At 62.7% G+C, this 56,209-nt stretch carries 56 protein-coding genes and 1 tRNA gene (1 of these 57 cut by a window edge); 25 read left to right on the top strand and 32 right to left on the bottom strand.

Translation table 11 applies throughout. The annotated features are described in order from the left end of the window. Positions 1-748, bottom strand: partial view of a glycosyltransferase family 9 protein gene (locus tag FFS45_RS09675; protein WP_137954418.1) — the start only. The gene continues 1,097 nt to the left of window position 1, outside the view; the window shows 748 of its 1,845 coding nt (coding positions 1-748); its start codon is at positions 746-748; its stop codon lies off the left edge, out of view. Positions 749-1,013: 265 nt separating this feature from the next. Between FFS45_RS09675 and FFS45_RS09670 the strand changes: the two genes are divergently transcribed. Then, positions 1,014-1,277 (top strand): hypothetical protein, encoded by a 264-nt coding sequence (locus tag FFS45_RS09670; RefSeq protein WP_137954417.1) that lies wholly within the window; start codon positions 1,014-1,016, stop codon positions 1,275-1,277. Between the two features lie 181 nt (positions 1,278-1,458). Here the strand turns inward: FFS45_RS09670 and htpG are convergent, their stop codons facing one another. Together htpG and FFS45_RS09660 are read right to left on the bottom strand one after the other, a co-directional pair. Further along, positions 1,459-3,357 carry a molecular chaperone HtpG gene (htpG, locus tag FFS45_RS09665; RefSeq protein WP_137954416.1) on the bottom strand — a complete coding sequence of 633 codons (1,899 nt, stop codon included), beginning with the start codon at positions 3,355-3,357 and terminating at the stop codon, positions 1,459-1,461. Positions 3,358-3,463: 106 nt separating this feature from the next. Beyond that, positions 3,464-4,918, bottom strand: a complete 1,455-nt coding sequence (locus FFS45_RS09660) for a PLP-dependent aminotransferase family protein (protein ID WP_137954415.1) — start codon at positions 4,916-4,918, stop codon at positions 3,464-3,466. 270 nt (positions 4,919-5,188) lie between these two features. Here FFS45_RS09660 and FFS45_RS09650 point away from each other — a divergent pair, with 270 nt between their 5' ends. The 6 genes from FFS45_RS09650 (at position 5,189) to FFS45_RS09625 (ending at position 13,177) form a co-directional block, all read left to right on the top strand. Continuing rightward, a complete protein-coding gene (locus FFS45_RS09650) occupies positions 5,189-5,905 on the top strand; it encodes a VOC family protein (protein ID WP_137954414.1) in 717 nt (238 codons plus the stop codon). Between the two features lie 158 nt (positions 5,906-6,063). Beyond that, positions 6,064-7,260, top strand: coding sequence for a PLP-dependent aminotransferase family protein (locus FFS45_RS09645; protein ID WP_137954413.1), 1,197 nt, complete (start codon positions 6,064-6,066; stop codon positions 7,258-7,260). A 42-nt stretch (positions 7,261-7,302) separates the two neighbouring features. Continuing rightward, the gene (locus FFS45_RS09640) at positions 7,303-7,767 is read left to right on the top strand and encodes a RidA family protein (protein ID WP_137954412.1); all 465 of its coding nucleotides are present in this window, start codon (positions 7,303-7,305) and stop codon (positions 7,765-7,767) included. Between the two features lie 300 nt (positions 7,768-8,067). Beyond that, a complete protein-coding gene (locus tag FFS45_RS09635; RefSeq protein ID WP_137954411.1) occupies positions 8,068-8,952 on the top strand; it encodes a PhzF family phenazine biosynthesis protein in 885 nt (294 codons plus the stop codon). 487 nt (positions 8,953-9,439) lie between these two features. Then, positions 9,440-11,806: an EAL domain-containing protein gene (locus FFS45_RS09630; protein WP_137954410.1), complete on the top strand. Its 2,367-nt coding sequence runs from the start codon at positions 9,440-9,442 to the stop codon at positions 11,804-11,806. 156 nt (positions 11,807-11,962) lie between these two features. Next, a complete protein-coding gene (locus FFS45_RS09625) occupies positions 11,963-13,177 on the top strand; it encodes a chromate transporter (protein WP_137954409.1) in 1,215 nt (404 codons plus the stop codon). Between the two features lie 98 nt (positions 13,178-13,275). Here FFS45_RS09625 and FFS45_RS09620 read toward each other — a convergent pair whose 3' ends face one another. The 3 genes from FFS45_RS09620 to FFS45_RS09610 all read right to left on the bottom strand — a co-directional run bounded on the left by FFS45_RS09620 (position 13,276) and on the right by FFS45_RS09610 (position 17,028). Further along, a complete protein-coding gene (locus FFS45_RS09620; RefSeq protein ID WP_137954408.1) occupies positions 13,276-14,304 on the bottom strand; it encodes a histone deacetylase family protein in 1,029 nt (342 codons plus the stop codon). Positions 14,305-14,411: 107 nt separating this feature from the next. Beyond that, positions 14,412-15,671, bottom strand: a complete 1,260-nt coding sequence (locus FFS45_RS09615; RefSeq protein WP_137954407.1) for a Zn-dependent hydrolase — start codon at positions 15,669-15,671, stop codon at positions 14,412-14,414. A 37-nt stretch (positions 15,672-15,708) separates the two neighbouring features. Next, on the bottom strand, positions 15,709-17,028 hold the full coding sequence (locus FFS45_RS09610) for an MFS transporter (RefSeq protein ID WP_137954406.1): 1,320 nt from the start codon (positions 17,026-17,028) through the stop codon (positions 15,709-15,711). A gap of 204 nt (positions 17,029-17,232) precedes the next feature. Between FFS45_RS09610 and FFS45_RS09605 the strand changes: the two genes are divergently transcribed. Continuing rightward, positions 17,233-18,216 carry a LysR family transcriptional regulator gene (locus tag FFS45_RS09605; protein WP_137954405.1) on the top strand — a complete coding sequence of 328 codons (984 nt, stop codon included), beginning with the start codon at positions 17,233-17,235 and terminating at the stop codon, positions 18,214-18,216. Between the two features lie 80 nt (positions 18,217-18,296). On the opposite strand, the gene FFS45_RS09600 is transcribed toward FFS45_RS09605, so the two are convergent. From FFS45_RS09600 to FFS45_RS09590, 3 genes are all read right to left on the bottom strand, one after another. Continuing rightward, the gene (locus FFS45_RS09600) at positions 18,297-18,755 is read right to left on the bottom strand and encodes a CopD family protein (protein WP_137954404.1); all 459 of its coding nucleotides are present in this window, start codon (positions 18,753-18,755) and stop codon (positions 18,297-18,299) included. 287 nt (positions 18,756-19,042) lie between these two features. Beyond that, positions 19,043-21,361, bottom strand: coding sequence for a DNA topoisomerase IV subunit A (gene parC, locus FFS45_RS09595; protein ID WP_137954403.1), 2,319 nt, complete (start codon positions 21,359-21,361; stop codon positions 19,043-19,045). A 62-nt stretch (positions 21,362-21,423) separates the two neighbouring features. Further along, on the bottom strand, positions 21,424-23,409 hold the full coding sequence (locus tag FFS45_RS09590; protein ID WP_137954402.1) for a DNA topoisomerase IV subunit B: 1,986 nt from the start codon (positions 23,407-23,409) through the stop codon (positions 21,424-21,426). Positions 23,410-23,778: 369 nt separating this feature from the next. Here FFS45_RS09590 and FFS45_RS09585 point away from each other — a divergent pair, with 369 nt between their 5' ends. Further along, positions 23,779-24,069, top strand: a complete 291-nt coding sequence (locus FFS45_RS09585; RefSeq protein WP_137954401.1) for a nucleotidyltransferase domain-containing protein — start codon at positions 23,779-23,781, stop codon at positions 24,067-24,069. A 37-nt stretch (positions 24,070-24,106) separates the two neighbouring features. Beyond that, positions 24,107-24,526, top strand: coding sequence for a DUF86 domain-containing protein (locus FFS45_RS09580; RefSeq protein WP_137954400.1), 420 nt, complete (start codon positions 24,107-24,109; stop codon positions 24,524-24,526). Here FFS45_RS09580 and FFS45_RS09575 read toward each other — a convergent pair. Beyond that, complete coding sequence (locus FFS45_RS09575; RefSeq protein WP_137954399.1) at positions 24,454-26,397, bottom strand: ATP-binding cassette domain-containing protein; 1,944 nt, start codon at positions 26,395-26,397, stop codon at positions 24,454-24,456. The genes FFS45_RS09580 and FFS45_RS09575 overlap by 73 nt on opposite strands. Before the next feature lie 145 nt (positions 26,398-26,542). Continuing rightward, on the bottom strand, positions 26,543-26,944 hold the full coding sequence (locus FFS45_RS09570; protein ID WP_137954398.1) for a DUF4399 domain-containing protein: 402 nt from the start codon (positions 26,942-26,944) through the stop codon (positions 26,543-26,545). 231 nt (positions 26,945-27,175) lie between these two features. Between FFS45_RS09570 and FFS45_RS09565 the strand changes: the two genes are divergently transcribed. Then, on the top strand, positions 27,176-27,361 hold the full coding sequence (locus tag FFS45_RS09565; protein WP_137954397.1) for a rubredoxin: 186 nt from the start codon (positions 27,176-27,178) through the stop codon (positions 27,359-27,361). Between the two features lie 119 nt (positions 27,362-27,480). Here FFS45_RS09565 and FFS45_RS09560 read toward each other — a convergent pair whose 3' ends face one another. Then, a complete protein-coding gene (locus FFS45_RS09560; protein WP_137954573.1) occupies positions 27,481-28,125 on the bottom strand; it encodes a response regulator transcription factor in 645 nt (214 codons plus the stop codon). Between the two features lie 43 nt (positions 28,126-28,168). Then, complete coding sequence (locus tag FFS45_RS09555; protein WP_137954396.1) at positions 28,169-29,107, bottom strand: trypsin-like peptidase domain-containing protein; 939 nt, start codon at positions 29,105-29,107, stop codon at positions 28,169-28,171. A 571-nt stretch (positions 29,108-29,678) separates the two neighbouring features. On the opposite strand from FFS45_RS09555, the gene FFS45_RS09550 reads away from it, so the two are divergent. After that, positions 29,679-29,753: transfer RNA gene (locus FFS45_RS09550), tRNA-Arg, on the top strand. 334 nt (positions 29,754-30,087) lie between these two features. Here the strand turns inward: FFS45_RS09550 and FFS45_RS09545 are convergent. The 3 genes from FFS45_RS09545 to FFS45_RS09535 form a co-directional block, all read right to left on the bottom strand. After that, positions 30,088-30,342 carry a hypothetical protein gene (locus FFS45_RS09545; RefSeq protein ID WP_212745716.1) on the bottom strand — a complete coding sequence of 85 codons (255 nt, stop codon included), beginning with the start codon at positions 30,340-30,342 and terminating at the stop codon, positions 30,088-30,090. A gap of 159 nt (positions 30,343-30,501) precedes the next feature. Next, on the bottom strand, positions 30,502-30,837 hold the full coding sequence (locus FFS45_RS09540; protein ID WP_137954395.1) for a hypothetical protein: 336 nt from the start codon (positions 30,835-30,837) through the stop codon (positions 30,502-30,504). A gap of 889 nt (positions 30,838-31,726) precedes the next feature. Further along, on the bottom strand, positions 31,727-32,356 hold the full coding sequence (locus FFS45_RS09535) for a hypothetical protein (RefSeq protein ID WP_137954394.1): 630 nt from the start codon (positions 32,354-32,356) through the stop codon (positions 31,727-31,729). Positions 32,357-32,684: 328 nt separating this feature from the next. Between FFS45_RS09535 and FFS45_RS09530 the strand changes: the two genes are divergently transcribed. Continuing rightward, positions 32,685-32,903, top strand: a complete 219-nt coding sequence (locus FFS45_RS09530) for a hypothetical protein (protein WP_137954393.1) — start codon at positions 32,685-32,687, stop codon at positions 32,901-32,903. A gap of 66 nt (positions 32,904-32,969) precedes the next feature. Here FFS45_RS09530 and FFS45_RS09525 read toward each other — a convergent pair whose 3' ends face one another. Both FFS45_RS09525 and FFS45_RS09520 read right to left on the bottom strand, forming a co-directional pair. Further along, positions 32,970-33,512 carry a hypothetical protein gene (locus FFS45_RS09525; RefSeq protein ID WP_137954392.1) on the bottom strand — a complete coding sequence of 181 codons (543 nt, stop codon included), beginning with the start codon at positions 33,510-33,512 and terminating at the stop codon, positions 32,970-32,972. Positions 33,513-33,515: 3 nt separating this feature from the next. Further along, complete coding sequence (locus tag FFS45_RS09520; protein ID WP_137954391.1) at positions 33,516-33,947, bottom strand: hypothetical protein; 432 nt, start codon at positions 33,945-33,947, stop codon at positions 33,516-33,518. Positions 33,948-34,503: 556 nt separating this feature from the next. Between FFS45_RS09520 and FFS45_RS09515 the strand changes: the two genes are divergently transcribed. Continuing rightward, positions 34,504-34,710, top strand: a complete 207-nt coding sequence (locus tag FFS45_RS09515) for a hypothetical protein (RefSeq protein WP_137954390.1) — start codon at positions 34,504-34,506, stop codon at positions 34,708-34,710. On the opposite strand, the gene FFS45_RS09510 is transcribed toward FFS45_RS09515, so the two are convergent. Continuing rightward, a complete protein-coding gene (locus FFS45_RS09510) occupies positions 34,707-35,687 on the bottom strand; it encodes an alpha/beta hydrolase (protein WP_137954389.1) in 981 nt (326 codons plus the stop codon). The genes FFS45_RS09515 and FFS45_RS09510 overlap by 4 nt on opposite strands. A 230-nt stretch (positions 35,688-35,917) precedes the next feature. Next, positions 35,918-36,247 carry a DUF4148 domain-containing protein gene (locus tag FFS45_RS09505; RefSeq protein ID WP_137954388.1) on the bottom strand — a complete coding sequence of 110 codons (330 nt, stop codon included), beginning with the start codon at positions 36,245-36,247 and terminating at the stop codon, positions 35,918-35,920. Positions 36,248-36,662: 415 nt separating this feature from the next. On the opposite strand from FFS45_RS09505, the gene FFS45_RS09500 reads away from it, so the two are divergent. Then, positions 36,663-36,914 carry a hypothetical protein gene (locus FFS45_RS09500; RefSeq protein WP_137954387.1) on the top strand — a complete coding sequence of 84 codons (252 nt, stop codon included), beginning with the start codon at positions 36,663-36,665 and terminating at the stop codon, positions 36,912-36,914. Positions 36,915-36,976: 62 nt separating this feature from the next. Here FFS45_RS09500 and FFS45_RS09495 read toward each other — a convergent pair whose 3' ends face one another. Both FFS45_RS09495 and FFS45_RS09490 read right to left on the bottom strand, forming a co-directional pair. Next, positions 36,977-37,525, bottom strand: a complete 549-nt coding sequence (locus tag FFS45_RS09495) for a DUF2867 domain-containing protein (protein WP_137954386.1) — start codon at positions 37,523-37,525, stop codon at positions 36,977-36,979. Positions 37,526-37,690: 165 nt separating this feature from the next. Then, positions 37,691-37,978, bottom strand: a complete 288-nt coding sequence (locus FFS45_RS09490) for a hypothetical protein (protein ID WP_349292313.1) — start codon at positions 37,976-37,978, stop codon at positions 37,691-37,693. Positions 37,979-38,296: 318 nt separating this feature from the next. Between FFS45_RS09490 and FFS45_RS09485 the strand changes: the two genes are divergently transcribed. After that, positions 38,297-40,033: a tetratricopeptide repeat protein gene (locus tag FFS45_RS09485; protein ID WP_137954384.1), complete on the top strand. Its 1,737-nt coding sequence runs from the start codon at positions 38,297-38,299 to the stop codon at positions 40,031-40,033. 126 nt (positions 40,034-40,159) lie between these two features. Here the strand turns inward: FFS45_RS09485 and FFS45_RS09480 are convergent, their stop codons facing one another. The 3 genes from FFS45_RS09480 to FFS45_RS09470 all read right to left on the bottom strand — a co-directional run bounded on the left by FFS45_RS09480 (position 40,160) and on the right by FFS45_RS09470 (position 41,675). After that, on the bottom strand, positions 40,160-40,864 hold the full coding sequence (locus tag FFS45_RS09480; RefSeq protein ID WP_137954383.1) for a glutathione binding-like protein: 705 nt from the start codon (positions 40,862-40,864) through the stop codon (positions 40,160-40,162). Positions 40,865-41,078: 214 nt separating this feature from the next. Beyond that, entirely contained in the window at positions 41,079-41,300 is a 222-nt protein-coding gene (locus tag FFS45_RS09475; RefSeq protein WP_137954382.1) for a hypothetical protein, read from the bottom strand. Positions 41,301-41,483: 183 nt separating this feature from the next. After that, the gene (locus FFS45_RS09470) at positions 41,484-41,675 is read right to left on the bottom strand and encodes a CsbD family protein (protein WP_137954381.1); all 192 of its coding nucleotides are present in this window, start codon (positions 41,673-41,675) and stop codon (positions 41,484-41,486) included. A 161-nt stretch (positions 41,676-41,836) separates the two neighbouring features. Between FFS45_RS09470 and FFS45_RS09465 the strand changes: the two genes are divergently transcribed. The 6 genes from FFS45_RS09465 to FFS45_RS09440 all read left to right on the top strand — a co-directional run bounded on the left by FFS45_RS09465 (position 41,837) and on the right by FFS45_RS09440 (position 47,228). After that, complete coding sequence (locus FFS45_RS09465) at positions 41,837-42,145, top strand: hypothetical protein (RefSeq protein ID WP_249362744.1); 309 nt, start codon at positions 41,837-41,839, stop codon at positions 42,143-42,145. A gap of 324 nt (positions 42,146-42,469) precedes the next feature. Next, positions 42,470-43,711, top strand: coding sequence for a DNA (cytosine-5-)-methyltransferase (gene dcm, locus FFS45_RS09460; protein ID WP_137954380.1), 1,242 nt, complete (start codon positions 42,470-42,472; stop codon positions 43,709-43,711). After that, on the top strand, positions 43,711-44,157 hold the full coding sequence (locus FFS45_RS09455) for a very short patch repair endonuclease (RefSeq protein WP_137954379.1): 447 nt from the start codon (positions 43,711-43,713) through the stop codon (positions 44,155-44,157). The genes dcm and FFS45_RS09455 overlap by 1 nt, the downstream gene beginning before the upstream one ends. Positions 44,158-44,295: 138 nt before the next feature. Continuing rightward, a complete protein-coding gene (locus FFS45_RS09450) occupies positions 44,296-44,799 on the top strand; it encodes a YbhB/YbcL family Raf kinase inhibitor-like protein (protein WP_137954378.1) in 504 nt (167 codons plus the stop codon). 193 nt (positions 44,800-44,992) lie between these two features. Beyond that, on the top strand, positions 44,993-46,432 hold the full coding sequence (locus FFS45_RS09445) for an MFS transporter (protein ID WP_137954377.1): 1,440 nt from the start codon (positions 44,993-44,995) through the stop codon (positions 46,430-46,432). Positions 46,433-46,649: 217 nt separating this feature from the next. Continuing rightward, positions 46,650-47,228, top strand: coding sequence for a hypothetical protein (locus FFS45_RS09440; protein ID WP_137954376.1), 579 nt, complete (start codon positions 46,650-46,652; stop codon positions 47,226-47,228). 324 nt (positions 47,229-47,552) lie between these two features. On the opposite strand, the gene otsA is transcribed toward FFS45_RS09440, so the two are convergent. From otsA to FFS45_RS09410, 6 genes are all read right to left on the bottom strand, one after another. Next, entirely contained in the window at positions 47,553-48,977 is a 1,425-nt protein-coding gene (otsA, locus tag FFS45_RS09435; RefSeq protein WP_137954375.1) for an alpha,alpha-trehalose-phosphate synthase (UDP-forming), read from the bottom strand. Positions 48,978-49,167: 190 nt separating this feature from the next. Then, positions 49,168-49,410 (bottom strand): hypothetical protein, encoded by a 243-nt coding sequence (locus FFS45_RS09430; protein ID WP_137954374.1) that lies wholly within the window; start codon positions 49,408-49,410, stop codon positions 49,168-49,170. A 176-nt stretch (positions 49,411-49,586) separates the two neighbouring features. Then, positions 49,587-49,790 carry a hypothetical protein gene (locus FFS45_RS09425; protein ID WP_137954373.1) on the bottom strand — a complete coding sequence of 68 codons (204 nt, stop codon included), beginning with the start codon at positions 49,788-49,790 and terminating at the stop codon, positions 49,587-49,589. 73 nt (positions 49,791-49,863) lie between these two features. Next, entirely contained in the window at positions 49,864-51,270 is a 1,407-nt protein-coding gene (locus FFS45_RS09420) for a sigma-54 dependent transcriptional regulator (RefSeq protein ID WP_137954372.1), read from the bottom strand. A gap of 359 nt (positions 51,271-51,629) precedes the next feature. Next, the gene (locus FFS45_RS09415) at positions 51,630-51,902 is read right to left on the bottom strand and encodes a hypothetical protein (protein ID WP_137954371.1); all 273 of its coding nucleotides are present in this window, start codon (positions 51,900-51,902) and stop codon (positions 51,630-51,632) included. Positions 51,903-51,924: 22 nt separating this feature from the next. Further along, on the bottom strand, positions 51,925-52,242 hold the full coding sequence (locus FFS45_RS09410) for a DUF883 family protein (protein ID WP_137954370.1): 318 nt from the start codon (positions 52,240-52,242) through the stop codon (positions 51,925-51,927). 465 nt (positions 52,243-52,707) lie between these two features. Between FFS45_RS09410 and FFS45_RS09405 the strand changes: the two genes are divergently transcribed. The 3 genes from FFS45_RS09405 to FFS45_RS09395 all read left to right on the top strand — a co-directional run bounded on the left by FFS45_RS09405 (position 52,708) and on the right by FFS45_RS09395 (position 55,137). Further along, complete coding sequence (locus FFS45_RS09405; protein WP_137954369.1) at positions 52,708-53,763, top strand: sigma-54 dependent transcriptional regulator; 1,056 nt, start codon at positions 52,708-52,710, stop codon at positions 53,761-53,763. Positions 53,764-53,965: 202 nt separating this feature from the next. After that, positions 53,966-54,559 (top strand): hypothetical protein, encoded by a 594-nt coding sequence (locus FFS45_RS09400; RefSeq protein WP_137954368.1) that lies wholly within the window; start codon positions 53,966-53,968, stop codon positions 54,557-54,559. 50 nt (positions 54,560-54,609) lie between these two features. Further along, positions 54,610-55,137 (top strand): hypothetical protein, encoded by a 528-nt coding sequence (locus tag FFS45_RS09395; protein WP_249362740.1) that lies wholly within the window; start codon positions 54,610-54,612, stop codon positions 55,135-55,137. Between the two features lie 70 nt (positions 55,138-55,207). On the opposite strand, the gene FFS45_RS09390 is transcribed toward FFS45_RS09395, so the two are convergent. Continuing rightward, the coding region (locus tag FFS45_RS09390) for a nitrate/sulfonate/bicarbonate ABC transporter ATP-binding protein (protein ID WP_137954367.1) at positions 55,208-56,209 on the bottom strand (1,002 nt) is incomplete at its 5' end.

Below are 56,209 nucleotides of genomic sequence, written 5' to 3'. Positions count from 1 at the left end.
CCGCGATCACCGCGGCGTTGCCGGGCGCGGCGGCATCGACCGCACGCATCGTCGCCTCGGCGCCTGGCGCGTCGTTGCGTTGCCACTGCGCGTAACTGAGTTGCCAGGCCATTTCGGCATCGGCCGGGTGACTGGCGAGTACTTCTCGACAGACACGCTCGACCGTGTCCCAATCGCAGATATCCCGATAGGCCAACGCGAGTTGCAGCGGCAAGATGGGATGAAGCGCCGGATCGAGCGCATACGCTCGCGCGAGCGCCTCACGCCGCTCGGCATGCGTCGCAGGATCTGCGAGTGACGAAAGCGCGATCACCAGCCACCAGAACGCACGCGCATCCTGGGGTGCGCGCTGGCCGTAAGCGCGCAGCATATGCGCCGCGGCGGAATGCGCCCGGCAGTGGTCGATCAGCCAGACAATCCATTCGACCGACGCCTCGATAGATTGAGCCGCCACGGCCAGTTCGCTGTAGTGCTTCGCCACCTCCTGCCGTCCCAGCGCGTCGGCAAACAGCGCGACGCGCGCATAGCGCCCGCCGCTGACGCTCTCGCCCGCGCCGAGCGAAGCACTGTGATACGCCTGCTCGAACTGGCCGGCGGCCGCGCACAGATCAGCGTGAATCTGCGGCGTAACGCCTTCTTGCGCCAGCGCGACAGCGTGCTCCTGGGCAGCGTCGAAGCCGTGTTCGCGCAGGGCGGACCAAACGAGATGGACAGGGTCGGCCGATGTGGCTGCGTTTGTTTCGGACATGGAGAGGAATCGGGAATTGACGATTTGACTTTTGCTTGCCGCCTGCGGGAGTCGAAGTCATCGCAACATCGATCCGGGCGTCCGGAGCTGGATGCCGCTCAGGATATGACGTAATTGCACCGCCTCATCTCATATTCAAATCTCAAATTAATTGCGTTGAAAATTTCTAGTTAGCAATCCATACTGATTTTTCGTTCGGCCGAACGCGATACACCCCATCACCTCTGATTCAGTCCCATTCAGAACAATCGCAAAGGAAACGAAATTGAATAAGAACGGAAAAGAAACCTCTGATCGCATTGCGCATCTGGCCGCGCTGGTGCTGAAACGGCCTGGCGCCTCTCATCTGGAAAAGGAACTGGCAGGTTCCGCGCTGGCGCAACACCATACGCCAAAGCAGACCAGCGCTGCGATCGGCAGCCTGGCGGCAAAGGTATTGGGCGACCGCAGTACGTGTGAAGAAGCGAAGGAACTGGCGGGGTCCGTGCTCACACAGGTTCGTCATCACGAACAGGCGCCTGCACGTTAGCCCGCATTTGAGCGGTTATTGTGTGCCGTGCGCGCTGCAAGCCACGAGCCAGCCGCAGCGCTTCAGGCCACGTAGTACGGCCTGAAGCGCCACCTACAGCAGGCAAAAAAATGCGCTGCCGAAGCAGCGCATTCTTAATGCTGTTCAAACCCGCAACGCCCGATAAAGCGGCGTCCCAAGTTCAACCCGCGCGAGCCAGCAACAATGCATTGGTCCGCTTGACGAAGCTTGCCGGATCTTCCAGCGCCCCCCCTTCCGCGAGCAGCGCCTGGTCGAACAGCAGGTGGCACCAGTCGTCGAAATTCGCGGTGTCCGCATGCAGTCCCTTCACCAGCGCATGTTCCGGATTCACTTCGAGAATCGGATGGAACGACGGCGCCTGCTGGCCCGCTGCCTTCAGCATGCGCTGCAGGTAGCCGCTCATCTCGCCGTCGTCGGCCACGAGACAGGACGGCGAATCGGTCAGACGGAACGTCAGGCGCACGTCCTTCGCCTTGTCCTTCAGCGCTTCCTTCATCTTCTCGACGAGCGGCTTCAATTCTTCGCTGACCTTCTCCTGAGCCTGCTTTTCCTCGTCGTTCAAGGCGCCCAGATCGAGATCGCCACGCGCGACGCTTTGCAGCGGCTTGCCATCGAATTCGTTCAGGAACGACAGCATCCATTCATCGACGCGGTCGGTCAGCAGCAGCACTTCCACGCCCTTCTTGCGGAACACTTCGAGGTGCGGGCTGTGGGTCGCGGCCTGGAAGGTGTCGGCGGTGACGTAGTAAATCTTGGTCTGCTCGGGCTTCATGCGCGCGACGTAATCCGCCAGCGCAACATTCTGCTCCGGCGACTCGTTATGCGTCGACGCGAAACGGATCAGCTTGGCAATCCGGTCCTTGTTGGCAAAGTCTTCGCCCACGCCTTCCTTCAGCGCCTGGCCGAATTCCTTCCAGAAGGTCGTGTACTTTTCCTTGTCGGCGTCGTTCTCGGCGTTCGCCAGATCTTCGAGCATCGACAGCGAACGCTTGGTCACGCCTTCACGAATTGCCTTCACGTCGCGGCTTTCCTGGAGGATTTCGCGCGACACGTTCAGCGGCAGATCGCTCGAATCGACCACGCCCTTCACGAAGCGCAGGTACGCGGGCAGCAGTTGCTCGGCGTCGTCCATGATGAAGACGCGCTTCACATACAGCTTCAGCCCGCCGCGATGATCGCGGTTCCACATGTCGAACGGCGCGGCGCTCGGCACGTACAGCAGTTGCGTGTACTCGCTGCGGCCTTCGACGCGGTTATGCGTCCAGGTGAGCGGGTCCTGATGGTCGTGCGACAGGTGCTGGTAGAACTGCTTGTATTGCTCGTCGGTGATGTCGTTCTTCGAGCGGGTCCACAGCGCGCTGGCCTGGTTGACGGTCTCGTCCTCGTCCTTCGTGACCATTTCGCTCTTTTCCGCGTCCCACTCTTCCTTCTTCATCAGGATAGGCAGCGCGACATGATCCGAGTACTTCTGGATAATCGACTTCAGGCGGTGCGACGAGAGCAGTTCATCTTCGTCCGCGCGCAGATGCAGCGTGATGGTCGTGCCGCGTTGCGCGCGCTCGATCGTCTCCACTGCGAAGTCGCCCTCGCCGGCGCTTTCCCAGCGCACGCCTTCAGTCGCCGGCAGGCCGGCGCGGCGCGACTCGACCGTGATCTTGTCGGCCACGATAAAGCCCGAATAAAAGCCCACGCCGAACTGGCCGATCAGGGCCGCATCCTTCTGCTGGTCGCCGGAGAGCTTGCCGAAGAATTCCTTGGTGCCCGAACGCGCGATGGTGCCGAGGTGCGAAATCGCCTCGTCGCGGCTCATGCCGATGCCGTTGTCGTCGATCGTGACGGTGCGGGCGGCCTTGTCGTACGACACGCGAATCCGCAGGTTCGGGTCGCTTTCATAGAGCGCATTGTTTTCGATGGCTTCGAAACGCAGCTTGTCGGCAGCGTCCGAGGCGTTCGAAATCAGCTCGCGCAGGAAAATTTCCTTGTTGCTGTACAGCGAATGGATCATCAGTTGCAGAAGCTGTTTCACTTCTGCCTGAAAGCTCATGGTTTCTTGTGCCATGGTCAGACTTCCTCTCTGTATGTTGCGGTTAATTCGGGAGCGGGCGTGAGCGGCAACTGGCTCACGCGGCGGATCGGGGGCCTAATTGGGTACTATCGGCGCCATTTCAAGAGGCGCGCCGCGCGACGCCGTCCAGATAGCGGGCAAGGAACACCGGCAGCGCCGGGTCGCCGCAGTTGGCGACGTTAAAACGGGTCCAGCTCGAAGGCGACTGCTGCGGCGAGAACAGGCTGCCCGGTGTCAGCAGGAAACCCACTTCATGCGCGGCCGCGGCGAGCACGTCCGAGTCCACACCGGTGTCGGCCCACAGGAACATTCCCGCGCCGGGGGTCTGGAACAGCTTCAGGCCGGTCCTCTCCAGCATCCGGGCGGACTTGTCGCGCACCGCGTCCAGCCGCGCGCGCAACCGCTCGACGTGCCGCCGATAGTGACCTTCGGTAAGAATCTTGTACAGCACGCGCTCGTTCAACTCAGGGCTCGTCATGCCGACCAGCATCTTCTGGTCCGTGACGGCCCTTGCCACTTCCGCCGCACAGGCGATGAAGCCGACCCGCAGGTTGGGCGCCAGCGTCTTCGAAAAGCTGCTGAGGTAGATCACGCGCTTTAACTGGTCGAGGCTCGCAAGGCGGGTGGCCGGGTAGCCGGGCGGGCATAGATCACCGTAGATATCGTCTTCGACGACGATGAAATCATGTTCTTCCGCGAGACGCAGGATGCGGAACGCCTGGGCGGCGCTCAGCGAAGTGCCGGTGGGGTTCTGCAACACCGAGTTGATCACGAGCATTTTCGGCCGCCACGTCTGCACCAGCGCCTCCAGCGCGTCCAGATCCGGGCCGTCCGGCGTGTACGGCAGGCCGACGAGCCGTGCGCCCTGCGAGGCGAAACGGCCGAACATCTGGAACCACGCCGGATCGCCGACGATCACCGCGTCGCCCGGCTGCACGAAGATACGCGCGATCAGGTCGATCGCTTGGGTGATGCCCGAGGTGAGCACGATCTGGTCCGGCGATGCGCCGATTTCCAGTTCCTCGAGCCGGGTCTGCAACTGCTGGCGCAGCGGCAGGAAGCCTTGAGCGGTGCCGAAGCCGAGCATCTGCGCCCCGCTCTGCCGGCCCAGGGTGCGCAGCGCGCCGGTAATCAGCTCACCGTCGAGCCAGCGGCTCGGCAAGTATCCCAGGCCGGGGCCGCGTTCGGGGCGCGCCGAAGTCTGCAGCATGTTGCGCAGCAGCCAGACGACGTCGATCGTGCTGGAGGCGGGCGCGGCCTCGGCGGTCTGACGGCGCTCGCCAGGCATCGGCGCGGCCAGACGCTCGCGCACGTAGAAGCCGGAGCCGCGCCGCGAATCCAGATAACCCTGCGCGACAAGACGCTCGTAGGCCTCCACCACCGTGAAGCGCGACACGCCTTTGTCGAGCGCCAGCTTGCGGATGGACGGCATGCGCATGCCGGCGCGAAACACGCGCTCCTCGATACGGCGGCGCGCCCATTGGACGAGCTGATCGACCAGCGTCAGCGACGAGGCGTCATGCGGGGCGGGAATCTGGTCGAGCGCGGTGGACATAGGGGGGCTCCAACTGTACCGAACACTATCTCGCCGATTGTACCGTTACTGTGCAGGTCTAGGACGCTACATTCAAGCTGAAGCGGTGATAGGAAAAATCAGTCTGGGGGCGTCGCTGCTTACGCGCAGCGCGACGCCAAACGCCGGGGCTTGCCGGCAAAACGGTTATGCTTACGGCCCCGGCACAGCCGTCGGTCCTGTCACAGGTCCGACGCAGGCTGATCCCCGGGTTCGCCTGCCTCACCGCAGAATCCGTCTTTGTTCACCGCCATGACTGCTCACACGCTCCAGCTCGACCACCTTGTGATCTCCGCCCGCACGCTCGACGAGGGCACCCAGTACGTCGCCGATACGCTCGGCGTGGCGCCGGCCGGCGGCGGCGCGCATCCGCTGATGCGCACCCACAACCGGCTGCTGAATCTGTGGGGCGGGGTCTATCTGGAGGTGATCGCCGTCGATCCGCAGGCCGAGACGCCTGGCAGCGATACGGCGGCACGCCCGCGCCTGTTCGCGCTCGATGCACAGGCAACCCACGCACGGCTGGAGCGCGGCCCCTACCTGTCGCATTGGGTGGCACGGGTTGAGCGGCCGAGGAATCTGACCCGCTGGCAGGCCCAGTATCCGCAGCGCATCCCGCCGGTCGTGCCGATGACCCGTGGCGCGTTCACCTGGGGGCTGGCGGTGCCGGAGAACGGCGCCTTCCCGAGCTGGCAAGGCGCCGGCGACGGCATTGTGCCGACGCTGATCCAATGGGACACGGCGCAGCATCCGTCGGCGCTGCTGCCGGAAACCGGCCTGGCGCTGAAGTCGCTGAAGGCGGTGCATCCGCAGGCCGGGATCATCGGCGAACATCTGCGCTGGCTGGGCGCGGCGCATCTGATCGCCGTGAGCGCACCAGCGGCTGAGGCTGAGGCCGAGGGAACGGAGGGAGAAACGGCGCTGGTAGCCGAAATCGAAACCCCAGCGGGGGTTCGCACCCTGAAATAGTTGCACGGGCGCTGAACCGGACGCTCACCCGGACGCTTAACGCCGGCGCTGCAAGCCAGAGCGTATCGCACCTTAAGCAGCGCGCGCAGTCAGCCCGACTCGCGCCATAATGTTAGTTTTTTGACGAATCCGATCCAGCAACACCTGACGAGGAATCCATGAACCAAAGCGACCTTCAAGCCCCCACGTGGCAACTTTCCGAACGCGCACGCAAGCTCACCAGCTCGGCGATTCGCGAAATCCTGAAGGTCACCGAGCGGCCGGAAGTCATTTCGTTCGCGGGTGGCCTGCCGTCGCCGGCCACCTTCCCCGCCGAGCGCATGCGCGAAGCCTCCGACCGCATCCTGCGCGATTCGCCGGCCGCCGCGCTGCAATACAGCGCCACCGAAGGCTACCTGCCGCTGCGCGAATGGATCGCGGCGCGTTACTCGGTCAACGGCGCGCAGATCCGCGCCTCGCAGGTGCTCGTCACTACCGGCTCGCAGCAGGCGCTCGATCTGCTCGGCAAGGTGCTGATCTGCCCGGGCAGCCCGGTGCTGGTCGAAACCCCGACTTACCTCGGTGCGTTGCAATCGTTTTCAATGTACGAGCCGCACTACGTCCAGGTGGCCACCGACGACAACGGCCTGATCCCCGAGGCGCTCACGCCTGAGCTGACCGCCGGTGCGCGCCTTCTGTACGCGCAGCCGAATTTCCAGAACCCGACTGGCCGCCGCCTGCCGCTCGAGCGCCGCCGCGCGCTCGCCGAGCTGGCAAAGAGCGCCCCGTTCCCGATCATCGAAGACGACCCGTACGGCGCGCTCGACTACGCGGGCGAGCCGCTGCCGACCATGCTGTCGATGGCGCCCGACCACATCGTGCACCTCGGCTCGTTCTCGAAGGTGCTCGCCCCGGGCCTGCGCATCGGCTACATCATTGCCCCCGAAGAACTGCACTTCAAGCTGGTCCAGGCGAAGCAGGCCACCGACCTGCACACGCCGAGCTTCACGCAGCGCATCGTCCACGAAGTCGTGAAAGACGGCTTTCTCGACACGCACGTGCCGACCATCCGCGCGCTCTACCGCGACCAGTGCGCCGCCATGCTGGCCGCGCTCGAACGCTACATGCCGGAAGGCGTAAGCTGGAACCGCCCGGAAGGCGGCATGTTCGTGTGGGTGAATCTGCCCGGGCAGATCGACAGCATGAAGCTGCTGGAAGAAGCCGTCGCGCAAAACGTCGCTTTCGTACCGGGTGGCCCGTTCTATGCGGACAAAGCACAGCACAATACGCTGCGCCTGTCGTTCGTCACGGTGCCGCCCGCCAAAATCGACGAAGGTGTGGCGCGCCTTGCGGCGCTGATCCGCGCACGCGTCTGAGTACGCTGCTCCCTCTCCCTTTCTTACTCACCAGGACACGTCATGTCTCAAGCAAATGTGTACGACAAGCTGAAGGAACTGGGTATCGAACTGCCCACCGCCGGCGCACCGGCGGCGGCCTATGTGATGAGCGCCCAGAGCGGCAACACGGTTTACCTGTCCGGCCACATTGCCAAGAAGGACGGCAAGGTGTGGGCCGGCAAGCTCGGCGCCACGCTCTCCACCGAGGAAGGCAAGGTCGCAGCGCGCTCGATCGCCATTGACCTGCTCGCCACGCTGCACGCGCATGTGGGCGATCTGAACCGCGTCAAGCGGATCGTCAAGCTGATGAGCCTCGTGAACTCGACGCTCGAGTTCACCGAGCAGCATCTGGTCACCAACGGCGCGTCCGAGCTGATCGCCGACGTGTTCGGCGAGCGCGGCAAGCACGCGCGCTCGGCGTTCGGCGTGGCGCAGATTCCGCTGGGCGCCTGCGTTGAAATCGAGATGATTGCCGAAGTCGAATAAGCCTGGCGCTTGCCGGCACGCCAGCTTCACTGGCAGTGCCGGCGGCCTCGCCCCCTGCCACGCGTCGTGCGGTGCCCAGCCACCCACGGCGCGTTTTATCTGGTGGCACAGGGCAGCCGAACCGCATCCATCGTCATTGCTTCGCAATGAAGCTTCTTTAATATTGATATTCCGTTTTTAGTCAATCAGGCCAATAAAAACACTCAAAAACTACACAAAATTTCACCGAATGCCGGTGGCCGGAACCCCAATCCCACAGTAGAATCAGCGCGTCGCGCCACTCAATTGCTGATGAGTCCCATGCCCGCTCGCACTGTCCGCTTCAAACAAGTCGACGTTTTCACCGCGGTGCCATTCAAGGGCAATCCGCTTGCAGTCGTGTTCGATGCCGACGATCTCGACGACACCCAGATGCAGGCCATCGCCCACTGGACCAATCTGTCGGAGACCACCTTCCTCGTCAAGCCGACCGATCCGGCCGCGGACTACCGCGTGCGCATCTTCACCACTCACCAGGAACTGCCGTTCGCAGGCCATCCCACGCTGGGCACAGCTCATGCGTTGCTCGAGAGCGGCTATCAGCCGAAAGTGCCTGGCAAACTGGTTCAGCAATGTGGCGCCGGCCTGATCGAACTGAGCGCACAAGAAGGCGGTGGATGGGCTTTCGCGGCACCGCCTGCGCGTGTCACGGCCTTGCCGGCCGAGTTGTACGCAACACTCGCACAAGCGTTGCGCAGCGACGCTGTCGACTTCAGCGCCCCGCCCTGCGCAAGCGATAACGGTGTGCGCTGGCTGGTAGTGCGGTTGAACACGGCGGCCGCCTGCCTCGCTATCGAGCCGGATGCCGCGGCGCTCACGAGCGTCGTCAGAGCGGCCGGCATGGATGGAGTCACGCTCTACGGCCCGCATGAAGCCAACGGCCCAGCCACGTTCGAGGTGCGCTGCCTGATGATGGGCGGCAGCCTCGGCTACGGCGAAGACCCGGTGACCGGCAGCGCGAATGCCGCGCTAGCAGGCTTGTTGAGTGCGCAGCAGCAGCGTCCGGGTCTCACTTACACCGCACGCCAGGGCACCGTCCTCGGTCGCGCGGGCCAGGTGTTCGTGCGCTACGACGACCCGGCTGGCAAGACATGGATCGGTGGATCGGCGATCACGATCGTAGACGGGACCTTCACCCTGCCCTGATCCGCGGTGTCGGGTCACGCGCCATCCCGTACCTCGCTGCGCAGATTGCATGCAAAAAACCCGTGCAACGATTGCCCAGTTGGGCCAAGCCTGTCCACAAAACGCCTCGTCAGGACAACTCGATGTCGCACCGATGTAAGGATGCCCTGCACGAGCTGGGCACGCAGACCGGCCTCGGCTCGACGAAACCCTCGAAAATGCCCGCCTGGCGGGCCTGCCGCCACCGCGGCTGCACCACGGGAAAACATGCGTCCGGCATGCCTGACAGGGAGAGCGTATACCCGCAGCATGGCCCCTTCCTTAATCCATTGGCATTCAGTAATATCGAACGGTATTCGTTGACCCACGGGCGGTCTGGCAAGACCCCACGCTCTTTCCTCCTGCGCAGCAGTCTCGGCACCTCGCTCACCATGCAGCCAATCTCGAAACCAGCGCAGTCGATGTACATGAAGCCGCTGCGGAGCGGCACACGGGCGCGGTCCACCCGATGAGTCAGTCCCGCTTCTTTGCTGCGCGCGATGCAAGGCACCGCCAGGACGCGGCTGTGCCGCGCGGTCGCGCGTTGCTTGCAATTCCCGCGCTCGGCGTGCTCGTACTGATCCTGCTATGGACTGTGATCTTCGCGCGCCTGTCGGTCGAGAAAGACGCCACCTCGCGCGAGGCAATGGCCTCTGCTGCAATCCTGTCTGCGGCGCTCGAACAGCACACGGTCAAGGCCATCCATCAGGTCGACCAGATCACGCGTTTCGTCAAATACGAATTCGAAAAGACGCCGAGCCATTTCGATCTCGCCAGCACGGTCGAGAAAGGCGTCGTGCAGAGCGACACGCTGGTGCAGGTGTCGATCATCGACGAGCACGGCATTCTGGTGTCGAACACCGCCGAACAGAATCCCAAGCAGATCGACCTGTCCGATCGCGAGCACTTCAAGGTCCACGAGCACGAGAACGACGACCAGCTCTACATCAGCAAGCCGGTGCTTGGCCGCGTATCGGGACAATGGACGCTGCAGATGACGCGCCGTCTCAATCATCCGGACGGCTCGTTCGCAGGTGTCGTGGTGGTCTCGGAAGACCCGAGCTACTTCACCAGCGACTTCTACAATAACGCAGCAATCGGCCGCGACGGCGTGATCGCGGTGATCTCGGACAACGGCACGGTGCTCGCACGGCGCACCGGCAATGCCGACTCCACCAGCAAATTCTCCGCCAGCGGTTCGTACCCGACCTCCGAGCACGTCTCGGGCACCTATGTCGATTCGATCGACGGCGTCACGCGCATCTTCTCTTACCGGCATATCGACGGCTCTCCGCTCGGCGTGCTGGTGGGCCTCTCGCAAGCCGAGGAGTTCGCCGACTACAACCACACGCGCAACGTCTATCTGTTGATGGCGGGCTTCATCTCGCTCGCCATGCTCAGCTTCTTCGCGGTCGCCACCGGGCTGATCGGCAAGCTGCTGGGCCGCGAACGCGAGATGACGCATCTGGTCGAATACGATCTGCTGACCGGCCTGCGCAACCGCTATGCGACGCTGCAGAGCCTGCGTCACGACGTCGCCAACCCGGCCAACCTGAGCCGGCTCGCGATTCTCTTTATCGACCTCGACAACTTCAAGACCGTCAACGACACGCTCGGCCACAATGCCGGCGACATCGTGCTGCAGATGACCGCCTCGCGTCTGGCTGACGCAATCGGCGAAGGCGGCGATCTGAGCCGCATCGGCGGCGACGAGTTCGTGGTGGTGATCAAGGGCGACGAAGTCGAGAAGCGCGCCGTCGATCTCGCCGAAGCCGCGGCCGAAGTTTTCGCCAAGCCGTTCGAAGTGCGCGGCAGTGCATTCGTGCTGCATGCGAGCATCGGCATCGCGCTCTATTCGGTGCCGAACGAAAGCGAGATCGACCTCCTGAAAAAAGCTGATCTTGCCATGTACAGCGCGAAAGACGCCGGCAAGAACTGCTACCAGTTCTACTCGCCGCAGCTCTCGCACCGCGCCGACCACTTGATGAAGTGGGAACAGCAACTGCGCGTGGCGCTCGCGGAAGGGCAACTGTTCCTCGCCTACCAGCCGAAGATCGATCTGAGCCGCCGCTGCATCACCGGCTTCGAAGCGCTGGTGCGCTGGAACCATCCCCAGCATGGGCTGATTCCGGCCAACGAATTTATCCCGGTGGCCGAATCGACCGGCCTGATCGTGCCGATCGGCGACTTCGTGATCGAGACAGCCTGCCGTCAGCTGGCGTTGTGGCAACAGCAGGGCTACGACACGCTCTCGCTGGCGGTGAACATCTCGGCCGTGCAGTTCTGGCGCGGTGACCTGTACGAAACCATTTCGCACGCCATCGAGGAAAGCGGCATCTCGGCGCGCCGCCTCGAACTCGAGATTACCGAGACCGCGATGATGGAGTACCCCGAACTGGTCTCCGAGAAGATCTTCGCGTTGAAACGTCTCGGCGTGCGCATCGCGCTGGACGACTTCGGCACGGGCTACTCGTCGCTGTCGTATCTGAACCGCTTCTCGGTCGATACGCTGAAGGTGGACCGCTCGTTCGTGCAGGCGATTCCCGGCGACCGCAGCGTGTGCGTGATGGTGACGGCCATCGTCAATCTGGCCCGCTCGCTTGGGCTCACCGTCGTGGTCGAAGGCACTGAGACCGAAGAACAGATCGCCTGGCTCGCGGCGCTCGGTCACATCGAAGCGCAAGGCTTCCTGTTTTCGCGTCCGGTTCCGGTCGACGCAATTCCCGCGCTGCTCGAGCGCTTCGGCGTATGCGGGATGCCTGAGCGGCGCACCGCCCGAGAACCCTCTGCAGATAGCACTAGCGCAACTTCGAGCACCAGCGGACAATCCGCTTGAGCTGAGCGCGCCGGTCCAATCGCGTGCCCATGCATAACGAATATATTCAAGAGTACTGAAACATCGCACGCGCTTTCCCGGCCATGCAAGGCGAGCGACATAACAATACGGCCGTAATCGATCAGCGCATCCGGTGCGCCCGGTGTGCAGACTGTTATGTACATGATCACAAGTCAGGACGCCATCAGACGAGGTGAGCGGGAACCGTTGTGGACGCTGTTCCGGGTCGTGTGCGGCCTGTCGGCGCTGTCATGGGGTGGACTCGCGCTGATGGCGCAACTCGAGAATCATTACGTCGAGCGCGAAGGCCGCTTGTCGCGGGTCGCCTTCTCCGATCTGATCGCATTGGCGTGGATGGTGCCGGGCCCCGTGGGCTGCAACGTCGCCGTGCAGGTGGGCCACGCACTGCGCGGACGCGCCGGCGCGTGGGTGGCGGGCATTGCCAGTGTGCTGCCGTTCTTCACCTTGATGACGCTCTTCGCGATCTTCTACCGCACGCCCTTCGTGCAAGCCGTAGCGTCACAGACCCTGCTCAATCATTTCAGCGTCGTGCTCGGCGTGCTGATCGCGGTCACCTGGTACAAGCAGACCCGTGCGCTCGTGCGCGGCAAGCTCGAGTGGATCGCAACGCTGATCGGCTGCGTCACGCTCGCCTATGCGCGCAGTCCCGCCGTTTATGTTGCGATGCTGGTTGCCGCGTTTGCAGTGGGCTGGTTCCATAGTCCCGCGCAGAAGGTGCGCGTCAACGTATCGATTGCGCGCCGCGACCTGCAACTCGCAGCCGCGCTCTGTGTGCTGCTCGCGTTGTTCGCGCTTCCGTTGCCGTTGCCGCACCGCTACGAACTGGCGCTGCTGTGGCCACGGCTCGCGGGTGCTGGCATGACGCTATTCGGCGGCGGCTTTTCCGCGCTGCCGGTGCTGAAAGCGCTATTCGTCACGCCGGGCATCGGCGTGTCCGATAACGACTTCACGTTGGCGTTCTCGCTCTCGCCGTTGTCGCCTGGGCCCCTGCTGAATGTGGTGCCGTTCTTCGGCTACCTCGTCGATGGCTGGCCCGGCGCCTTGATCGCCACGCTCGCGCTGTTCGTGCCGTCGGGGTGCCTCGTCGTGCTGGCGCAACGCAATCTGCATCAGTTGAAGGCCAATCCGCGCTTCGAGCATGGCATGCGGATTCTGCGAGCCGTGACCACGGCGTTTCTGGCGATTGCCGTGCTGCGCATCGCGCAGCGTGTGCCGCTGCAGCCGCAGTATCTGGCGACTGCCATTTTCTCGGGGATGTGCTTCGCCAAGCTGAAGCTGCCGGTCTATGTCGTCTATGCGACGGTGGCGGGCGTGTGCGGGCTGTGGCTCGCTTATGTGGCGCTGGGGTAGCACGCTGCGATCCTGAAGCGCCGAGGGCGGCGCGACTTGCAGCGCGCCCTCGCCAGCGTAATCCGTAGCGCTTCGCAACAACCCGCACGCCGCTTCGCTCAGCGCAAGCGCGCCGCAGCGAAACCCTCGAAGAACGACCGTGCATTGGCCTCGAGGCTCGCGAGATGATACCCGCCCTCCTGCACGATCACCGACGGCAGATCCAGCGCACCGATCGCTGTGCCTAGCCGCCCGAAACCCTCGGTCGTCACGGCCACGCGCGATTGCGGATCGTCCTTGTAGATATCGAAACCAAGCGCCAGCACCAGCGCGTCCGGCTCGAAACGCTTCAATACGCGCAACGCCTCGTCCACCCGCTCGAAGAAAACCCCCTCGGACGATCCATGCGGCATCGGCAAGTTGACGTTAAAGCCGTCGCCAGCCCCGGCGCCGCGTTCGTCCTCGTAGCCCGCCACGACCGGGTAGAAATTGGTCGGATCGCCATGAATCGATACGTACAACACATCATCGCGTCCGTAGAAGATTTCCTGCACGCCTTGCCCGTGGTGCATATCGGTATCGAGGATCGCGACGCGCCCGTATTGCTTGCGCAGCGCCTCCGCTGCGATGGCCGCGTTGTTCAGATAGCAGAAACCGCCGGCGGCATCGACGCGTGCGTGGTGGCCAGGCGGGCGGCACAGCGCATACGTCTCACGGGCGCCGCTGTTGACCGCAGCCGCTGCCGCCAACGCGCTTTGCGCCGACCAGTAGGCCGCACGCCAGGTGAATTCGCCGACCGGGCAACTGCCGTCGGCCTGGTAGCGTCCGGCCTTGGCAAGAATGCCGCGCAGCGGGTTTGACTCGCGCACATAGATATTCGACATGACCTCGTCGCCCCAGTCTTCGGGCATCTGCTTCCACTCGGCGTGCGCCTCCTCGAGGAAGCGCAGGTAGTTCATGTTATGGACGGCGGCGATGCCCGCCATGCCGGAGTCGGCCGGTTCGCGGATGTCGAAATCGAGCGACTTGACCGCGGCGACGAGATGCGCGGCTCGCTCGGGAACCTCCTGCGCCGGACGCATCTGGCCGCGCGACAGGTAGCTGCGCGGATGATGCAGCAGTTGCTCGGGATGGAAGAAAGTCTGCATGGTGATTCCTTTTGATTGGGGCCTGCGTGTTTATGCCTGCACTTATGCCTGCATTGAGGCCTGCGCTGTGGCCTTCGCTACGCTGTTCGTTTGGCGCATATCCGAGTTCAGCGAACCGCCGCGCTCACGGTGGTGACCCCTGCGCGCGCCAGCACCGCATTGAGCAGCACGTTTGCGCCGCGCGTAACGTCCTCGGGCAAGGCGTCTTCCGCTTCGTTATGCGACAAGCCGTCCACACAGGGAATGAACACCATCGCCGTCGGGCAATAACCTGCGAGATGAATGGCGTCGTGTCCGGCACCGCTCACAATACGCTCGTTCGAATAGCCTAGCGCCTCAACCGCTTCGGCAACCCGTGCGACGCAGCTTGCATCGAATGGTGTGGCCGGGCTTGTCCAATACGTCGCAATCTCGACTTGCACCCCACGATGCTGGGCGATGCGCACGAACGCAGCGCGCAGATCGCGCTCCATCGCATCGAGCTGGATGTCCTCGGGATGGCGCAAATCCACCGTGAACGACACCTTGGCCGCAATCGTGTTGCGCGACCCGTTGGCAATCTCCACCTGGCCTATCGTCGCCAGTCCGCGCGGTGCGTAGTGCTCCACCATGCGCTCCAGCTCAGCGGCCATCTGCGCACTCGCGAAACAGGCATCCTTGCGATAGGGCATAGGCGTCGTGCCCGCATGAGCCGCCACACCGGTCACGGTGACGTCGAGCCAGCGAATCGCCTGGCCGCCCGTCACGACGCCGATACGGGTGCCGTTGGCCTCCAGCACCGGGCCTTGTTCGATATGTGCTTCGAAGTACGAATCGACCGGCACGCCGGTCGTAGCGCGCGTGCCGCGGTAGCCGCTGGCGTCCAGCGCTTCGGCAAGGGTGACGCCTTGCGCGTCGCGCTTGGCCAGCGCGTCGCCGAGCGCCGTCACGCCGGTAAACACCGCTGACCCCAGCATGGCGGGCGTAAAGCGCGCCCCTTCTTCGTTGGTCCACGAGACGATTTCGATAGGCCGCTCGGTCTCCACGCCCGCATCGTTTAGCGCGCGCACTACTTCGAGCGCGGCAAGCACGCCGTACACCCCGTCGAAGCGGCCGCCCTCGGGCTGGGTGTCGAGATGGCTGCCGATCAGCACCGGAGCCGCCGCTTCGCGCGTGCCGGGGCGCCGGGCAAACAGGTTGCCGATGGCGTCGACGCTCACCGACAGTCCCGCATCGCGGCACCACTGCGCAAACAGATCGCGGCCCTGCTTATCTTCCTCGGTCAGTGCGAGCCTGCGCACGCCGCCCCTCGGCGTGGCGCCGATCTGCGCCATGTCCATCAGGCTCGCCCACAGGCGTGCGCCATCGATATACAACAGGTCTTTCATGGTGTTTCCGCAATGGCAAGATGGCAAGAAAATCGGCTTAGCTGGCGCGCAGCGCATCGGCCGCTTCCGTGGCGTCGGCGCGTTGCGAACGGCGTGCGTCGAGCACGACGATGCACAGCAGCGAGATCGAGGCGAGGCAGGTATAGAAAACGGCAAGCGGCCACCACTGACCGGTAAAGCGATGCGCCAGATAGGTGCCCACCAGCGGCGTCAGGCCGCCCGCGACCGCGCCGCAGACCTGGTACGACAAGGAGATCGCCGAATAGCGCACGCGCGTCGGAAAGACACCGCTAACGAAGCCCGCGATCACCGAGTAAAAGCTCGCCATGCAGACCACCGCAATGGCGATGCCGATCACCATCGGCACGACGCTGCCGCTTTGCACCAGCACGAACATCGGATACGGCGAGAGCATCGCGGCAAGCGCGGCGCACTTCAGGAAGCGCGCGGCTCCCATGCGCTCGGCCAGCCACGCCGCAAGCGGTTGCGCGCAAAACTGGATGATGGCGACGGCAAACAGGCAATCGAGAATCAGCGAACGCGTGACGCCAACATACTGCGTCGTGTAGGCGATCATGAACGTGTTGGTGAAATAGACGCCCGCAATGCCGATCGTGTTCGCGCCGATACACAACAGCACGAGACGCCATGACGAACTGAACACCTCGGCGACCGGCAGCTTGACGGTCTTGTTCGCTTGCTTCACCTGAACGAACTCAGGCGATTCGTTGACGCCAAGGCGGATCAGGATGCCGACCACCAGCAGCACCGCGCTCGCCAGAAACGGCAGCCGCCAGCCCCACGACATGAAGTCGGCCTTGTCGAGCGAGGTGACGGCGCGAAACGCGACCAGCGAGAGAATCAGCCCGGCCGGACTGCCCAGTTGTGCGAACGACGCGAAGAACGTGCGCCGGCCTTGTGGCGCATGTTCACCGGCCATCAGCACCGCCCCGCCCCACTCGCCGCCAACGGCAATGCCCTGCACCACGCGCAGCAGCACCAGCAGCACCGGCGCCAGCACGCCGACCTTGGAGAAGTCGGGCAGCAGGCCGACGCAGACGGTGGCGACGCCCATCATCATCAGCGTGGTCATCAGCGCCTTTTTACGGCCGATGCGATCGCCAAGGTGGCCGAAGATCAGACCACCAATCGGACGCGCGAAGAAGCCGACCGCGAAGGTGGCGAACGACGCCATCGTGCTGACAAACGTGTCGTGCGACGGAAAGTACAGCGAGCCGAACACCAGCGCCGCCGCCGTGGCGTAGATGTAGAAGTCGTACCACTCGATCATGGTGCCGATAAACGCGGCGGTCGCAGCGCGTGCCGGCTGGCGGGCGGACATGGCAGGTTGGTTCATGCTGGCTCCTTGAGGGGTGCGCCGCCACTCTCGGGTGGCGTACGACTGACGTGCTGCCGGTTGCAGCGCCGCCAGGTGGCGCGCGCCGCGCACGCCGGACGTGGCGTACAGGTCGTTTATCGGCAGCCATAAAACATTAGTCAAGTTTCGAGTTATTATTCTCGACATAAATCTGGCTAATACCTTACTCCTGACAAGACTGCCATGCGCGTGGAAATCGCCCGTTTCCTGAATGACCGGCTCGACTGGAATCTGTTGCGCACCTACCTCGTGATCATGCAGGAGCGCAGTGTGAGCCGCGCGGCGGCGCGGCTGCACGTGACGCAGCCGGCCGTGAGCCAGGCGCTCAAACGGCTCGAAGATACGCTGGAGCGCAAGCTGATCGAGCGGCGCGGCCCGCATTTCGTGCCCACTCTGGCCGGCGAAGAGGTTTACCGCATCGCCAGCGACATCTACGGCAACATCTCCCGGCTCGAAACCGAACTCGATGAGCGCACCGAAGACATTACGGGTTCGATCCGTCTCTTGAGCGTGAGCCGGATCGACTCGCCGGTCTACGACGAATTCCTCGCCGAGTTTCATCGCACCTATCCGCGTATCGATCTGCAGATCGAAGTGATGCGTTCGTCGGACATCATCTCGTCGTTACAGCAAAAGACGGCGACGGCGGGCCTCAGCCTCTGCCGTACGCCGGTCGATAAACTGGAGATGCGCTGCTTTCTGCGCCAGCGTTATGCGATTTTCTGCGGGCGCCACCATCGCCTGTTCGGTAAATCGCAACTGACGATGGAAGACCTGCTGGCGGAGAATTTCGTCTCGTTCACGAGCGACCAGATCGGCGACAGCCTCTCGCCACTCACCGTGTTTCGCGACCAGAAGGGCTTTACGGGACGCATTGTGGCGTCGTCGCCGAGTCTCGATGAAGTGCGGCGGCTGATCTTCGCGGGCTACGGTATTGGCTGCCTGCCTGAACACATCGTGCGCGACGATCTTACGCAACAGCGCTTATGGCGCCTGCCGCCCGATGAAGGCCTGGCGGATGTCGACGTGCATCTGCTGTGGCACCGCGACCGCAAGATGAACGCAGCCGATCATGCGTTTCTCGACAGCATGGAGCGGTGCATGCAACGGTACTCGCTGGCGGAGCGGATCGTGGGACCGGCCGGCCAGACGGCGGCCCGGATGTGAAAAACGCCGCATTTTGCGGCGTCTCTCGTGCGGGATAGTGCGATGTGCGCAGTCAGGCGCGACCTGCACGGCCCGGCTTGTTAAACCCCGCCCGACAATACGGCCACGCCGATCGTCACCACACCCAGCACCAGATTGACGACTACCAGACGCCGCACCGTGCCGACCGCACGTGCGCCGTCCGGCCAGTTCTGCGACTGCACGGCGCGACGGATACGCGGAAACACCGCAAAACGGATATGCCCGAAGATCAGCATCATGACGATGCCGAGACCCGCCATGGCGTGCAACTGCCAGGAAGCATGCGCACCGCCGAACTGCGTCAGCAGGAAGCCGCCGGTCAGCAGAATCACGATCACGGAAGCGGCGACCCAGTTGAAAAAGCGCCCAAACACCGACTCCCACAGCGGCAGGCGCAATTGCGGCGACAAATCGGCCAGCGCCGGGCGCAGGCAAAAGTGCGCGAAGACCATCCCGCCCACCCACACGGCTACAGCGAGCAGGTGCAAAAAGAGCGCGAGTTCGACGGCTTTGGTCATGTTGTTTTCCTCTCTCGATGATGGCGTGCCGCTCGCTGCCCTGGAGCATGGACCGTTAGAAGGGAGAACCCTCAGGACGAACCTATCGCGTTACAGGACTCGGCTTAATGACCGCGTTCGACCGCGCGCCATGCACGCAGTTCCGCAGTTCATCGCGATCACCATCGTTTTATTTATTGTGCCGGCGCGCGATACGCGGCGCCGGTCCCCGAATGTGCACTACCTGCTGCCTGCGCGGCCTGTGGTTGAAGGACCGCGCACGCGCGACTGCTGCTTACCTCTTCACGTCACGCGGGCAATGCCGGCCGCATGCCCGACACCTTCAGCTTCGTGTCCGCCGCACGGCCCTTGCGGGCACGCTTGCCGATATGCGGCGTGAGTGCCGCGCCACTCAGCGTTTCTTCATACGCTTTGCCGCCACGACCCGTGCCGATCAGCACGACGCCTGCCTTGCCGATGGCCAACGCCTGGGTCAAGCTTTCCTTCTCGTCGAGCGCCATCAGCGTGACGCCACGGCCGCCGCCCGAGAGCGTCTTCATCTCGTCGAGGCCGAACACCAGCAGGCGGCCACCGCCCGACAGGCAGGCAACATGGGTCGCGTCCGGCAGCATGGGCATCGGCACGAGCGGCGCGGCGCCCTCGTCGATCGTCATGAACGACTTGCCGGCCTTCACGCGGCTCACCATATCGCCGACCTTGGCGATAAAACCAAAGCCGTTGCTCGACGCCAGCAGCAACGCCTGATCCGCCGGCGCTGCGTAGTAGTGCATCAGATGGCTGCCCGATTCGAGCTCGATCAGCGAGGTAACCGGCACGCCGTCGCCACGGCCACCCGGCAGCAGCGCCACTGCCACCGAATAGACGCGCCCGTTGCTGCCCCACGCAATCAGCGTATCGGGCGTGCGGCACTGGAACGCGGCGTACAGTGCATCGCCCGCCTTGAAGGTGAAGCCGGCCGGATCGAGCCCATGGCCCTTGAGTGCGCGCACCCAGCCCTTCTGCGACATCACCACCGTGACCGGCTCGTCGACCACACGAGCTTCGAAGGTTGCGCGCTTTTCCTGCTGGATCAGCGTGCGGCGCTCGTCGCCGTATTGCTTGGCGTCGCCTTCGATTTCCTTGATGAGCAGGCGCTTCATCGCCGGTTCGCTGCTGAGCAGTTCTTCGAGCTTGGCCTTCTCGTCGCGCAGTTCAGCCAGCTCCTTCTCGATCTTGATCTTCTCCAGCCGCGCCAACTGACGCAGACGGATTTCAAGGATGTCCTCGGCCTGGCGGTCCGACAGCCCGAACGCCGCGATCAGCGCGGACTTCGGTTCGTCCGACTCGCGAATGATGCGGATGACTTCGTCGATATTCAAAAAGACGATCATCCGGCCTTCGAGGATGTGAATCCGGTCGTCGACCTTGGAGAGACGATGACGCGTGCGGCGCGTGACGGTAGCGAAGCGGAAGCCGATCCACTCCTGCAGGATCTCGGAAATGCCCTTCTGACGCGGCCGGCCGTCGGCGCCCACCATCACCAGATTCAGCGACGCGTTCGATTCGAGGCTGGTATGCGCAAGCAGGGAATTGACGAACTCAGTCTGGTCGATGCGGCTCGACTTCGGCTCGAACACCAGACGCACCGGTGCGTCCTTGCCCGACTCGTCGCGCACGGCATCGAGCAGCGCGAGCATGGTCTGCTTGGTCTGCAGTTGTTCGGGCGTAAGCGTCTTCTTGCCGAGCTTGATCTTCGGATTGGTCTGCTCTTCGATTTCCTCTAGCACCTTCTGCGCGGCCGTGTTCGGCGGCAGTTCCGTGATCACCAGTTGCCACTGGCCGCGGGCAAGGTCTTCGATCTTCCAGCGGGCGCGCACCTTCAGGCTGCCGCGGCCGCTCTCGTACGCTGCGGCGATTTCCGCTTCGCTCGAAATGATCTGGCCGCCGCCGGGGAAGTCCGGTCCCGGGATGAGCTGCATCAAGTCGGCATGCGGCAGCTTCGGGTTGCGGATCATCGCCACCGCAGCCGCTGCGACTTCGCGCAGGTTGTGCGACGGAATTTCCGTGGCCAAGCCCACAGCGATACCCGATGCGCCGTTCAACAGCACGAACGGCAGACGCGCCGGCAACAGCTTGGGCTCGTCGAACTCGCCGTCGTAGTTCTTCATGAAATCGACCGTGCCCTGGTTGATCTCATCGAGCAGCAATTTGGCGATCGGCGTCAGGCGCGCTTCCGTGTAACGCATCGCCGCCGCGCCATCACCGTCGCGCGAACCGAAGTTGCCCTGGCCGTCGATCAGCGGATAGCGCATCGAGAAGTCTTGCGCGAGCCGCACCAGTGCGTCGTATGCCGACTGGTCGCCGTGCGGGTGATACTTGCCGAGCACGTCGCCCACCACGCGCGCCGACTTGACCGGCTTCGCGTTGTCGGAGAGGCCCATGTCGTTCATCGCGAACAGGATGCGCCGCTGCACCGGCTTCTGGCCATCGCAAACATCGGGCAACGCGCGGCCCTTGACGACGCTCACCGCGTAGTCGAGGTAGGCGCGTTCGGCGTAGTTGCCGAGCGTCAGGGAGTCGCCGGGCGGCGGCGTCTCGGTGAAAAGATCAGGCGTGTTGTCGTCCATCTAGATTCCGTATCCGTATATGGCGTGAAGTATCGCTACGCGAGCAGGCCTTCGACAGGCGCTCAGATATCCGCTTCGACTTCGTTACCCTTTTCTTCGAGCCAGCTGCGGCGCGAGGCCGCCTCACCCTTGCCCATCAGCATCGTCATGCGGGCGACCGTGGCGTCGTAGTCGAGCTCGCCCAGCGCAACCGGCGACAGGCGCCGCGTATCGGGGTTCATGGTGGTGTCCCACAACTGCTCGGCGCTCATTTCGCCAAGACCCTTGAAGCGGCTGATCGACCATTGCGTCTCGCGCACACCGTCCTTGCTCAGCTTGTCGAGGATCGCTTCCAGTTCGCCTTCGTCAAGCGCGTACAGCTTCTGCGCGGGCTTCTTGCCGCGAGCCGGCGCATCGACACGGAACAGCGGTGGACGCGCTACGCATACGTGACCGCGTTCGATCAGTTGCGGGAAGTGCTTGAAGAACAATGTCAGCAGCAACACCTGGATGTGCGAACCGTCCACGTCCGCGTCCGAAAGGATGCAGATCTTGCCGTAGCGCAGATTGGACAGGTCGACGTGGTCGTCAGGGCTGTGCGGATCGACGCCGATCGCCACCGAAATGTCGTGCACTTCGTTGTTGGCAAACAGGCGATCGCGCTCGGTTTCCCAGGTGTTGAGCACCTTGCCGCGCAACGGCAGGATGGCCTGGTATTCCTTGTCGCGGCCCATCTTGGCCGAGCCGCCTGCCGAATCGCCCTCGACGAGGAACAGTTCATTGCGGGCGATATCGGTCGACTCGCAATCGGTCAGCTTGCCCGGCAGAACGGCCACGCCCGAGCTCTTGCGCTTCTCGACCTTCTGGCCGGCGCGGGTGCGCGCTTGCGCCTGCTTGATGACGAGGTCCGCGAGTTTCTTGCCGTGCTCGACGTGCTGGTTCAGCCACAACTCGAGCGCCGGCCGCGAGAACGACGACACCAGCTTCACCGCGTCACGGCTATTCAGGCGCTCCTTGATCTGCCCTTGAAACTGCGGATCGAGCACCTTTGCCGAGAGCACGAACGAGACGCGCGCAAACACGTCTTCCGCGAGCAGCTTCACGCCCTTCGGCTGCAGATTATGCAGCTCGACGAAACTCTTGACCGCCTGGAAAAGGCCGTCACGCAGACCGGATTCGTGCGTGCCGCCGGCAGGCGTCGGAATCAGGTTGACGTAGGATTCGCGTGTGAGCGGCCCCTCTTCGCTCCAGGCCACCACCCACGCCGCACCCTCGCCTTCCGCGAAGGTGTCTTCGCTCGAACGCGAGTTTTCGGCGTAGCGCTCGCCTTCGAAGAGCGGAATCAGCAGGTCGCTGCCGTTCATGCCTTCGAGCAGATAGCCGCGCAGGCCGTCCTCGTACTTCCAGGTCTGACGCTCGCCGGTTTTTTCGTTGACGAGCGTGACTTCCACACCGGGCAACAGCACCGCTTTCGAGCGCAGCAGACGCTGCAGTTCGCCTAGCGGCAGGTTCGGCGAGTCGAAGTACTTGGGATTGGCCCATGCGGTCACACGCGTGCCGGACTTCTTCTCGCCCTTGGCGGCGGCGCGCACTTCGAGCGATTTCGCCACGTCGCCGTCGGCGAAGCTCAGCTCGGCCACCTTGCCGTCGCGCCACACGGTGACGTCAAGACGGGTGGAGAGCGCGTTGGTGACCGACACGCCGACCCCGTGCAAACCGCCGGAGAACGTGTAGGCGCCGCCGGCGGCCTTGTCGAACTTGCCGCCCGCGTGCAGGCGCGTGAAAACGATTTCGACGACCGGCACGCCCTCTTCGGGGTGCATGCCGAACGGGATACCGCGGCCGTCGTCTTCGACGGACACCGACTGGTCCGCATGCAGCGTGACCGTGATCTGCCGGCCGAAGCCGCCGAGGGCTTCGTCCGAGGCGTTGTCGATGACTTCCTGAATGATGTGCAGCGGATTTTCGGTGCGGGTGTACATGCCCGGTCGTTGCTTGACCGGCTCGAGGCCCTTCAACACCTTGATCGACGCTTCGCTATACGCGGCGTTTGGCTTTTTCGTAGACATGGTTGACTCGGGTCCGTCGGTTCATCGTTGTCCACAGGTCCTGTGGACAGGTCCGTGGACAATGCGTTGAGTTTTCAAAAAAAGCGAAACGAAACAACGGGGTGGGTGGGGTGCCCGCACGGCGGGCAAACTGTTTTATAGCCGGCTTCTCCCCGGCGCTGCGCCAAGGCGGCGCGCCCGGCGCGAGCGCCCGGAAGGAAGCCTGTTCGCGGGGTATTTTACTGATTTCGATACAGGGAGCAATTTGCCGGATGTCTGATCGGCCGTTTGGCGAGGGGACGACAGGCCAATCCGGGTGGGTCGCAACGGTGTTGAGCGGCACGCATATATAATCTGAACTCTCCCCTAAGCCGCAGCCGGAGCGCCGAAATGAGACCCTCTGAAGCGCTCAGCGCCCATCGCGCCGAGGTCAGGAAGATCGTTGCCGACCATCATGCCAACAATGTGCGCGTGTTCGGCTCCGCCATTCGCGGCGAAGACCGGGATGATAGCGATCTCGATCTGCTCGTCGATCCGACTCCCGAAACGACGTTGCTCGATATCGCTCGCATTCAGAGCCGCCTGCAAAAACTTCTCGGCGTTTCGGTTGACGTTTTGACGCCGAAAGCGCTTCCCGAATCGTTCCGGGCCCGCGTCGTTGCCGAAGCGGTGCCCGTGTGAAAAGGGCGACTTGCGGGTAGCCGACTACATTGACCATATGCTCAATGCCATCGAACGTATTCTGCGTTACACGCAGGGTATGAGCGATTCGGCATTTCTCTCCAACGAGTTAGTACAAGATGCTGTTATTCGCAATCTGGAAGTCGTCGGCGAAGCAGCGCGCAACATCGAGCGTGATCACCCGGCATTCGCTACCGCCCATCCTGACGTTCCCTGGGAAGAAATGTACCTCATGCGCAATCGCGTCGCGCATGGTTACTTTTCAGTAGACCTCGGAATAGTGTGGCAAACCCTGCAACTCGAACTACCCAAGCTCCACCAGCTACTTTTACGTCTGAAACACGGGGAGCTCCAAGGCGCAGCCGTTCACGCCACGTCCGTCCATCACTTCCGCCGGCTCTCCAGCTCCTCCCAACGCTCCATCGCCACCAGCAGCTCATCGTCGATCGCCGCATAGCGTTCCGTCAGCCGCGTACCTTCCGCGGCGTCCCTGGCGAAAACCGAACCGTCTTCGAGTTGCGCGCCAATCGCCTTTTGCTCCGCTTCCAGTGCGGCGATTTGCGCCGGCAGCGCCTCCAGTTCGCGCTGCTCCTTGAACGACAGCTTGGCGGCGCGCTGGGGGGCGGTGCGGCTCGCAGCGGCCGCGCCGCTTTCTTTGCTATCTTTCGGGGCCGCTTCCCTGACGGCTTCTTTCTGTGCTTCCTGTGCCATCTGCTGCGAGCGGTCGCGCTGGACCTGCCAGTCCGTAAACCCGCCGACATACTCGCGCCACTTGCCCGCCCCTTCCGAGGCGATCACCGATGTGGCGACGTTATCCAGAAACGCACGGTCGTGGCTGACCAGCAGCACCGTGCCGTCGTATTCCGTGAGAAGCTCTTCGAGCAGTTCGAGCGTGGGGATGTCGAGGTCGTTGGTCGGCTCGTCAAGCACCAGCACGTTGGCCGGCCGCGCGAACAGCCGCGCCAGCAGCAGGCGGTTGCGCTCGCCGCCCGACAGCGACTTGACCGGCGAACGCGCCCGTTCTGGCGCGAACAGGAAGTCGCCGAGATAGCTCATCACGTGCTTTTTCTGGCCGTTGACTTCGACCCACTCGCTACCCGGGCTGATCGTGTCCGCGAGACTCTTTTCCAGGTCGAGTTGCGCGCGCATCTGGTCGAAATAGGCGACCTGCAGATTGGTGCCTATACGCACCGTGCCTTCATCCGGCGCCAACTCGCCGAGGATGATCTTCAGCAGCGTGGTCTTGCCCGCGCCGTTGGGACCGACAAAACCGATCTTGTCGCCACGCATGACCGTGGCCGTGAAGTTGTCCACCACCGTGCGCGAGCCGTAGCGCTTGGTCACATCGGTCAGCTCGGCGACAATCTTGCCCGACTTTTCGCCCTGCCCTACGTCCAGCTTGACGTTGCCCTGCACATTGCGGCGCTCGGCGCGCTCTTTGCGCATTTCCACGAGCCGCGCGATCCGGCCGACGCTGCGCGTGCGGCGCGCTTCCACGCCCTTGCGGATCCACACTTCTTCCTGCGCCAGCAGCTTGTCGAACTTGGCCGCTTCCACCTGCTCGATTTCGAGCTGTTGCGCCTTGCGGGTCTGGTAGGCACTGAAATTACCCGGATACGACAGCAGACGGCCGCGATCCAGTTCGACGATGCGCGTGGCGACGCGATCGAGAAACGCGCGGTCGTGGGTAATGAACAGCAGGCCGGCGCGCAGCGAGACCAGCAGCTCTTCGAGCCAGCGGATACCTTCGAAGTCGAGGTGGTTGGTCGGTTCGTCCAGCAGCAACACGTCAGGCTGCACCACCAGCGCCCGCGCCAGCGCGACACGCTTTTGCATGCCGCCGGAGAGCGAACCGACCCGCGCCTCGCCGTTCAGGCCGATCTGCTGCAGCGTAGTCGCCACGCGCGTGCTCCAGTTCCAGGCGTCGGAATGGTCCAACTCCGACTGCAGCGTGTTCATGCGCGACATCAGTTCATCGTGCTGCGGACCTTCCGGCTCGTCGGCGAGCTGGTTGGCGACCACGTCATATTCGTCCAGCAGCGCACGGGCGCGGGTCAGGCCGGCGGCGACCGCATCGAACACCGTGTCGTCAACATCGAACTCGGGCTCCTGCGGCACATAGACCGAGGTCAGGCCCTGCTGACGCGTGACGAGCCCGTCGTCGGGCTTGGCCAGATCGGCGACGATCGTCAGCAGCGACGACTTGCCCGCGCCGTTGCGGCCGATCAGCCCGACGCGCTCGCCCGCTTCGAGAGAGAAATCCGCGTGATCGAGCAACGCGACGTGACCGAACGCCAGTTGCGCCCCGGTAATGGTGTAAAGCGACATGGAGATTTGGCAGAAGACAGCAATGAGCAGGAACCGCTCATTGTACCGGGCGCGCGCCTGGATGCCCGGGTGCCGGAAGAGATAGGCCGGATAGCCAGCGTGCGAACGGGGCGCTACAGCGCCCCGCCGCGCGCGCCAACCGTGGTTACTGCACGTGAACCGTGATGGTCTGGCTCCACTCGGGGCCATACGAGCGATGCGCGCCGTCACCGAATTGCATCGTCAGGGTGTGATCGCCGGGCGGCAACGTCAAGGTCGTTTCCGTCTGGCCCTTGCCGAAGTGGAGCGACTTGTCCGTCATGGGAATCACCTGGCCCTTGGGCATCGGCGCGCCGTCGATCAGCAGATGATGGTGGCCCGTGCCCTCGGTCATCGTGCCTGCCGGCGCAATGGTCATGCCCTCGATGCCGAATACCACGTGCACCGGGTTGCTGACGGTAGCGCCATCCTTGGGCTCGACGAAAAACACCCCTTCCGCCTGGGCGACGGCCGAGACGGCGAGCAATCCGGCGAATACCGCACCTGCCAACCATTTGTTGTTAAACATGGCGTTCTCCTTGAGGAAAGCGGCCCGGCGCGACGCGTGACTGGTGAGTCTCAAGACCGCTCTTCAAAGCATACACCGCAGATGTGACACCGTTTAACCGAGGGGTGCGCGGCACTGCGGCAAAGGTCCAGATCAGCGATTTGACAAACTCCTGTAATATTGCGGATCGCCGCACGCCCCAAAAAGGGGCAGAACTGCGGATCTTGCATTGAACTGAAGAAAGAGTGTGTCGTGAGCGAAGTGATTGTCGAGTACAAAAGCTGGGTCTGCCTGATTTGCGGCTGGATCTACAACGAAGAAGAAGGTCTGCCGGAAGAAGGCATTGCGGCAGGCACGCGCTTCGCCGATATCCCGGAAGACTGGCGTTGTCCGCTGTGCGACGTCAGCAAGGCGGAATTCGCGGTTGTGGAGTTCTGAAGCAACGCCATGACTGGCTGTGCGCGGCCTGAGGGCTGCGGCGGCGCATGTCTTGTCTCAACGGCCTCGCCGGGTTGGCGCCCGCTGGGCCGTTTGTTTTTTGGGGTTGGGCCCGGCCCCTACACCATGATGAATCCATGCCGCATGCCCAGCGTCACCGCTTCGGTGCGGCTGGTTGCCCCCAGCTTGCCGAAAATCGACGAAAGGTGAAATTTCACCGTGTTGTCCGAGATGGCGAGCTGACGTGCGATCTCCTTGTTGCTGAGGCCTTCGGCGAGCATCGCCAGTACGTCGATCTCGCGTGAGGTCAGCGCTTCGATGTGCACGGCGGAGGCCATCGGGCGAGACGGCTTGCGCCCGCCCAGCAGCCTTGCGAAGATCTCCGGCGGCAACACGCACAGACCTGCGGCCACACCTTCGATCGCTGCGACGATTTCGCCCGCTGTCGCGTCTCGCGACAGGATCGCCATCACGTTTCCTGGCAACGCCTCATGCATCCAGTCGCTGTCCACTTCGTCGGTCAACACGACGAGCGCCGGCGGTGGCCGATCTGTGTCGAATCCGGGACTGAGCGCGTCACTCGCCTCCGGCCCAAGGTCGATCACGATCACATCCGGCAAGGAACCGGCAAAGCAGTCGGCAAGCGTTTCAACGTCGGCGGCACTGCCCGCGAACCCGAATGCCGGAGTCGCGTCGACCAGTGCTTGCAGATCCGCGCGCACCTGCGGCGCATTGGCGATAACCGCGACCCGAACCGGGCTCATCTGTGGCATCTGTCCACCTGACACTCGACTGCTTGCCTCAACCTCACCCACACGAATTCCGTTGCCGGCGTTCGCCGAGAACGACCGCACACTCGTGACGCTCGCCGCCGCGAATCAGCCCGATTTTCAACGGCTGCCCGATGCGTTCGGAGCTTAGCGCTGCGTGCAGATCGTCGATGTCGCGGCACGGTTCGCCATCCAGTTCGATCAGCACATCGCCGATGAGCACGCCGGCCTTCTCCGCAGGACCGTTCGCCGCGAGCGACACGATCAGCAAACCGCGATCGGACGACAGGCTCATTTTCTTCATCCACGCCTCCGACAGATTCACCGGCTGCGTGCCGACGCCCAGATAGCCGCGCGAGACATGTCCTTTGGTCAGCAGTTCGTCGGTGATGCGCGCCACGGTCGCCGACGGAATCAGGATGCCGACGCCACGTGCAAGCGCCGATGTGCAAATGCCCATGACCTGTCCGCGCATATCCGCGAGGGCCGCGCCCGAGAAACCTGGACGCAGACCGCCGTCGAGCCGCACGAACGCATCCAGTTGCCCGCCCCGCCATGTGCGCCACGGGCCGCCGACCGCGCCGACCACGCCGAAGTCCGCACTGGCGCCGAGCCCATCGGCCCGCGCGACTGCCAGCACCAGATGGCCCGCCTTGAGCGAGCCCGCATCGCCGGACTCGACCGGGTCGAGATTCACGCCGTCCAGTTTGAGCACGGCGAGGTCGGTGCCCGCATCATGCCCCACGAGAACCGCGGCGACGGTCCGGTTATCGGCCAGCGTAACGTTGATCCCGTCTTCATGCCTGAGCGTGTGCGCCGCCGTGACGACGACGCCTTGCCGCCAGATTACGCCACTTGAGGGAATGCGATGCCGACCGTGCACCGCGACGACGCGCTGCCCCACGCGCTCGACGATGCTCGCCATGTTGTCGGAAAGGTCCTGCAATGGATTTCCGCTGGAGGTTGAGGTTTCCATGTGATGGCTCCTGCCGATTCGAACGCGATCTGCTCGCGTTTCACGCGCTCATTTGCGCAATGCTTTGCCAGCAAGGTGCCGGCGAGCGCATTCAGAATGACAGGACAGCAACGGACGCACACCACCCGAACGGGTAGTCGAGGTACGGGCAACGATTGCTTGAGAAGTGGTCCGCTGAATGGGCTGTCGTGGATCTTGGTGGCGTACTTATTGGAAGCTCTGGTGTGGTGCTGAGCTTGTACAGGCAGTTCATGCTTCGGCCGCTGCTTTGGTTTTGAACGTTTTTGCTATACTCTGCGCTCGCTGGCGTGCCTGGGTTCGTCAGCGACTGCCTGGCGGCAGGATTGAAGCCATGGTTTGCGCGCTTCCGAGACTGTAGCGGCGTGTGGATCAGCTAAACGCGCCATCGGGCCACGCTGTAGCAAAAGCGCAGCAGAAACGGCTGTAAACTAGGGTTCACAAGGTGTCACGGCGCTTCACTTAGGACGAAGCAGAAAAGCCGGAAACGCCCGCGGGATAAGGCGGAAGCCAATAGCAGCAAGGCTTCGTTCCACCCCGTTAAAACTATCCTCTCCCCGTAGTTCAATGGATAGAACAAGTGCCTCCTAAGCGCTAGATACAGGTTCGATTCCTGTCGGGGGGACCAAAGACCTTCCCATCTTCTCCCAAAATCCCCAAAATAGAAATTCCATAACCGCGCACAGCCTTGCGTGGCGGGGTTTCTAGCTGCCATCATTGCCCACAGATGCCCAACTACTACCGGTTGGCTTTGGGGGTACAGGTGGGACTATCGCCGAATACCCCCCAAAACCATACCCAAACTGATTCCCCCGCTAAGCGAGTTGCAGGGCTAGCCTAGCCGTAACCGATCGTTGGTAGGTCCCAGCCGAGCGTTGGATCCGGATAGGGCTGCAACCTGCAGTCCTCAAACTGCTCCATGAGACTCACAGCCATGTCGAGCCATGTCATGGGGAAAGCTCCTAAACGATCCTGCATGGAATGACCGCGTTCTCGTCATGCAGGTGGACGGCGCATACGTGGTGGAAGCCGTCGACGATCAGCAGTTTCTCGGGTGTACGCACAAGCAGGATAGGTGAAAGCTTCTTTCCCTCTTCGATTTTTTCGAGGTCGTGCTCGAAGTGACTGTTCTTTTCGTCGAGCAGCCGCGGGCCACTCGCACACGCTATATCGTTCGCCTTGAATTCAAAACTTTCCGCGCTGCGCAGGTCGTGCACGTAGCTGCCCGCTGCGTCGATCGGAAAATGAAGCGTCAGATACGAGGGTGCAGCCGTGAAATCGTGCTACTCAGTCTCGTCCAGTCAGTGAATTTCATGTCTCATTTCTTTTTTCTCAGCATGACGTAGTCCAGCCGGATTTCTTCCAGCTTCAGGCATTTACGCGACGGCTTCTGAATCTTCGAGTCGCTTGCGACAAATGGTTGCTGCAGGATGAGAAGGGAATTCGCAGACGACGCGTTCGTCGATTGCGCGATTAAAGGCGTGACGAGCTGCTGGAATCTCTGTCGGCGTCAGATTGGCTCGGCGCGCTTCCATTTCGAACTGGCTATCCCGATAGATCGCTAAGCCCTGCAAGCCATCCCAACGCATGCCGATCATGTTCGCGTGTGCGATGAAGCGATTCTTTACCTCAGCCAGGCACGATGTACTGGGAGATTTCTTTGTCCGGAAGTTTCCAGCGCCGCTGGTTTTCCGAAGATCCACCTTAATCATTTCACTTTTTACCGATATCAATTAAGCACTACTTAGCAAAAGAAGAACGCCCCCACCTTTGAAGCAACAGGTGTCTGGTCAGGACGGAACGGATCGCTGGGAAGGGACCGGCATTCCATATGTCGCCTCAAGTGTGGGGCGCCCATCAGATGCATTGACGACCATCAATGCTGGCAAACTAAGATTTGCTGCTTCGGTCAGTATATGTTGGAAGTAAATCGATCGCGGAGCCTGCAAATAACTCCGCGGCCTACCCGTCCACCTCGACTGACACAATCGGAACTCAGGCCAATCAACCGCGTCGTATTGCACATGCCTGTAGCCATCTTGATCTTACGGAGCGTGCAGGCCAGCAGCAACTGTCCGATCGGGATAAAACCTATCGCACCTACCAGCACCGTCTTCATCTTGCCGCGCATCTCTGCGGCGACGATCGCCGAGAGCCGAGCCTGAGCCGCATACGCACGTCGAACCCGATACGACACGCCGATTCCGTTTTTCACTGTCACGATATCGCCCAGAACCTTGATTTACTCCGCGCGGTAGCCGACTGGGTCTTTCAGCCTGGCGTGGAAGTCCTCGTTTCGATAGACCTTGCGACTCGTAGACATGCGTATGTCAGAGGGAAATTTCCCCGGAAGGGAGAGCTTCCGGATGGTCTCGCGACCGATCGGAGAAAACGGCATTAGCTGACGCGGCGTCGAGAGTCCGTCTTGCGAGACAACTGGCACCTGTGGTTGAAAAGGTGCATTCTTTTCAAGGGTTTTGATCATTTGGCTCACCGTGGGAGGTCAATGAGCCAATATTATTTGTGCGCAACCTGATTTGCTACGCGCATACGCAGAAGTTACTCCATGCGCATAGGTTCCTGTCTGCGCAGAAGGGAAGCTTAGAAAGCGCCATCTCCTTTCTTTGCGGCTGACACGATCTCGGCAAGTTTCTTGTGCGATAGGGGAACAACTTTGCTTAACTCTGTAGCCGCTTTCTGGGCAGATAGAGCTGGATCAATATTATTTTTCCAGTATTCTAAGGCTGTCTCAGCTAAAGCATAGTTTTCTGCATGGCGCTTTTTTGCCATTTCCGATGCGGCATTCGAGGTGGCGGCTTTGCCGAAGGGAGTGCCGCGTACAATGCCCGCCCAATATTGCGCCGAGGCAGCATAACTCCATGCCAAATCGCTGGCCTTTTCTGCTTTCATGGTTTTCATTGCTTGTACAGCGTACGATACAGCAATCAAAACAGCATGAAGCAGGGCAAAAGACGATGTTTCTTTCGGATCTTTATCAAAACTGTCGAAAAATTCTTCTTCTCTTCGGTCACCATCGGTTCCTTCACTATCCCAACATCCTTTAAACATAGTCTCAAAAAAGAATTTCTCTGGATCTTCGCCTTTCTCTTCAAGATGGTCACCAAGCGCTTGTACATAGACGTCACACACCGCTGAAATTACGCTGCCTGCCTCGGTTATCGGCGTCCTCATACTTCTTGGAATTGGCTTTTCGAATTCTGAATTTTCCATTGGCGCCCTCACGCAGCGTTATCAGAAACCGCGCCAACAGGGTAAGGGAGCCCTGCTTTCGCCCCGTCGGACTAGGCACGGTTGTACCGTAGCGATGCCAATATACTCCCTGTCGCGCCCAAATTCCGCGGGGGCCCCCAAGCGCGCACTCAAAGGGGGGCCGTTTCGCCCCCCCTTTTGAGTCACCGAAAGTGAGTTGCAAATCCTATTAGGGCAGTGAAGTCGAACCCAAGGACATGCCGAAATGACGGGAGGGCAACGATGATTCGAGGCCCTGGGGCGGTTGCTCAGTTGCTAAAGTTGCCGCCACTCCAGCCGACATCCATGCATGGAAAATGCAAACGACATCCCGTTCGGCCCCGGTCATCCACGGTACGAAGAAGCTCAGGCGCTTGAGAGTACTGTGCGCGTCGTGCGGAAAGCACAAGGCAAGAAGAATCCCGAAGACTTCCCGTATGGCTCACCTGCGTGGCGCGATGCCGATGAGGATTACATGCGCGACCTGTTGCGTGCGTTGGGTGGCAATCCGGACGAGATTCGCGGCTAGGCAGTCGCTGGATATGAAAGCCCCGCTCGGGGCGGAGCTAAACCGCTCTGTACGCAGACTGCCGCCCTATTTCTTCGGCGGTGGCGTATTTTGGCCGGCCTGGAACACTGAAAGCGTCGCCTGAATCAGTGACTCGTCAGATTGCTTCATGCCAATGTACATGCCGGCGGCGATGGCAAAGACCGCAAGAACTGTAACAATAGCGCTAGCCCAGAACGACGCACGCAGGCCAGCAGCTTTCTCAGCAGCTCCCGCCGCGCGTTCGGCCGCATCTTTGGCCTGCGTGGCGATCAGTTCCAGCTTTTGGTCACGTGCATCCAACGCCTTTTCACGCTCAGCCTTAAGCAAATCGTTGCCGATTTCGCGTTGGTCGAGTCGAGCAATGAATTCGTTTATCTTGCCGCTAATTTCGGTCAGGCGCTTGTCCATCCGAGCCTCAACGGCTTCGAGACGGGCTTCGAATTCTTCACGGGTTGGTGTATTCATGGTCAAATTCTCGGCACCGATCTCGCGGCTTTCCAAATAGGTTCCGAGCTCCATTGGAGATTGCTTCAACGGTGCTTTAGCAAGCGCCGCCGGCAAGAAGTAAAGTACTTTTTCCGCGCCCATATGTCACTCGCGGCTCAAGTCATCGAGCAGATTCTGCAGCGCGCTCTTCAGCGGTTCTTCGGCCTTGTCTACCAAAGTACGCAACAATGCCGGTTGATACGTCCATTTGATCCCGACATCTGCTGCCGCAGGATCTTTGTTAACAATCGCTTCCAATTCGTCCTTACTGAAATCCCATGTCGAGATCAACGAGCAATTCTGGCATACAGCTCCGAAACACAGGAACTGAAGTTCGTTTACATTCTGCTGACCAAACGCGCGCACCGACATGCCAATCGTCCTATTGCTCGACCTCAGTTGAGGCATCGCATACTGCTCGATTGGCATAGCACGGGCTGTAACGTAAAAATTCTTTAGCGCATCCCTACACCCCGGACAGCAGCGTTGTCGAATCACTCCCGGCTTACTTTCGCCCGCTTGTTTTGTATCGGACATGTCGATTCGCCTGTTCGAGGTTGCTCCCCAGCACCAGTTGACGCACTGATGCTTCACGGCTTCAAACTACATTGTTGCACGATATTGGTTCTTTCACTCGTGACAGCAGCATGGGTAAACCCGTCATCCTATGCGCTGACGGTGCCAACATTGCACCGCATGAATCATCCGTCCCTCCTTAAATATCTTATCGAAGCCGCACAGCGATCTGCTCTAGCGTCACAGCAGTAATGTTCGTTCGGCGCAAGCAGCGCCGCCGCGGGCCATCACCGATGACGAATCAGGGGCACCCAGAAATACCCCCAAGAATTTGAGGGTATACATGGGGGTACAAAATAGGAAGAATCGCCCCTGAATCACCATCACACTGAGCATGTGATTCCTGTCGGGGGGACCATCCTGGTTCCAAACATCCCAGCCTTACCATGCAAGTCCCGCATAACCTTCCCCTCCCGTCACCCACCCCCTCCCCGCAGCATCCCCGTGTTAAGTTGCGCACCCGCATTCACGCACACACCGTTGCAACAGACGGCCAAAGGAAATGGAGCGGTTTTTCATGCAACGCGGGAGCGCCGTAACGTATTTGCTGCGGCGCCGGCGCGCCTGGCTTGCCGCCATCGAGGCCACACCCAGCGGCAACGTTGAAATGGAGTCGCGTCAGATTGAGTTGATCGAGAGGCTCATCCTCGACGTGCGCTCGGGCCGGGTTCGCAGTTTCGAACTGACTCAGCCTAAACTCGTGGCGATTTTTGTCACCCGCTAGTGAGCCCCCAGGCTCGCCTTCAACCACCCTGCAATCTCGCCCAAGGTTTCGACACACTGCGGAAACCGCGCAACCTGAGCCGGCGTCACCGGAAAGTTATGTCCCATATCCGGCGCGTGCAAATGAGTGAGCACCACGCCCGCCGCCTTCAGTTTCTCCACATACGCGAGCGCTTCATCGCGCAGCACATCGTATTCGGCGGTCGTCACCAGCGTCGGCGGCAGCGCAGGCACTTCTCGCAAGCGCAGCGGCGCCACATTCGGATCGTCCGGTGAAACGCCCGCAGCATATTGCTCCCAGAACCAGCGCATCAGATTCGCCTCGAGTCCGTACCCAACCGCATTCTCTGCATAGGACGGATGACCCGCATCCGGATGATCCGTAACCGGATACAACAACAACAGCGCGCGCAGCGCATTTGCATGCGGCTGCGCCTCGCCGCACATCCGGTTCGCAGCCACCGCGGCCAGATTCGCGCCCGCGCTATCGCCACCTAACGCTAGCCGGGAAACATCGCCGCCGAACTCATGCGCGTGCCCCGCCGCCCATTCGAAGGCCGCAAGCGCATCCTCCAACCCCGCCGGATAGGGATGCTCCGGCGCCAGCCGATACTCGACCGAGACGATGATCACCCCCGCCGCTTCGCTCAACAAACGGCAAAACGGATCAACGGTCGCCACGGCGCCCACCACCCAGCCGCCGCCGTGCAAATACACCATCACCGGCTGCGGCATCGCCTCCGCGGGCGGCAGATAGAGTCTTGCGGTCAAACCCGCCGCAATCTCCACGTCACGCGTTCCGACCCGGTTCGGCAACCCTGCAATCGACACCCGGCTTTCGAGCGCACGCATCATGAACTCACGCGCCATGCGCACACGCTCATCGTTATTGGCTACGACAGGCGGTGCGCCTGCGGCGGCGGCCTGCTCATCGAGCAGACGGCGTACTGCGGCATCAAACGGCTTGCGCTCTTTCATAAACGGGTCCTTCCGCTATGCGGTCATGGGCGAGTGAGATGAGTTTCACCGGGGCCTGTGCAAAATACTGCAAAAGCCAGACCGTTGCCACGACGCTGCGTGAAGCGAATGAAACGCTGCCGATTCAAACAAACAGGCCCGCATCTCATTCGAGATGCGGGCCTGTTTCGATTCCCGCCACTTGTGGGCGCACTACCCTTGCGGCATTCGTGCGCCTGCTGCGCCGTTCATTAACGCACGTTATAAACCGGCGGCGAATACGGGCTTGCGACGCTTTCGGTGCGTTGTCCCGTTTGGGTCGAACCGCTGACGCTCGCACCGTAACCCGTCGTATCGGCTTGTGCGGCGCCTTTTTCAGCGGCGACGCGTGCTTCCGCAGCCTGGATATCGGCGGGGTAGTCTTCGTCGTTCGAGACCGATGGGTTATAGCCGGCTTTTTCGAGTTGAACCAGTTCGTTGCGCACCTGTGCGCGCGTCACGGGTTGATTCGTCTGAGCAAACGACACCGCGGGGATAGCAAGAACGGCAGCAATGGCAACAGCCTTGATAAGCGATTTCATGATGTACCTCCAAAGATTGTCTTGTGCGGTGCTACAAACAGGTTTGTGTGTAGCGAGTGATTACAGTCTACGAGGCGCCGAATCCTGGGTGAAGACCAAAATTTCGAATTCATTGTTGTCGCAAACATCACAATTGAGCAGCCGCGCAATCCCGCTCGAAAACAGGCCCTCGGCAAGCCCGTTGCGTGGTCGATTCACAGCAAACGAGCAAACGAATTGACGCGGTAAACCAGCGGTATTCGTCTGAATGAGCGCCACGCTGCACGCGTATTCTTCGATTCATGGGCGCGTGGAATTGAATGGATTCCTACCTAATTCATGCGCTTCGTTGTCGAGCGCGTATTCATCAATACGCCCTATTCATCAGACGTAAAGCAAGCGGCCAGAACCGCCGGCAGGATCCACGGGGATACATATGAATACCTTTATAGACGAAGGCATCGCCCATATCGCCAAGGTGATGAGGCCGGCCTTGTATGGGGATCTCGGCGGCTCGTATCTGCCGTCCACCTACTGGCGTCAGCGCCTTTACCGGATACTGGACACCACGCATCTGACGAACGCGCAGCTTCGGGCCGTCGATAGCCTGCTGCTGGAACTGGACGAGTTCGACCTCTGCACGAAGCTGCCGTCGTCCGCGCACGCTCAGGTTCAGCTAGTCTCGTAGCAGCCAGGCAATTACCGCCTGCGGTTCGCGCAAGCAGGCTCTGCGCATGAAGCGCCTGTATGTCAGGATTTCGACGCCGTTGGCCAACCAAGGTGCGCCGCCCGCCGCAGCCACGACTCGACCACAAGACGATGGAAGGGCGCGATCAGATTGATGTAAGTGCGGCCAAGACGGTTATGACAGTTCACCACGGTCGAGACAACGAGGTATGGCGCGGCGCCAATCGCTAACGGCCGCATCTCGCGCATCACCGACAACCTGAAGTCGAGATGCTTGTCGTCCGCACCGAGGATGATCTCGTGCGGCCTGCGTTCATAAACCCTGAAAATATCGATCCGCTCCTCGCCCGCATCCGTCGGCGACTTGCGCAATTGTGTCGCGGTCTTGATTCCGAAGCTCGCCACCAGCGCATCGCGCACCGACATCAACCTGGCTACCCATGACGGCTGATGCGTAAGCAGGAAGCGCGCTAGCGACTCGGGATCGGCAATTGCGCCGTCGGGCAAGCGGACTGCATACGCATCCGCCAGATAAGGTGCGTCATACATTTCGGTTACGCGCGATTCGCCCGGCACGGACACCGCCTTGACCGACCAGTCTGTCGTTTGCATAGCTACCCACTCCACAATTGAAATCGACGCTCGCACTGGTAATGCGATACCGGATCGTGGCGCGTCGATTTCCTCACGTCCGATTGATTAGGAGTGGCGATCGTCTGGATCACATACGCTCCTGCCAACAAACCACACATGCGCCGAAACAAGCGAACCTGCTCATCACTGAAGCAGCTTGCGCACGTCCTGCTCCCAGGCAGGTTGTCCACATCCGGAAGGGTTCTCCGGGCCCAGCAAGGTCAGATAACCACGCGTCTTCATGCAGGCTTCATACGCCCGCACCTTGACACAGCGTCCTTGACCGGCACTTTGCGCAGCGGCCTTGCATGCGGCAATGGACTGATCCATTGGCCCGAAATCCAGATCGTCGGCGCGCGACAGGTCAGGTGCATCGGCGCCTGTGGCCGAGAACTCCACCGGGCCGCCCTGGGCGCATCCGGTGAGCAACACGGCAGCCGCCATCGCGCAAACCAACAGAAGTGAACCGCATGATTTCATCGTCGCGTCTCCGCTCCCTGCAACCGCGAACATCATACGCCGACGCCCCCCATCGGCGTAGCGAACCTCGCCGGATCGCCTCCACCCATGCCAGGCGCATGCTTTTCGGCGATAATCGCCGCCATCCGCCTGTCCGTCCCCGGCGCCACTCGCGCGCCACTCACGCACCACCGGGGACGTGGCAGACTAGCCCAACACCGCAGCCGAAGACCATCCGGCCCGGCCGCGCGAAGCCGTTCATTCGGGCGCGCGCCCAGCCGCAAGCATTCTATGAGCAAGACAGCGAACCCGCAGCGCCAGATCGATAACCTGCTTCGCCAGGCGGTCGCCCTGCAGCAAAACGCGGCCTATGCCGAGGCCGAGGACCTGTACCGCGAGATTCTCGCGCTGCGGCCCAGGCACTTCGATGCGACCCAGTTGCTTGGCGCCCTCGCGCTGCAATCGGGCCGTCTCGACGAAGGCATCGAGCTGCTGAAAAAAGCGGTCGCCATCAACGGCATGCAGGCGCCGATTCACTCCAATCTCGCCTTCGCCTACAACGCGCGGCGGCACTTCAAGGAGGGGCTCGCCAGCGCAAACCGCGCGCTCGCGCTGCAAGCCGATTTCGTCGACGCGCTGAACAATCGCGGCAACGCACTGGCCGGTCTGGATATGCCCGCCGAAGCGCTGGCGAGCTTTGAGCGCGCGCTGAAGTTGCGCCCTGAATTCATCCAGGCGTGGAACAACCGCGCCTGCGTGCTGCGCGATCTTGGCCGCCCCAGCGACGCGCTGGCGAGTTGCGACCAGGCCATCGCCTTGCAGCCGACCTATGCAGACGCGTGGAGCAATCGCGCGAACGCCCTGAGCGACATGAACCGGCCACAGGACGCGCAACTGAGCTACCAGCGCGCGATCGAGTTCGCGCCCGCGCTCGCCGACGCCTGGAACAATCTCGGCCTAACACTGCTCGATCTGGGTCAACACGAACAGGCGCTGCAAAGCTACGAGCGCGCGCTGGCGTTGAACCCCGACTTCGCCGAAGCGCACTGGAACGAATCGCTTTGCCTGCTGCAGATGGGCAAGCTCACGCAAGGCTGGGAGAAATATGAATGGCGTTGGCAACGCAACCGGATCAAGGCGGGCCAACGCGGCTTCGCGCAGCCGCTATGGCTGGGGGATTTCGCCATCGACGGCAAGACCATCCTGCTGCACGCCGAGCAGGGTCTGGGCGACACGCTGCAGTTCTGCCGCTACGCCTCTATGGTGGCGGCGCTGGGCGCGCGAGTGCTGCTCGAAGTACCGCCGGAACTGATGCGCCTGCTGACCAGTCTGCAAGGCGTGGCGCAGTTGATCGAACAAGGCCGGCCTCTGCCGCCGTTCGATTGCCACTGTCCACTGCTCAGCCTGCCGCTCGCGTTCAGGACCGAGCTCGCAAGCATTCCCGCGACCGTGCCTTACCTGTTCGCCGACGCGCAGACGTCGCAACGCTGGGCCGAGCGTATCGCGCTAGATGCGGCTGATGACCGCCATCTGAAAGTCGGCCTGGTCTGGGCCGGCGGAAACCGGCCACATGTGGCGGAACTCCGAAAGAACGACGCGCGCCGCTCGATCACGCTCGACGCGCTGCGTCCGATCCTCAAGGTGCCGCACGTCCGCTTCTACAGCCTGCAGAAAGGACCAGCGTCGCAACAACTGACGCAGTGGCCGGAACTGGGCGAGCAGATCGTCGACTTCACGGAAGAACTCGCGGATTTCGCCGACACTGCGGCGCTCGTCGCGAACCTCGACCTCGTCATTACGGTCGATACGGCCGTCGCCCACCTGGCTGGTGCGCTCGGCAAGCCGGTGTGGATCCTGAACCGGTTCGACACCTGCTGGCGCTGGATGCTGGAGCGTCAGGACAGCCCGTGGTACCCGAGCGCGCAGCTCTTTCGCCAGCCGGCGCTGGGCGATTGGGACAGCGCGATCCAATCGGCGCGCACGGCGCTTCTTGCACACGCCGGGAGCGTCAATCAGACCGCGCGGTAGAACCCGAGACCCGTGCAAAGCCCGAGACGCTGTACAAAGGACTTCGGATCGAAGCCCTCTTGCGCGAACCTCCTTTGCACAATCCCGGTGGCAGCGCCGACCGCTCGCTGGCTCGCCCACTCCACCTCAATTCCGTTTCGGAATCTCCAGCCCGCGCGCCACCGCCGGCCGCGCGACAAACGCCTCGAGCGCCCGTCTGACGTTCGGAAAATCCGCAATCCCCACCAGATCGCCAGCCTCGTAAAAACCGATCAGGTTGCGCACCCACGGGAAGGTCGCGATGTCGGCGATCGTGTATGCGTCGCCCATGAGCCACGTACGCCCAGCAAGGCGCCCCTCCAGCACACCGAGCAGACGCTTCGACTCCGCGATGTAGCGGTCGCGCGGGCGCTTGTCCTCATACTCCCTGCCGGCAAACTTGTGGAAGAACCCCACCTGCCCGAACATCGGGCCAATGCCGCCCATCTGGAACATCACCCATTGAATCGTTTCGTAGCGGCCGGCGGCGTCTTGCGGAATAAGCTGACCGGTCTTGTCCGCGAGATAGATCAGGATGGCGCCGGATTCGAACAGCGCGAGCGGCTTGCCGCCAGGTCCGTTCGGATCGATGATGGCCGGAATCTTGTTGTTCGGATTGAGCGAGAGAAATTCCGCCGACATCTGGTCGTTCGTGTCGAAGCGCACCAGATGCGGTTCGTAAGCGAGGCCGGTCTCCTCGAGCATGATCGAGATCTTGACGCCATTCGGCGTGGGCAGCGAGTAGAGCTGCAGGCGCTCGGGATGCTGGGCCGGCCATTTGGCCGTGATGGGGAAAGCGGACAGGTCTGTCATGGGAGCCCTAATGGACGGGATGGACGGGGACGGCAACGACGATGCCTGTGCTGGGCAAGCCGGTCCGGCGAACAAGCCGTTCAATATAAACGCTCCCGCGAAATTTTTCCGGCGCGGCGGTACGGCGGCTCCATTGCGGCCCCGCAAACGTTTCCGGATAACAAGGCATGCTAATCAATCGGCGCCGCTTAACCCCGCTCAAGCGGCGCCGGCTTTACCACGGATCGTTCGTCGCGGTCCCCGCGCGCCGGCTATAGCCCTCACGCCACAACGCCGCCCCAACCGACATCAGCAGGGTCTTTTCTTCCCCGTCGAGATATTCCCACGCCGAAGCGAGCCAGTCCGCAAAGCCGGCGCAAACGTATTCGACGTTGACCGGCGCTTTCCCCTCGAGGTATTGCAACTCGAACATCGAGATCACTTTTTCGGGTGTCATCGCACGTCTCAAGATGGTTGCTGTCGATGCATCCAGTGTAGGCGAGCGCGTCCCGGCGCGCGAAGCTTCGCGACCCTCTATCCAGACAGGCTGCAACCGGCGTGGCAGACGCGGTCATTGCCGCAGCGCGGCAGAAAAACAAAAAGGCGCCGAAGCGCCTTTCCGTCAACCCGGACTGCCTGATTACGGTGCATTCCGCTTGGCGTTGTCCTTGGCTTGTTCCTTGCCGTCACCGTAAGCCTTGCGGATTTCACCGGCACCTTGCTGAAGATCGCCCTTCAGCTCCCGGGCCTTGTCACCCGTGGCCTTGCCGACGGCCTCGTTGACCTTGCCCTTGACCTGCTCAGCGACACCTTTCACCTGGTCCTTGTTCATATTCAGCTCCATGCGATTGCAATGCCGGCGCGAAGTTACGCCAGTGCCTCCAATCAGCAACCGCTGTGCCCAGCCCTTGCCGGCCCCGCCGACATGTTCAAAAAAGTTTGCCGCGCCCCTAAAGTCCGGATCCAGCCCGCCGTTAACGAGCTATGGCCCCTATGCTCATTACGCCGAGCCACACCTTGTCGGCAACGCTCATTGACCAGGACATCGCGCATATTCGCCGCGTGATGCTGCCGTCGCTGACCGGCGACCTGGGTGGGTCAATCCTGCCGCCCGCCTACTGGCGCAAGCGCCTGCATCAATTGCTGGACAGCGAACGCCTGTCCCACGCGCAACTCTGTGCCGTCGACAGTCTGCTGCTGCAACTCGACCAATACGACCCTGCCGATTGCCTGCCCAGCTGGAAGACCCTGCCGCTCGACGCCTACGAAGGCCGTACAGCCATTTCGCAGCCATCACACTGAGCGCAGGAGCTTGGTGCCTCGCGCCTCGTACCCACCGCGCCGTTCTGCGCTGGTAATTCCTGCCAGCAATACACCCGTTAAAAAAAATGCCGCGGACCATGCCGCGGCTTGAACACACCGTAACGCGGAGATCTAGCGTCACTGGCCCTAGCCTAACAACCTTAGATGACAGTCGCAATCTGTCAGACATGGAATTGACGATAGTTGACCCTTAGCCGACAAAAGGCTTGCCGCGTCAATTTTGCCCGTTCGAGCGGGTAATCCTGGGAAAAAGGGACAACTCCAGGTCATAATGTCCGCAAAAATCCCCAGCAAGGACCGCTAGTGACCCAGGCCCCACCGCTCGAGCTGCTAAAACAGGCGCGCACCCGCTTCACCCAACGAGAAATCGCCGCTCACGTCGGCAAAGACATCAAGACGGTGCGCCGCTGGGAAAAAGGCGAGACACCCTGTCCGGCGATGCTCGAACCCGCCCTGCGCGACCTGCTGCAGGCCGGCGGGGCAAGCAAGCACGGCGGCGCGGCAAGTGGCGAAGCCAACTTCCGCTTCATCGACCTGTTCGCCGGCATCGGCGGCATCCGCATGGGTTTCGAGGCACAGGGCGGCGCCTGCGTCTTCACCAGCGAATGGAACGATTTCTCCAAGAAGACCTATCTGGAGAACTACGGCGCGGACCACTCGTTCATCGGCGACATTGTGTCGTACCCGGCCAGCGACGTCCCTGCCCACGATGTGCTGCTCGGCGGCTTTCCGTGCCAGCCGTTCTCGATCGCGGGCGTCAGCAAGAAGAACGCGATGGGCCGGCCGCACGGCTTCGAATGCTCGACCCAGGGGACGCTGTTCTTCGACGTCGCCCGCATCATCGCCGCCAAGCGGCCTGCCGCGTTCCTGCTGGAGAACGTGAAGAACCTGCTGTCGCACGACAAGGGCCGCACCTTCGAGGTGATCCTGCAGACGCTGCGCGAAGAGCTCGGCTACGAAGTGCATTACCGCATCGTCGACGGCCAGCATTTCACGCCGCAACACCGCGAGCGGATCATCATCGTCGGCTTTCGCGGTAAAACGGCGTTTTCATGGGACGACCTGCGGCTGCCCGAACAAGGCCCGCGGCTCGGCTCGATCCTGCACCGCACCGACGGCAGCGAGCCGGTGCTGCCGTGGGACCACGACCGCTTCTTCGATCACGCCAAGAAACGCGTGCAGCCGAAGTACACGCTCACACCCAATCTGTGGACCTATCTGCAGAACTACGCGGAAAAACATCGCGCGGCGGGCAACGGCTTTGGCTTCGGGATGGCCTACCCCGACAGCGTGACGCGCACCCTGTCGGCCCGCTACCACAAGGACGGCTCCGAAATCCTCGTCTCCCAGGGCAAGCGGCTGCGTCCGCGCCGCCTCACGCCGCGTGAATGCGCGCGGCTGATGGGCTTTCCCGACACCTTCCGGATTCCGGTCAGCGACACCCAGGCATACCGCCAGTTCGGCAATAGCGTGGTCATGCCGGTGATGCGGGAAGTGGCGCGCATCATGCTGCCGCATGTGCAGGCGCGCGTGCGCGCGGACTGATGGTCGACATCGTCGATGCCGCCACGCGCAGCCGGATGATGTCCGGCATTCGCGGGCGCAACACCAAACCGGAGCTGCTGATCCGCAGCCTGCTGCATCGGCGCGGATTCCGCTTCCGCCTGGACGCGCGCGACCTGCCGGGACGCCCCGACATCGTCCTGCCGCGCTATCGTGCCGTCGTGTTCGTACACGGCTGCTTCTGGCACGGCCACGATTGCCCGCTCTTCAAATGGCCCCAGACGCGCCCGGAGTTCTGGCGCGAAAAGATCGGCCGCAACCGCAGCAACGACGAGAAGTCGCGCGCCGCGCTGCTCGCCGCCGGCTGGCGCGTCGCGGTGGTGTGGGAATGCGCCTTGCGCGGCGCTAACCGGGATCTTGACGGCGTGCTGCAACGGCTGGCCGACTGGCTGCCCGGCGACACCGCCGAGTTCGAGGCGCGCGGCTGAAATCCCATATGGATGCTGCCTGTTTCGAACAAGCGAAATAGCCGCCGGTGATACACTCGATTGGCTCGCCCGGGTCTGTCCGCCACGCGCTTTTCCGGCAGCTCGACCCATCTGAGAACCACCTTAAGGAGGCATACGATGGCTGACTTCCGTCTCTGGTCCGACGACTTCCCCACCAACGGCTTCATGCCGAAAGCCCACGAATACAACGACAAGGCATTCGGCGTGGATGGCGACAACATCTCTCCGTCTTTGCAGTGGGAGGCGCCGCCGGAAGATACGCAAAGCTTCGCGCTCACCGTTCACGATCCCGACGCGCCGACCGGCAGCGGCTTCTGGCACTGGGTCGTGGTCAACATTCCGGCCGACGTCCGCTCGCTGCCGCGCAACGCCGGCAAGGCAGACGGCAGCCTGCTGCCGCAAGGCGCGCTGCAGGCGCGCAACGACTACGGCACGGTGGGCTTCGGCGGCGCCGCGCCGCCGCGCGGCGACAGGACGCACCGCTACATTTTCCGTCTGCATGCGCTCAAGGTGGCGCATTTGCCGATCAATGCGGAGACGACCAACGCGATCGCGCGCTTCATGACGCATCTGAACGAGATCGATTCGACGACGCATACCGGTTTGTACGAACTGAAATAACCGACGCGCAAACTGGCGCCGAGGCGGGCACGCTGCCTGCCCCGGCGTCATAGTCGCAACTGAGTCGCAACTGAGCCGCACCTGAGTGGCAACTGAGCGGCACCCGCGCCGCAATACGGCCAGAAGACGGCTTCGCGTCGGTACCTTGCATTCGAATTCGCGCCTACACCTACCTCTGCCTATATCCCAAGCGATGCACGCACCAGCCTCCGGTAACGAAAGCTCCACTCCTTCGGGCGCAGCAAGCGGCGCCCACGCCGCCACACCCGACATCGAACTGGGGCTGCCCCTGCCGCAGCGCTATTGGGCCATCGTCGTGGTGGCGCTCGGCATTACGCTTGCCGTGCTCGATAGCGCGATCGCCAACGTGGCGCTACCGACCATCGCCCGCGATCTGCACGCCAGCGCCGCCGCGTCGATCTGGGTCGTCAACGCCTACCAGCTGGCGATCACCATTTCGCTGCTGCCACTGGCGTCGCTCGGCGACCGGATCGGCTACCGGCGCGTCTACCTGGGTGGCCTGATCCTGTTCACAGTTGCCTCGCTCGGATGCTCGCTGTCCAGCTCACTGGTGACGCTCGCAATCGCCCGCGTGATCCAGGGTTTTGGCGCGGCGGGCATCATGAGCGTCAATACCGCCCTCGTGCGCACCATTTATCCGCCCGCCCAGCTGGGACGCGGCGTCGCCATCAACGCGATGGTGGTGGCGGTGTCCTCCGCGGTCGGGCCGACGGTCGCTTCAGGCGTGCTCGCCATCGCTCCATGGCCGTGGCTGTTCGCCATCAACGTACCGATCGGGATTGCCGCGGTCGCCACCGGCCTCAAGGCGCTGCCGGGCAACGTGGGACATAAGGCGCCCTACGACTACCTCAGCGCGGTGATGAACGCCCTCGTGTTCGGCCTGCTGATCTTCGCGGTCGACGGACTCGGGCATGGCGAGGCGTGGGGCTATGCCGCGCTCGAAGCGCTCGGTGCCGCGGTCATCGGCTATTTCTTCGTGCGCCGGCAATTGACGCAGCCAGCCCCGCTCCTGCCCGTGGATCTGCTGCGCATTCCGGTGTTCGCGCTGTCGGTCGGTACGTCGGTCTGTTCGTTCGCCGCGCAGATGCTCGCTTTCGTCTCGCTGCCGTTCATGCTGCAGGACACGCTCGGCCTGTCGCAGGTCCAGACCGGGCTGTTGATGACGCCCTGGCCGCTCGTCATCGTGGTGGCCGCGCCGTTGTCGGGGGTGTTGTCGGACCGGCTATCGGCCGGCTGGCTGGGCGGCATCGGACTGGTCGCGTTGACCGCCGGCCTGCTGCTGCTCGCCACACTAGGCGCGCATCCTGACCCGCTGCAGATTGCCTGGCGCATGGCGTTGTGCGGTGCGGGCTTCGGCATCTTCCAGTCGCCGAACAATCGCACCATGCTGGCGGCCGCGCCGCGCGAGCGCAGCGGCGGTGCGAGCGGCATGCTGGGGACTGCGCGCCTGACCGGGCAGACGTTCGGCTCGGCGCTGGTGGCATTGATCTTCGGCGTTGCGCCGCAGCATGGACCGACCGTCGCGCTGTATGTCGCGGCGTGTTTTGCAGCGGTGGCCGCGGTAGTCAGCACAATGCGGGTCATGCAGCACGCGAGCCCCGCGGCGGCGTAATGCATAACCCCGTAATGCACAACCTCGTGGCGCTAATCTCGCAGTGCTAACCTCGCAGTGCTAACCTCGCAGTGCTAACCTTATAGGACGGTGAGCCGCACTTGCGGCGCGCCGTGCTGTCAAAGGCTCTACCCGCGCCGCGTCTTCACGCATCGCGCGGCAACGGGTGTCCCTGCACTTCCCTGCATGGTTTCTGAACGATGCCGAGGGGGTTCCCATGTCACTCATCGTTGCTGGACGCTTCACCACGTTTCCTGCTGCCGAAGCCGCCGCGCATCAACTGTTCGAGCACGGTTTCGTCGAAGAAGACGTCACGCTGTTCTTTGTCAATCCACGCGGTCAGCACGCGCGCCACGCGCCCGATCACGGCGGCCCGGGGGCCGGCGCCGCACCGCCAAGCCATCATCCAGCCGGTCATGGCGCGAGCCTTGGAGCAGTCGCCGGGGCCATCATCGGCGCCGCGATTTTCATGGCATTCGCTGCCTCCCTGCCGGTTGTGGTGATCGCGGCGGGGGTCGGAGCGTATCTCGGCTTGCGCGTGGGCGTGTTCCTGCAGACGCGCAACGCCAACGCTACGCATCATGAACTGGTGCACCACGAGTTGCGCAATTCAGGCGTGCTGGTGGCCGTGCATGTCTGTGAGGACAACCAGCTCGACGCCGCCGCCGTGCTGCGCGAAGCAGGCGGCACCGACCTCGAGCGCGCCACCGGCCGCTGGCAGCGAGGCCGTTGGGCGGACTTCGACCCGACCACGACGCCTGAGCCGCTAGGCGAGCTGAACCAGCAGCACGCGTAAGGCTCGCGCAATGCGAACGCTTGCGAAAACGGCGGCCACGTGGCCGCCGTGGAGAGCGCGTTGTCGGCCTTTTTGTTGGGCCTCTTTGTTGGCATCTTCGTTGGACCTCTTTATTGGCATCTTCGTTGGGCCTCTTCTGTCATCCTCCTTGTCAGCCCATCACGCCGGAGCAAAGCCCGCGAGCCGCTTGATGGATTCGACGTGACAGCATGGATGAGCACCCGCTCTACCCACCGGAGCTGAAGGACTCGTGCCACGCTGATTCAGCGCACCCAAAGCCCTTTGATCAGCCCCTCGATCACCCGTTAGGCGCCGTTCAGCGCTTCAGGTCGCTGTCACGTCCGCGAGCTTTACCGCCTTGGCCGTCACCGAAGAAGCCGTCGCCACATTGCGCAGATCGGCAAGGAAAGTATCGCGCCACACCGACAGGTTGTTTTCCCGCAGCGGCGCCATCATGTCCGCGTGCCGCGCCTGGCGTTCCGCGAGCGGCATCGAAAGCGCCCGCTCGAGCGCCTCGGCCATCTGCGACAGGTCGAACGGGTTCACCACCAGTGCGCCCGGCAGTTGCTCGGCCGCGCCGGCAAACTGCGACAGTACCAGCACGCCTGGATCGGCCGGGTCCTGCGATGCCACGTACTCCTTTGCAACCAGGTTCATGCCGTCGCGCAACGGCGTCACATAGCCCACCTGCGACTGGCGGAACAGCGCCATCAGCAGATTGCGTTCGTACTTGCGGTTCAGGTACTGGATCGGCGTCCAGTCGAGTTGCGCGAAACGGCCGTTGATGCGGCCGGCTTCGCCCTCAAGCGTCTGACGAATGCGCTGGTAGGTCTGCACATCGGAGCGCGTCGGCGGTGCAATCTGCACCAGCGAGACGCGTCCGTGCCAACCCGGCGCCGTCAGCAGCAAACGCTCGAAGGCCTGAAACCGTTCGACCAGGCCCTTCGAATAATCGAGGCGGTCCACGCTCATGATCAGCTTGCGGCCGCGCATGCCGTCACGCAGGCTGCGCACGGCCTTGCGGTCGGTGAACTGCTCGGCGGCCCTGGCGATCGCATCGGGATAGATCCCGATCGGATAGGCCGCAACTTTCAGGAAGCGGTTATACGCGTGCACCATGCCGTCTTCGCTCGAAGTGCCGTGCTGACCGCGCTCGATATAGTCGACAAACGACTGCCGGTCGGCATCGGTCTGAAAACCCACGACGTCGTAGCTGCACATCGCCTTCACGAGCTCTTCGTGCGGCGGCACGCTGCGCAGCACTTCCGGCACCGGAAACGGGATATGCAGGAAAAAGCCAATCGGATTCTTCACGCCGAGTTCGCGCAGGCATTTCGCAAACGGCAGCAAGTGATAGTCGTGCACCCAGATGATGTCATCGGGCTTGATCATTTCCTTCAGCTGCTTCGCGAGCGTCTGGTTCACGCGCAGATAACCGGCGTACTCCTGACGATCGAAGCGCGACAGGTCGTTACGGTAGTGGAACGTCGGCCATAGCGTCGCGTTCGAGAAACCACGGTAATACTGGTCGTAGTCGCGCTTGGTGAGCCCCACCGTTGCGTACGTCACGTTGCCCTGCTGCTCGATCAGCGGCGCTGCCGGCTCTGCCACTGTCTCGCCGCTCCAGCCGAACCACACGCCACCGGTTTCCTTGAGGGCGTCCAGCACACCGATTGCAAGACCACCGGCTGCCGGGCGGCCTTCCTGCGTCGGCGCGACACGATTCGATACCACGATCAATCTGCTCATTGGTGCTACACCTCACTCAGTTGTTCGTTGCATGTGGGAATGTGCCGCCCTGGTGCATGCAAATCGCGTGCCTCATCTCAAAACTGGCGGAATGAAAATGTATGCAAATGTGACAGGCAGGGATAAACCTGCCGTGCGCGAGCGCCGCATCAAAAGAATTTTCCGTTTTGCGTAGCTTCGGCGAAATCCCTCAGGCGTCCTGCTCGGAGCCGAGGTCGCGCTGGTATTCGAGTCCTTCGTGGCGCACGCCGCCCTGGTTGTGCTCGCCATCCGGCGGAGCGTCGGGGGCGACGCGGTTCTGCCCGGCCGGGTCGTGTCCCGCCGGTTCCGGTCCTGTGAGCGGGCCGCCCGCCGGCGGGGCTCCCGCTGCGCTGCCGGGGCGTGAATCGCGCTTCGAATGGCGCGCGGAGCGCCGCAATGCCGGGTGTCTCATGATCGATGCCTCCTCGGGAAGCCGGCCGCCCTCGTGAACGGCTCTCACTTAGTCTAGAGCCCGCGCCGTCAATTTGCCGGTAAAAAGCGTCGCCGTCTTTGTAACAAATACAGCAATCCGGCACAGGGGCGGGTGGGCCGTGGGCAAGGCAGATCGAAGGGTCGAATAGAGCGGCCTTAGAACCCCATGTGACAAGCCGCACGGCACGACGTATGCGGCGCCTCATTGGGTTGCGGGGGCGGATCGCCGATCGGCGGCGCGCTCGGTTCGACCGGCTCGCGGGTTGGGTCCGGCACCGTATCGGGTTCGCTGGGATTGGGCGGGTCGGTCGGCTCGGGGCGATGTGCATCGAGCGCGGGAGCGGGGGCATGCAGCGGCATAAACGTTCCTTGTGTGCGTTCGTAGAGATCGCAGCAACGCCTGTGCCCTGGCGCACGCACCCCGGGCAGCGCGTCAGACGTCGGCGCCGCCCAATGCCCGCGATTCGTCTGAAGCGTCGCCGTCTTCGCCGCGGGCCGCGTCGTTACCGTATTCGACCAGGCGGTTGTAGAGCGTCTTCAGGCTGATGCCGAGAATTTCCGCGGCACGCGTTTTCACGCCGCCGCACTGCTCGAGCGTGGCGAGAATCAACTGGCGATCCGCCTCGGCAAGCGAGGTGCCGAACGCAATCGTGATCGCCGTTCCTGCGGCGGGTTTGGACAGCGTGATCTGCAGCGGCACGGTTGCCGTGCTGTCCGAATCCGCACCGGACATGATGTGAGCGCGCTGCACGTAGTTCTTCAGCTCGCGCACGTTGCCGGGCCACGGGTACGACAGCAGCATCTCCTTGACCGCAGCCGGGAAGTGCTTGCGCGTGCTGTGGCGCTCGTTGAGCTCGTCGAGGAATGCCTGTGCGAGCTGTTCGACGTCCTTGCCGCGTTCGCGCAACGGCGGCAGGCTGATCGGAAACACGTTCAGGCGGTGATACAGGTCGAGGCGCAGTTTGCCTTCCAGCACCGCCTGCTCCGGATCGCGATTGGTAGCCGCAATCAGGCGCACATCGGTTTCGATTTCCTTGGTGGTGCCGACCCGCATGAACATGCCCGTTTCGAGCACGCGCAGCAGCTTGACCTGCAACTCGATCGGCATTTCGGTGATTTCGTCGAGGAACAGCGTGCCGCCGTTGGCGCGCTCGAAATAGCCCTTGTGCTGCCGGTCCGCACCCGTAAACGAGCCGCGTTCATGGCCGAACATTTCCGATTCGATCAGATTCGGCGAAATAGCGCCGCAGTTGACCGCGAGGAACGCGTGCTTGCGGCGCAAGCTCAACTGGTGCACGGTCTGCGCGGCCACTTCCTTGCCGGTGCCGGACTCGCCTACCAGCATCACCGAGGCGGCCGTAGGCGCCACGCGGCTGATCTGGTCGTAGACCTCCTGCATGGCCGGCGAATTGCCGAGCATCAGCCCGAAGCGGCCCATGCGGCGCAGCTCGCCGCGCAATGTGCCGATTTCCGCCTTGAGGTCGCCGGGGCGCGGCAGGCGCGACAAGATCGCCTTCACGCGCTGCATGTTGATCGGCTTCACGAGGTAATCGGTTGCGCCCATTTTCAGCGCACTCACGGCCGATTCCACCGTAGCGTGGCCGGTAATCACGATCACTTCGACACCCGAGCGCGGGTCGAGATCTTCGAACAGGTCGACACCGCTGCCGTCCGGCAGCTTCAGGTCGGTAAACACGACGTCCGGCATCTGCCGGACCAACTGGATGCGCGCTTCGCGCAGATCGCCCGCAGTGGCGGTAGTGAGGCCGTCTTCCCCGATGATGGCGGCGAGCGCCTCGCGGGTACTGGCATCGTCATCGACAATCAATACGTGTGGCATCGCGTCTCGAAAGCCCGAAAGTTCTGGTTGTGGATGGCATGCGTGAAAGCATGAAGAAACCGCCGGGCGCTTACACGCCGCCGCCGTCGCGCTGCGCATACAGCGCGGCGGCGTAAGGACACACTCACTTCACAAGTGCCCCCGTTGGGTTTCAGCAAAAGCCGGACTTGGCACGAATTCGCAACAATTCGCGTGTTACGCACAGCTAAACGGACCTATTGTTGTGTGAATATCTATTATAAAACCTTATTGGGACAAACTGTCAGCCGCTCCCCCCATCTCTCCCTTTTAAGGCTGCCCATTGTGCTCCCCTAGCGCTCGTGTGGCGCGCGATCCGAAACGGACGCGCGAAGCACCGCTCAACTATGGGGAAAAGGCCAAGCCCCGCCGCCCGCCCCATTTGGGTGCCCTCCTCCATTTGCGCCGCTAGCGGGCACCCCGCCGGCCGCAACCACATGCGCGCCTGGCGCCGTCTGGGCCGTTGCGACAACTGCCCCGCCCTCGTCCTCCCAGCGGTTCAGCTCGCGATTCAAACTCGCTTGCGAAGCGCGATGCTTTTGCGCCCAGCGCCACGCCAGCACCCCGCCGACGGCCACCAGCGCGCCGAAAATGCCAATCTTGGGCCGTGCCATAAGTCGATCCTCCTTAACGTGTTCAGCGTGCCGTCAGCACGCCGAGCAGAAAACCCACGCTCGCCGCAATGCCGACGGCACGCCACGGGTTGTGCCGTACGTAGCGCTCGGTATTCACCGCCGCCCGGCGATAGCGCCGCTGCGCCGCATCCTGCGCGTCTCCGAGTGCCGCCTGCAGCGTCTCGACGTGGGTACTCAGCCGCTCGCGTAACGCCTCGACGCCTTCACCCGGCAGATTCGCCGCGAGCCGTGCCATTTCTTCCGAGTCGGTGAGCAGGACCCGCAAGTCCTCAACCATTTTCTGCCGGCCCAGTCCTAGCTGTTGCGTGGTGTGAGTCATGCGCCACTCCTGTATCAATCTGCAGTGCGATTGCGTATGTGTGCGCCGGCACCGCATGTTCCGAAAGTCCTGTCTCCGCAAACGGTGTACCCGATAACCTATTTGATGAAACTGAGCGCGGCGAGACGCGAATCGTCGGCGAGGCAATCGTGCCGATTGGGCTGCTTCCAAGGTCAATATTGCCGACGCACGGCGCGCCGGGCACTCGGTGAAATTACGCGCACCGGCAGGCATGGCATTCGCGTTCGAGCGCAACCGCACATGCTCGTTGGACAGCGCGGCCACGCAATCGTTAGCACCTCCAGTTGGGTTTCACGCGTAATGGGCATACGGATTGCCGTGCCGCGCAACCGATGGTTAAATCGATTTTTATGAGATAGTGGCCCATTACATCCATGCACAGGCTCACACTCTCGACAGGCCTGCGCGGCACCATCGAACACATTTGCACAGGACAACCTGGTTATGGCGTCAACCGATCTGGACTCGCCCACGCTTGCCTCCGGCGATGCGGCGGCAGCGGGCAAGTCTCGCGTGACGGACGGCGTTGCGGGACTCAAGTCATATGGTCTGCTGTATGGCTCATCCCCCGTGATGCTCGATTTATACGAACAAATCGAACGGGTTGCGGCGACCGATGCAACCGCCCTCATCATCGGCGAATCCGGCACGGGCAAGGAACTGATTGCCCGCACGATTCACGATCACAGCGCGCGTAAGGACGCGCCTTTTATCGCCGTCAACTGCGGTGCGATTCCCGACGAGCTGATCGAAGCCGAACTGTTCGGCCACGAAAAAGGCAGCTTTACCGGCGCCGTGCAGGGACGCATCGGCTACTTCGAACACGCCAATGGCGGCACGCTGTTTCTCGACGAAATCACCGAAATGGCGCCGGTGCGCCAGGTCAAGCTGCTGCGTGCGCTGGAGACGGGCACGTTCTACCGGGTCGGCGGCAACGATCTGATCAGCGGCGACGTTCGCGTGATTGCGGCCACCAACCGCGACCCGGCCGTCGCCGTAAAGGAAAACGGCCTGCGCGAAGACCTGATGTACCGGCTCGCAGTGTTTCCGTTGCGCGCGCCGCCGCTGCGCGAGCGCGACGGCGATCGCGAACTGCTCGCGCAGCATTTCCTCGCTGCGTTGAACGCCCAGGAAAACACCAGCAAGAGTTTTAGCAAGCGGTCCATTGAAACGCTGCGCACCTGGTCGTGGCCCGGCAATGTGCGTGAGCTGAAAAACGCCATCTACCGGGCGTTTATTCTCGCCGAGAAAACCGTCGAGCTGCCGCACCCGCATCTCGCCTCGCGTGTGAAGAAGGCCGTCACCCAGGGCGACGCGATGAGTGTGTGGATCGGCACGCCGCTTGCCGACGCGCAGAAGCAGATCATCCTCGGCACGTTGAAGTACTGCGGCGGCGACAAGCGGCGCGCAGCCAAAGCGCTCGGTGTGAGCCTGAAGACGCTCTACAACCGGCTCAGCAGCTACGGCGACGACGATGCCTCGGAGGAAAGCGAGTCCTGAGGCTCCTTGTTCTCGTGGACGCGGCAAGCCCCGCCAGAAAAGGCAGTGGGTCGCATCATCTTTTGCAATTGCTTGCATTTTCCCTATCCCAATTGCAAAAGGCATCCTGCAAAATATTGCAGCGTCGCGCGCGGCGCGTCGTCAGCCCAGTCCGTCGCAACCACTCGGCGTGCACGGCAGAGGCAGGAGCACAGACAGGGAAATGCAAATATCAAACCGTAATGCGCGCTGGGCTGACCGGGCCCCGCGTGCAAGCGCCGTATCGTTCACCGCACCGTTCGTCACGCCGCTATTGGCCGTGGCCGTTCTGGTCTCCGCCAGCCTGAGCGGCTGCAGTTCGATCTACTCGGAAAGCGCCACGGCCGGCGCCGGTATCGCAGGCGCCGCGATTGCCGGCAAGGTCACGCGTAACGCCGCCGTCGCAACCGGCATTGGCCTCGGCGCCGTCGCCGCCGCGCAGGCCGGCGTGCAGTACTCGGAGCGCGTGGTCCACCGCAATACCCAGGACGGCATCGCCAAGGTAGCCGGGCCGCTCGATGTCGGCGCAGTGGCGCCGTGGAGCGTGACGCACACCGTACCGATCGAAGACGACGAACACGGCCGCGTCACCGTAAGCCGCGCCATCAGCACAGGCGCGCTCGACTGCAAGGAAATCGTCTTCTCGGTGGATGCGGACGCGACCAAGGACAAACCGGCCAGCAGCGCGTTCTATGTCGCCTCCATCTGCCGCGACGGCGCGGCGTGGAAATGGGCCTCCGCCGAACCCGCCACCGAGCGCTGGGGCGCGCTGCAATGACGCCGCGCCCGACCGTCGTTTTCGCTGCGGCTTTTCCCGTGGTTTCCCCGGTGGTTTCTCGTGTAGCTTCCCCTGTGAGCCTGCGCCTGGTGCTGGCCGGCGCGCTGTGCGTCGGCGCCAGCCTGCTGACGAGCGGCTGCTCGTCGGTCGGCGCGGCGAGCGGCGCCGCGGCCGGGGTCGCCTCGGGCCTCGTCACCGCCAATCCGGCGGTAGGCATCGGCGTCGGCATTGCAGTGCAATCGGCCACCGACGAAGCGGTGAAGCGCTACATGCGCAGCATGCACAGCGACCAGCAGAACGAGATCGCAGCGCTGGCCGGCGGCATGCCGGTAGGCGCGACCAAGCCGTGGAGCGTCAAGCACACCATGCCGATCGAGAACGGCCACGGCGAAGTGCGGGTGACGCGCGCGTTCACCTCGGCGCTCGCCATCTGCAAGGACTTTGTGTTCTCGGTGGCCGACAGCGACAAGCCGGACGCCCACGAAGACTGGTACACCGCCAGCGCCTGCCTGCAGGACAAGGGCTGGAAGTGGGCATCGGCCGAACCGGCCGTCGAACGCTGGGGCAATCTGCAATAAGACAAGAGGGGCGGCAGGTCTGACCTTGCCGCCCCTCTACAAGCGCTACTTCACGCCACCAACGCGACGCTCAGGACTCGACGTCCTCGAGGCTGAAAATTTCCGTCTGGTCGTTGTACGAGAAGATCTCGCCATAACGGCCCCAGTTGATGACGGCGTCGAGCGTCTCTTCCGCGGCGCTGTCCGACAGAAAATCTTCCAGCTCCTGTTCGAAACGCACGCGCGGCGCACGATGCCCCGGGCGCTCGTTGAGCACCTTCTTGATCCGCGCTGCGAGCGGCACATGACGCAGCAGATGCTCGGCGAACATCATCTTCCGTTCCTGGGTACCGAACTCCGAAAACACACGGGCCGGCGGCGTCAGGAAAATATCGCCTTCACGCACATCGGCGAAGCCCAGGTACTGCAGCACTTCGGCAACCGGGAACAGATCGTCCACCTCCAGATGCAGCGAGCGGGCAATTTCCGGCATGTCGGCGCGGCCATGGTAAGGCGCGGCAGCCAGCGTTTCGATCAGACCGGCCATCAGGTTGGTCGACACATGCGGCAGCCAGCTTCCCAGCTCCAGGCCCTTTTTGGTGGATTCGTCGGTCTGACGCGCCGTCATCTTCGCGTAGATCTCGTCCACCAGACGGCGGAACGCCGGGTCCAGGCGGTTGCGCGGATGCTGGAACGGCACCTTGATCTCGGCGATCACGCGGCCAGGGTTCGACGACAGCACGAGGATGCGGTCGCACATGAACACCGCTTCCTCGATGTTGTGTGTGACGATCAACACCGACTTGATCGGCATGCGGCCCTGGGTCCACAGATCCAGCAGGTCGGTACGCAGCGTTTCGGCGGTCAGCACGTCGAGCGCGGAGAACGGCTCGTCCATCAGCAGCAGGGTCGGGTCGACCACCAGCGCACGGGCAAAGCCCACGCGCTGACGCATGCCGCCCGAGAGCTCGCGCGGATAGGCGTTTTCGAAGCCGTCCAGACCGATCAGGTCGATGGCCGCCAGCGCCCGTTCGCGGCGTTCGCGGGCGCCCACGCCCTGGGCTTCGAGACCGGCTTCCACGTTCTGCAGCAC

Source organism: Burkholderia sp. 4M9327F10 (assembly GCF_005503145.1).
Lineage (GTDB): Bacteria > Pseudomonadota > Gammaproteobacteria > Burkholderiales > Burkholderiaceae > Paraburkholderia.
Note: the sequence above shows the minus strand (reverse complement) of the source record. Positions and strands in the feature narration are given on the sequence as shown.

Bases quoted from the DNA above. Each gene is read 5' to 3' on its own strand.
- htpG (WP_137954416.1), bottom strand. From the start codon at position 3,357: ATGGCACAAGAAACCATGAGCTTTCAGGCAGAAGTGAAACAGCTTCTG.
- FFS45_RS09660 (WP_137954415.1), bottom strand. From the start codon at position 4,918: ATGTCCACCGCGCTCGACCAGATTCCCGCCCCGCATGACGCCTCGTCG.
- FFS45_RS09650 (WP_137954414.1), top strand. From the start codon at position 5,189: ATGACTGCTCACACGCTCCAGCTCGACCACCTTGTGATCTCCGCCCGC.
- FFS45_RS09645 (WP_137954413.1), top strand. From the start codon at position 6,064: ATGAACCAAAGCGACCTTCAAGCCCCCACGTGGCAACTTTCCGAACGC.
- FFS45_RS09640 (WP_137954412.1), top strand. From the start codon at position 7,303: ATGTCTCAAGCAAATGTGTACGACAAGCTGAAGGAACTGGGTATCGAA.
- FFS45_RS09635 (WP_137954411.1), top strand. From the start codon at position 8,068: ATGCCCGCTCGCACTGTCCGCTTCAAACAAGTCGACGTTTTCACCGCG.
- FFS45_RS09630 (WP_137954410.1), top strand. From the start codon at position 9,440: ATGAGTCAGTCCCGCTTCTTTGCTGCGCGCGATGCAAGGCACCGCCAG.
- FFS45_RS09625 (WP_137954409.1), top strand. From the start codon at position 11,963: ATGTACATGATCACAAGTCAGGACGCCATCAGACGAGGTGAGCGGGAA.
- FFS45_RS09620 (WP_137954408.1), bottom strand. From the start codon at position 14,304: ATGCAGACTTTCTTCCATCCCGAGCAACTGCTGCATCATCCGCGCAGC.
- FFS45_RS09615 (WP_137954407.1), bottom strand. From the start codon at position 15,671: ATGAAAGACCTGTTGTATATCGATGGCGCACGCCTGTGGGCGAGCCTG.
- FFS45_RS09610 (WP_137954406.1), bottom strand. From the start codon at position 17,028: ATGAACCAACCTGCCATGTCCGCCCGCCAGCCGGCACGCGCTGCGACC.
- FFS45_RS09605 (WP_137954405.1), top strand. From the start codon at position 17,233: ATGCGCGTGGAAATCGCCCGTTTCCTGAATGACCGGCTCGACTGGAAT.
- FFS45_RS09600 (WP_137954404.1), bottom strand. From the start codon at position 18,755: ATGACCAAAGCCGTCGAACTCGCGCTCTTTTTGCACCTGCTCGCTGTA.
- parC (WP_137954403.1), bottom strand. From the start codon at position 21,361: ATGGACGACAACACGCCTGATCTTTTCACCGAGACGCCGCCGCCCGGC.
- FFS45_RS09590 (WP_137954402.1), bottom strand. From the start codon at position 23,409: ATGTCTACGAAAAAGCCAAACGCCGCGTATAGCGAAGCGTCGATCAAG.
- FFS45_RS09585 (WP_137954401.1), top strand. From the start codon at position 23,779: ATGAGACCCTCTGAAGCGCTCAGCGCCCATCGCGCCGAGGTCAGGAAG.
- FFS45_RS09580 (WP_137954400.1), top strand. From the start codon at position 24,107: ATGCTCAATGCCATCGAACGTATTCTGCGTTACACGCAGGGTATGAGC.
- FFS45_RS09575 (WP_137954399.1), bottom strand. From the start codon at position 26,397: ATGTCGCTTTACACCATTACCGGGGCGCAACTGGCGTTCGGTCACGTC.
- FFS45_RS09570 (WP_137954398.1), bottom strand. From the start codon at position 26,944: ATGTTTAACAACAAATGGTTGGCAGGTGCGGTATTCGCCGGATTGCTC.
- FFS45_RS09560 (WP_137954573.1), bottom strand. From the start codon at position 28,125: ATGAGCCCGGTTCGGGTCGCGGTTATCGCCAATGCGCCGCAGGTGCGC.
- FFS45_RS09555 (WP_137954396.1), bottom strand. From the start codon at position 29,107: ATGGAAACCTCAACCTCCAGCGGAAATCCATTGCAGGACCTTTCCGAC.
- FFS45_RS09540 (WP_137954395.1), bottom strand. From the start codon at position 30,837: ATGATTAAGGTGGATCTTCGGAAAACCAGCGGCGCTGGAAACTTCCGG.
- FFS45_RS09535 (WP_137954394.1), bottom strand. From the start codon at position 32,356: ATGGAAAATTCAGAATTCGAAAAGCCAATTCCAAGAAGTATGAGGACG.
- FFS45_RS09530 (WP_137954393.1), top strand. From the start codon at position 32,685: ATGGAAAATGCAAACGACATCCCGTTCGGCCCCGGTCATCCACGGTAC.
- FFS45_RS09525 (WP_137954392.1), bottom strand. From the start codon at position 33,512: ATGGGCGCGGAAAAAGTACTTTACTTCTTGCCGGCGGCGCTTGCTAAA.
- FFS45_RS09520 (WP_137954391.1), bottom strand. From the start codon at position 33,947: ATGTCCGATACAAAACAAGCGGGCGAAAGTAAGCCGGGAGTGATTCGA.
- FFS45_RS09515 (WP_137954390.1), top strand. From the start codon at position 34,504: ATGCAACGCGGGAGCGCCGTAACGTATTTGCTGCGGCGCCGGCGCGCC.
- FFS45_RS09510 (WP_137954389.1), bottom strand. From the start codon at position 35,687: ATGAAAGAGCGCAAGCCGTTTGATGCCGCAGTACGCCGTCTGCTCGAT.
- FFS45_RS09505 (WP_137954388.1), bottom strand. From the start codon at position 36,247: ATGAAATCGCTTATCAAGGCTGTTGCCATTGCTGCCGTTCTTGCTATC.
- FFS45_RS09500 (WP_137954387.1), top strand. From the start codon at position 36,663: ATGAATACCTTTATAGACGAAGGCATCGCCCATATCGCCAAGGTGATG.
- FFS45_RS09495 (WP_137954386.1), bottom strand. From the start codon at position 37,525: ATGCAAACGACAGACTGGTCGGTCAAGGCGGTGTCCGTGCCGGGCGAA.
- FFS45_RS09485 (WP_137954384.1), top strand. From the start codon at position 38,297: ATGAGCAAGACAGCGAACCCGCAGCGCCAGATCGATAACCTGCTTCGC.
- FFS45_RS09480 (WP_137954383.1), bottom strand. From the start codon at position 40,864: ATGACAGACCTGTCCGCTTTCCCCATCACGGCCAAATGGCCGGCCCAG.
- FFS45_RS09475 (WP_137954382.1), bottom strand. From the start codon at position 41,300: ATGACACCCGAAAAAGTGATCTCGATGTTCGAGTTGCAATACCTCGAG.
- FFS45_RS09470 (WP_137954381.1), bottom strand. From the start codon at position 41,675: ATGAACAAGGACCAGGTGAAAGGTGTCGCTGAGCAGGTCAAGGGCAAG.
- FFS45_RS09465 (WP_249362744.1), top strand. From the start codon at position 41,837: ATGCTCATTACGCCGAGCCACACCTTGTCGGCAACGCTCATTGACCAG.
- FFS45_RS09455 (WP_137954379.1), top strand. From the start codon at position 43,711: ATGGTCGACATCGTCGATGCCGCCACGCGCAGCCGGATGATGTCCGGC.
- FFS45_RS09450 (WP_137954378.1), top strand. From the start codon at position 44,296: ATGGCTGACTTCCGTCTCTGGTCCGACGACTTCCCCACCAACGGCTTC.
- FFS45_RS09445 (WP_137954377.1), top strand. From the start codon at position 44,993: ATGCACGCACCAGCCTCCGGTAACGAAAGCTCCACTCCTTCGGGCGCA.
- FFS45_RS09440 (WP_137954376.1), top strand. From the start codon at position 46,650: ATGTCACTCATCGTTGCTGGACGCTTCACCACGTTTCCTGCTGCCGAA.
- otsA (WP_137954375.1), bottom strand. From the start codon at position 48,977: ATGAGCAGATTGATCGTGGTATCGAATCGTGTCGCGCCGACGCAGGAA.
- FFS45_RS09430 (WP_137954374.1), bottom strand. From the start codon at position 49,410: ATGAGACACCCGGCATTGCGGCGCTCCGCGCGCCATTCGAAGCGCGAT.
- FFS45_RS09425 (WP_137954373.1), bottom strand. From the start codon at position 49,790: ATGCCGCTGCATGCCCCCGCTCCCGCGCTCGATGCACATCGCCCCGAG.
- FFS45_RS09420 (WP_137954372.1), bottom strand. From the start codon at position 51,270: ATGCCACACGTATTGATTGTCGATGACGATGCCAGTACCCGCGAGGCG.
- FFS45_RS09415 (WP_137954371.1), bottom strand. From the start codon at position 51,902: ATGGCACGGCCCAAGATTGGCATTTTCGGCGCGCTGGTGGCCGTCGGC.
- FFS45_RS09410 (WP_137954370.1), bottom strand. From the start codon at position 52,242: ATGACTCACACCACGCAACAGCTAGGACTGGGCCGGCAGAAAATGGTT.
- FFS45_RS09405 (WP_137954369.1), top strand. From the start codon at position 52,708: ATGGCGTCAACCGATCTGGACTCGCCCACGCTTGCCTCCGGCGATGCG.
- FFS45_RS09400 (WP_137954368.1), top strand. From the start codon at position 53,966: ATGCAAATATCAAACCGTAATGCGCGCTGGGCTGACCGGGCCCCGCGT.